40 protein-coding genes are annotated in these 47,378 nt (G+C 52.6%); 18 read left to right on the top strand and 22 right to left on the bottom strand.

What is annotated here, in order from left to right:
- Positions 1-234: 234 nt before the first annotated feature.
- The 6 genes from ACR0KC_RS21770 to ACR0KC_RS21795 form a co-directional block, all read right to left on the bottom strand.
- Complete coding sequence (locus ACR0KC_RS21770) at positions 235-1,323, bottom strand: hypothetical protein (RefSeq protein ID WP_480772229.1); 1,089 nt, start codon at positions 1,321-1,323, stop codon at positions 235-237.
- Between the two features lie 56 nt (positions 1,324-1,379).
- Positions 1,380-3,215, bottom strand: coding sequence for a glycosyltransferase family 2 protein (locus ACR0KC_RS21775; protein WP_480707632.1), 1,836 nt, complete (start codon positions 3,213-3,215; stop codon positions 1,380-1,382).
- Entirely contained in the window at positions 3,212-4,759 is a 1,548-nt protein-coding gene (locus ACR0KC_RS21780; protein WP_480772228.1) for a hypothetical protein, read from the bottom strand. Before ACR0KC_RS21780 ends, ACR0KC_RS21775 begins: the two co-directional genes overlap by 4 nt.
- A gap of 85 nt (positions 4,760-4,844) precedes the next feature.
- On the bottom strand, positions 4,845-6,065 hold the full coding sequence (locus ACR0KC_RS21785; protein ID WP_480707630.1) for an NAD-dependent epimerase/dehydratase family protein: 1,221 nt from the start codon (positions 6,063-6,065) through the stop codon (positions 4,845-4,847).
- Positions 6,066-6,216: 151 nt separating this feature from the next.
- Positions 6,217-8,754: a hybrid sensor histidine kinase/response regulator gene (locus tag ACR0KC_RS21790; protein WP_480707629.1), complete on the bottom strand. Its 2,538-nt coding sequence runs from the start codon at positions 8,752-8,754 to the stop codon at positions 6,217-6,219.
- A 43-nt stretch (positions 8,755-8,797) separates the two neighbouring features.
- On the bottom strand, positions 8,798-9,292 hold the full coding sequence (locus tag ACR0KC_RS21795; protein WP_480707628.1) for a putative pterin-binding protein: 495 nt from the start codon (positions 9,290-9,292) through the stop codon (positions 8,798-8,800).
- 155 nt (positions 9,293-9,447) lie between these two features.
- Here ACR0KC_RS21795 and ACR0KC_RS21800 point away from each other — a divergent pair, with 155 nt between their 5' ends.
- A complete protein-coding gene (locus ACR0KC_RS21800; RefSeq protein ID WP_480707627.1) occupies positions 9,448-10,065 on the top strand; it encodes a response regulator in 618 nt (205 codons plus the stop codon).
- Between the two features lie 899 nt (positions 10,066-10,964).
- On the opposite strand, the gene ACR0KC_RS21805 is transcribed toward ACR0KC_RS21800, so the two are convergent.
- The gene (locus tag ACR0KC_RS21805; protein WP_480707626.1) at positions 10,965-11,861 is read right to left on the bottom strand and encodes a LysR family transcriptional regulator; all 897 of its coding nucleotides are present in this window, start codon (positions 11,859-11,861) and stop codon (positions 10,965-10,967) included.
- A gap of 93 nt (positions 11,862-11,954) precedes the next feature.
- Here ACR0KC_RS21805 and ACR0KC_RS21810 point away from each other — a divergent pair, with 93 nt between their 5' ends.
- The gene (locus tag ACR0KC_RS21810) at positions 11,955-12,692 is read left to right on the top strand and encodes an SDR family oxidoreductase (protein WP_480707625.1); all 738 of its coding nucleotides are present in this window, start codon (positions 11,955-11,957) and stop codon (positions 12,690-12,692) included.
- Between the two features lie 5 nt (positions 12,693-12,697).
- On the opposite strand, the gene ACR0KC_RS21815 is transcribed toward ACR0KC_RS21810, so the two are convergent.
- On the bottom strand, positions 12,698-13,612 hold the full coding sequence (locus ACR0KC_RS21815) for an AraC family transcriptional regulator (protein ID WP_480772226.1): 915 nt from the start codon (positions 13,610-13,612) through the stop codon (positions 12,698-12,700).
- 95 nt (positions 13,613-13,707) lie between these two features.
- On the opposite strand from ACR0KC_RS21815, the gene ACR0KC_RS21820 reads away from it, so the two are divergent.
- Entirely contained in the window at positions 13,708-14,457 is a 750-nt protein-coding gene (locus tag ACR0KC_RS21820; RefSeq protein ID WP_480707623.1) for an SDR family oxidoreductase, read from the top strand.
- A gap of 70 nt (positions 14,458-14,527) precedes the next feature.
- Here ACR0KC_RS21820 and ACR0KC_RS21825 read toward each other — a convergent pair whose 3' ends face one another.
- Positions 14,528-15,370, bottom strand: coding sequence for a methylenetetrahydrofolate reductase (locus ACR0KC_RS21825; RefSeq protein WP_480772225.1), 843 nt, complete (start codon positions 15,368-15,370; stop codon positions 14,528-14,530).
- A 51-nt stretch (positions 15,371-15,421) separates the two neighbouring features.
- A complete protein-coding gene (locus ACR0KC_RS21830) occupies positions 15,422-15,811 on the bottom strand; it encodes a DUF983 domain-containing protein (protein WP_480707622.1) in 390 nt (129 codons plus the stop codon).
- A 159-nt stretch (positions 15,812-15,970) separates the two neighbouring features.
- Here ACR0KC_RS21830 and ACR0KC_RS21835 point away from each other — a divergent pair, with 159 nt between their 5' ends.
- Positions 15,971-17,341, top strand: coding sequence for an aminotransferase-like domain-containing protein (locus ACR0KC_RS21835; RefSeq protein ID WP_480707621.1), 1,371 nt, complete (start codon positions 15,971-15,973; stop codon positions 17,339-17,341).
- A 75-nt stretch (positions 17,342-17,416) separates the two neighbouring features.
- Here ACR0KC_RS21835 and ACR0KC_RS21840 read toward each other — a convergent pair whose 3' ends face one another.
- The gene (locus ACR0KC_RS21840) at positions 17,417-17,947 is read right to left on the bottom strand and encodes a TetR/AcrR family transcriptional regulator (RefSeq protein WP_480772224.1); all 531 of its coding nucleotides are present in this window, start codon (positions 17,945-17,947) and stop codon (positions 17,417-17,419) included.
- A 187-nt stretch (positions 17,948-18,134) separates the two neighbouring features.
- On the opposite strand from ACR0KC_RS21840, the gene ACR0KC_RS21845 reads away from it, so the two are divergent.
- The 3 genes from ACR0KC_RS21845 to ACR0KC_RS21855 all read left to right on the top strand — a co-directional run bounded on the left by ACR0KC_RS21845 (position 18,135) and on the right by ACR0KC_RS21855 (position 19,984).
- Entirely contained in the window at positions 18,135-18,596 is a 462-nt protein-coding gene (locus ACR0KC_RS21845; RefSeq protein ID WP_480707619.1) for a DMT family transporter, read from the top strand.
- Between the two features lie 61 nt (positions 18,597-18,657).
- Positions 18,658-19,113, top strand: coding sequence for a nuclear transport factor 2 family protein (locus tag ACR0KC_RS21850; protein WP_480772223.1), 456 nt, complete (start codon positions 18,658-18,660; stop codon positions 19,111-19,113).
- On the top strand, positions 19,106-19,984 hold the full coding sequence (locus ACR0KC_RS21855; RefSeq protein WP_480772222.1) for an ergot alkaloid biosynthesis protein: 879 nt from the start codon (positions 19,106-19,108) through the stop codon (positions 19,982-19,984). The genes ACR0KC_RS21850 and ACR0KC_RS21855 overlap by 8 nt, the downstream gene beginning before the upstream one ends.
- A gap of 176 nt (positions 19,985-20,160) precedes the next feature.
- On the opposite strand, the gene ACR0KC_RS21860 is transcribed toward ACR0KC_RS21855, so the two are convergent.
- The 4 genes from ACR0KC_RS21860 to ACR0KC_RS21875 form a co-directional block, all read right to left on the bottom strand.
- Positions 20,161-21,066 carry a hypothetical protein gene (locus ACR0KC_RS21860; RefSeq protein WP_480707616.1) on the bottom strand — a complete coding sequence of 302 codons (906 nt, stop codon included), beginning with the start codon at positions 21,064-21,066 and terminating at the stop codon, positions 20,161-20,163.
- Positions 21,063-21,464: an SLC13 family permease gene (locus ACR0KC_RS21865; RefSeq protein ID WP_480707615.1), complete on the bottom strand. Its 402-nt coding sequence runs from the start codon at positions 21,462-21,464 to the stop codon at positions 21,063-21,065. Before ACR0KC_RS21865 ends, ACR0KC_RS21860 begins: the two co-directional genes overlap by 4 nt.
- A 210-nt stretch (positions 21,465-21,674) precedes the next feature.
- Positions 21,675-22,049, bottom strand: a complete 375-nt coding sequence (locus ACR0KC_RS21870; RefSeq protein WP_480707654.1) for a DedA family protein — start codon at positions 22,047-22,049, stop codon at positions 21,675-21,677.
- A gap of 640 nt (positions 22,050-22,689) precedes the next feature.
- A complete protein-coding gene (locus tag ACR0KC_RS21875) occupies positions 22,690-22,950 on the bottom strand; it encodes a hypothetical protein (protein WP_480707614.1) in 261 nt (86 codons plus the stop codon).
- A gap of 88 nt (positions 22,951-23,038) precedes the next feature.
- On the opposite strand from ACR0KC_RS21875, the gene ACR0KC_RS21880 reads away from it, so the two are divergent.
- From ACR0KC_RS21880 to ACR0KC_RS21900, 5 genes are all read left to right on the top strand, one after another.
- Entirely contained in the window at positions 23,039-23,665 is a 627-nt protein-coding gene (locus ACR0KC_RS21880; RefSeq protein ID WP_480707613.1) for a glutathione binding-like protein, read from the top strand.
- 3 nt (positions 23,666-23,668) lie between these two features.
- Positions 23,669-24,322: a DsbA family oxidoreductase gene (locus tag ACR0KC_RS21885; protein WP_480772221.1), complete on the top strand. Its 654-nt coding sequence runs from the start codon at positions 23,669-23,671 to the stop codon at positions 24,320-24,322.
- A 200-nt stretch (positions 24,323-24,522) separates the two neighbouring features.
- Entirely contained in the window at positions 24,523-25,713 is a 1,191-nt protein-coding gene (locus ACR0KC_RS21890; RefSeq protein WP_480772220.1) for a low temperature requirement protein A, read from the top strand.
- Positions 25,706-26,668: an ion transporter gene (locus ACR0KC_RS21895; RefSeq protein WP_480707610.1), complete on the top strand. Its 963-nt coding sequence runs from the start codon at positions 25,706-25,708 to the stop codon at positions 26,666-26,668. The genes ACR0KC_RS21890 and ACR0KC_RS21895 overlap by 8 nt, the downstream gene beginning before the upstream one ends.
- Before the next feature lie 673 nt (positions 26,669-27,341).
- The gene (locus ACR0KC_RS21900) at positions 27,342-27,974 is read left to right on the top strand and encodes a hypothetical protein (RefSeq protein ID WP_480772219.1); all 633 of its coding nucleotides are present in this window, start codon (positions 27,342-27,344) and stop codon (positions 27,972-27,974) included.
- A gap of 79 nt (positions 27,975-28,053) precedes the next feature.
- Here the strand turns inward: ACR0KC_RS21900 and ACR0KC_RS21905 are convergent, their stop codons facing one another.
- The 3 genes from ACR0KC_RS21905 to ACR0KC_RS21915 form a co-directional block, all read right to left on the bottom strand.
- The gene (locus ACR0KC_RS21905; RefSeq protein ID WP_480772218.1) at positions 28,054-29,334 is read right to left on the bottom strand and encodes a serine hydrolase domain-containing protein; all 1,281 of its coding nucleotides are present in this window, start codon (positions 29,332-29,334) and stop codon (positions 28,054-28,056) included.
- A 1,848-nt stretch (positions 29,335-31,182) separates the two neighbouring features.
- On the bottom strand, positions 31,183-32,727 hold the full coding sequence (locus tag ACR0KC_RS21910) for a ShlB/FhaC/HecB family hemolysin secretion/activation protein (RefSeq protein ID WP_480772217.1): 1,545 nt from the start codon (positions 32,725-32,727) through the stop codon (positions 31,183-31,185).
- Positions 32,728-32,851: 124 nt separating this feature from the next.
- Entirely contained in the window at positions 32,852-33,151 is a 300-nt protein-coding gene (locus ACR0KC_RS21915; protein WP_170395435.1) for a hypothetical protein, read from the bottom strand.
- Between the two features lie 393 nt (positions 33,152-33,544).
- Here ACR0KC_RS21915 and ACR0KC_RS21920 point away from each other — a divergent pair, with 393 nt between their 5' ends.
- Both ACR0KC_RS21920 and ACR0KC_RS21925 read left to right on the top strand, forming a co-directional pair.
- Complete coding sequence (locus ACR0KC_RS21920) at positions 33,545-34,060, top strand: DUF805 domain-containing protein (RefSeq protein ID WP_480707606.1); 516 nt, start codon at positions 33,545-33,547, stop codon at positions 34,058-34,060.
- 74 nt (positions 34,061-34,134) lie between these two features.
- On the top strand, positions 34,135-34,905 hold the full coding sequence (locus tag ACR0KC_RS21925) for a hypothetical protein (RefSeq protein ID WP_480791491.1): 771 nt from the start codon (positions 34,135-34,137) through the stop codon (positions 34,903-34,905).
- Positions 34,906-35,894: 989 nt separating this feature from the next.
- Here ACR0KC_RS21925 and ACR0KC_RS21930 read toward each other — a convergent pair.
- Entirely contained in the window at positions 35,895-36,125 is a 231-nt protein-coding gene (locus tag ACR0KC_RS21930; protein WP_170512780.1) for a hypothetical protein, read from the bottom strand.
- A 1,260-nt stretch (positions 36,126-37,385) separates the two neighbouring features.
- On the opposite strand from ACR0KC_RS21930, the gene ACR0KC_RS21935 reads away from it, so the two are divergent.
- The 3 genes from ACR0KC_RS21935 to ACR0KC_RS21945 all read left to right on the top strand — a co-directional run bounded on the left by ACR0KC_RS21935 (position 37,386) and on the right by ACR0KC_RS21945 (position 41,387).
- A complete protein-coding gene (locus ACR0KC_RS21935; RefSeq protein ID WP_170567857.1) occupies positions 37,386-38,708 on the top strand; it encodes a mechanosensitive ion channel family protein in 1,323 nt (440 codons plus the stop codon).
- Complete coding sequence (locus ACR0KC_RS21940) at positions 38,705-40,318, top strand: mechanosensitive ion channel family protein (protein WP_480707603.1); 1,614 nt, start codon at positions 38,705-38,707, stop codon at positions 40,316-40,318. The genes ACR0KC_RS21935 and ACR0KC_RS21940 overlap by 4 nt, the downstream gene beginning before the upstream one ends.
- Positions 40,319-40,487: 169 nt before the next feature.
- Positions 40,488-41,387 carry a hypothetical protein gene (locus ACR0KC_RS21945; protein ID WP_480459834.1) on the top strand — a complete coding sequence of 300 codons (900 nt, stop codon included), beginning with the start codon at positions 40,488-40,490 and terminating at the stop codon, positions 41,385-41,387.
- Positions 41,388-41,666: 279 nt separating this feature from the next.
- Here the strand turns inward: ACR0KC_RS21945 and ACR0KC_RS21950 are convergent, their stop codons facing one another.
- Both ACR0KC_RS21950 and ACR0KC_RS21955 read right to left on the bottom strand, forming a co-directional pair.
- Positions 41,667-44,810, bottom strand: a complete 3,144-nt coding sequence (locus tag ACR0KC_RS21950) for an efflux RND transporter permease subunit (protein ID WP_480772360.1) — start codon at positions 44,808-44,810, stop codon at positions 41,667-41,669.
- 12 nt (positions 44,811-44,822) lie between these two features.
- The gene (locus tag ACR0KC_RS21955) at positions 44,823-45,983 is read right to left on the bottom strand and encodes an efflux RND transporter periplasmic adaptor subunit (RefSeq protein ID WP_170408615.1); all 1,161 of its coding nucleotides are present in this window, start codon (positions 45,981-45,983) and stop codon (positions 44,823-44,825) included.
- Between the two features lie 87 nt (positions 45,984-46,070).
- Between ACR0KC_RS21955 and ACR0KC_RS21960 the strand changes: the two genes are divergently transcribed.
- Positions 46,071-46,712, top strand: coding sequence for a TetR/AcrR family transcriptional regulator (locus tag ACR0KC_RS21960; RefSeq protein WP_480772359.1), 642 nt, complete (start codon positions 46,071-46,073; stop codon positions 46,710-46,712).
- A gap of 260 nt (positions 46,713-46,972) precedes the next feature.
- Here ACR0KC_RS21960 and ACR0KC_RS21965 read toward each other — a convergent pair.
- A partial coding sequence (locus ACR0KC_RS21965; protein ID WP_480796374.1) for a cupin domain-containing protein occupies positions 46,973-47,378 on the bottom strand: 406 nt, incomplete at its 5' end.

Here is a 47,378-nt window from a genome sequence, read left to right on the forward strand (position 1 = left end):
GCCAGACAGATTTAAGTAAAGGTGCGTTGGGTCCGCTGGGGCGCTGATCACTCAACCAGAGATTGCTTCACATAAAACCGCTTCAGCGACGTTGATGGCGAGTAGCGACGAATTGAAACACCAAATAGTTTTGTTTCTCCGAGGCCAAAACGAGGTGCACGCTCGGAACTCTTCAGCCGGATCGCAAAAGTCCGTACCTGAATGTCCAAAACCTTCCATTTGCTCCGCCTCAGTTCACGAACCCGGGTGCGCAGTATTTTCAATTTTGCCGCTATGCTTTTCCTTTGTAATTGCACCCGCCACGGTCCGTACAGTTGCTCCGCGGAGTGGACCTGATGCGCAAATTGACCAAAGCTCGCGATCCCTGCAAAAACGGTTTTGAGCCTTGATTGTACGTGAGGTCATCATCCCATCGACCCGACCTTGATAATATCCGAATGCGCGAAGTTCCTTCTGTAACACGCGAACCCACGCATTCTTGTTGATCCAAAAGGCCGTGCTTGCTGCCTTGGCGTAGTTTTCTGGTTGAGCGTCTTCAAGAATATCTTCGACTTCCGACCAGAATCGAGTGGGATGCATTTCTGCAGCGAGCTTAATCAGTTCTGGCGACAACACCCGATCAGAAATGCCTGGGACTTCCGCGAGCATTGCACGTGTTTGAACAGCCTCTTCGCTTCTATCAGGCTGCGAAGACAGATAGACCAGTGCAACTGCGGCGTATCTCGCGTCACCCCCAAGGCCTGCACGCACAACTTGCTCTACGGCTGTATCCGGCGCCGGTCCTCTTAAACGTTTCCAGTTTATGCGCACCACTAAATCGCGCGCCGCATTTTGATCACCGCTCTCCGCCATACGCTCCAAGATCGCTCGTCCCTGTTTGGCGTCTGAAGCGGCGCCCAACTTTCGATCAATGTGTGCCGTTGCCAAAAGCCGTTCTGCGCCGGGTTGGTTGTCGCGGGCGCCAGCTCGGAGGAGCTCCAATGCAACGTCACCCCGTCCCATCTCCATTTCAACTCGCGCCAGAGATGCAGTGGACCAAGGATGACCAGCATCAACGGCGCTCACATACCAATGACGCGCTGCTTCCAGATCCATTTGCGTACCGATCCCTTTTCGGAAGTGATATCCAATCCGATCAATTGCTGGAACGTACCCACTTTCTGCCAATGACATCATTGCAGCATGTGCTGCAACTGGATCGGCCTGTTCCTGCTGGATAAGAGATTTGAACTGTAAGCGTTGCTCATGGGCACGACCCACACTTGCCAATGTCAAAGCTAAGCCAGCGGCCAAAGCCATTATTCTCATTTTATGCTCCTTCACTTAACATCATCGGTCGTGCCGACCAATCTTCCGTGGCAGAGGTTGAAGTGTCGCGGTCATGCTACCCGTATTGGCTTGTCAGGAACGATGTCGCGCCGGATCGCAAGCTCAAGGTTTTCGGCGCGGATATCGATTAAAATGCTGAGCATAGATTCGAGTGTGAAATAGGCCCGCAAAACCCGAAATATCAGGTATTCTGGTAGCGCAAGGATGCCGCGCGGCACACCGTTTAGCAGCGACGCAACCACCGCCACGATCGCAGGCGCACCTGTGGTCACGGCCACGATGGATTGCCATACGATAGGGGTATTTTCGTTAAACGCGACGCCCCACTCTAAGGTCCCAAAAATTATCAGAGGGACAAGCATCGCGCGGCGTGCGGAGTTTACCAGCATGTAGGGCAGGATAACTTTCCCCCTCAACGTCACGTTTGGTCCATAGATCAGGTCCCGACAGCGCGACGAGATGTGATAGATTGAGCGGAACCAGCGCATGCGTTGCTCACGCATATGGCTGTAGGATGACGGCACTTCAGAGATGTAGCGGATTTTGGAATCAACAACCGAGTGGAAGCCCAACTCACCAATACGGAGCGAGATATCGGTGTCTTCACCATTCATCCCTTCAACAAAACCGCCCAGTTGGCGTGGGTGTTGCGTGCGGTAGACAACGAACATGCCCGGGATACCCACAACTCCGTTCACTGCTCCCATGGCAACTGAGTAAAAGCCGTGCTTCACAAGAACTTCCAACAGGCGAGCCCGGTCAAAAAGGGCTCCACCTGGTGGTACAGGCACGCCGCCGACAACACCTACGGAGGGATCTGTGAAGTATGGCATAGCTCGGGAAAAGTTATCTTCGCCCACAAGAGTGTCGGCATCGACACGCACAAGAAACTCGGTCTCGCAGGCATCAAGACCTGCGTTGAGAGCGTTAGATTTGCCGGGCTTCGGAACATTAATCACGCGCCCCTTTGCGGCCTTGCATGACAAGAGTGTCTCGCGCGCGATTTCTTCTGTGTCGTCGGTCGAATTGTTGTTCATGATTAGAACGTTAACTTCGCCACCATAGCGTTGTGCGGCGCGATCCATCGCGTTGATCGTGTCTTTTATGATGTAGGACTCATTATGCGCGGGCACGATGACCGAGACGGGTGGATTAAACTTGGGTTTCTTGGCGGTCGCCACATCGTAGATAGCAAGCACATAAAGCTGCCCAAAAAGCACGGGCAGGAACAGAAATACGCCCGGACCAATGCCACCCAACAGCGTCAGACTGCGCATCACTTCGACCAGATGCAGACCCAAACCGCCAACCCACATCGCGACTCCTGCTGCGATGGCAATTGTGACACCAAGGCGCAACAAGGCACGCATCTGACTAACCGGAATATGTTGGACACGTATGCGGGCCGGCATGAAACCACGCTCCAACAGTTTGAACGAATATACCGCAAAGCCGAACAAACCAGACGCAATAGCACTGAAATGCAGGGAGAAGGATGATCCGAGGATGTCTTCTGCCATGACATTTGCCAGATCGAATACCGCGCAACCTGCCAGAAAGGTCAGTACCAGATCCAGGCCAAACATCGATCGCCCACGGAAATCGCCGGAACTGAATGCAGCAAAAGCAACAAAGAACGAGATAAGGAAAATCCGGATCGCAATGGCGTGCCGCCCCGAATGGGCCGAAAACACATAGTCACGGTTTGGAAATACCTGTGCGACAAAATCAGTGTTCACGATCCAAAGTTGTGTTGTGGCAAGCAGCGCAAACACCGCCAGCATCTTGGGTGCCTGCCATTCTGAAACCGATCCGGCAAAACGTTTGGGTGCGCTGTCGACCGAGACAAAGTTGATCTGTTCGCGCTTGTCATCAACGCCACTCATCCTTTTGCCTCCGGTAATACCGGGGCGGCGGGCGTCACCAGCAGTGCAAGGCCGACATGCGACATTGGTTCGTTCGGCAATAGTTTTTTAATGGACAAGCCTTGGGTGGCACTGACTTGCGTGACTAACCAGGTGGCGCCAGCATGAGGTAAAAGCGGGGCAGGGTGACCTGGGCCCAGGACATGGATGTGAACCTTTCTTCCAGCCGGTTTGATTTCAACGCCAGCCGGTATCACTAGGTCCAACATGCGGCTTGCCGCGGCAGCGTCCGGCGCGGTTAGTTCTGAAGTCATGGCAATGTTGACCGGCCCAACATTATCCAAGGCGGTGTGTAGTTCGGACACTGCGTTGGCAAAGGGCATGTCACTAATGATCAAACGGGAATGAGGTAGTAACTCCGCCACGAGTTCAGGGCCCTGATCACACACGCCGTCTTTCGGAGCGGTCGTTGTCGCCACTACTTCCAGCGTATTTGTGGCGACCTGAATATCAACCGGGAGGTCAATTAACGTTTCGTACTCGGCTTTAGACCCCTTGGTATGCTCTTGAAAAACAAGTCGGTTGTTCAGCGTTACGGTGAGCGACCAATTTTGACCATGCATGAGGTGCCCAAGCTGCATGCGCAGGTCCAACTGGCTGGGTATGTACTGTCCGCTGCGCCCTCCCAAATCGAAACGCTCACGCCATACAGCTTGTCTGTAAAAGCGGCGCAAACCACCATTCATTCCTTTTTGCGCCAACGCGCCCACCGTTCGCCCATGCACATCGGTTTCAGGAAAGGCTGGAAGTACCGCGCGTAGCTCGAGCGTATTTAAGGCTGGTTCTTGTGGGGACGGAGCAAACACGGTTGCAAGGCCCCGTCGCTGGAACTGGGTTGCCAACACCAAGCGGCGAAGCTGTTCGTCCTTTTTCAGCCAGTGGGGCCAAGCAACACGCACGACATGACCCCAGGCGTGCACCTGATCGCGTACACTGTGCAGTGGCCGATCTAGCGTCAAAAAAATGGCACTGGTCGTTTCAATCTCAACAACGGCTTCGAAACCGTCCTGCGAACCACACTGGATTTGAGGGCCAGTGCCCTGCAGCGAGAAAGAAACGACCAGTTGGTTCCCTGCAAAGTCCACCTGTGAAAGAGGAATTTGCAGGGAACGTCCCACCTCGCCTGAACGCAGCAGCATCTCGCCTCGGCGGGTATTATTGATTGAGATGCGCAGCACCCCTTCAACCCCATCCAGAACCTGAGACGTTGCATCGATTTGGAGGTATCCAGACGTCGGGCGTGCATCCACTGGCATCATGAATGTGACGCTCTGGTAGGCGGGAAAACCGGATAAAATGACCGGATGGTCCGGATCGGCGCGCACAACTACGGCTTCGTACACATCCTGCGCTTGGGCGGGTGTGCGGTGCTCAAACACCAGTTGCGGGCCGAACGTTACTTCATGGAGGTAGCGTTTTCCTTGTTCCAGAATGTTCATTGTCGATAGCAGGAGGGCTATGCCTGCCAAAAGAAATCCCATGAGCCCAATGCCAATCATGCGCATGTTTTTCACTGTAATTTTATGGTTTTAAGTAACCGATCGCGCTGGCCCCACCTCCAAGCGGGACCAACACGGGCGGTGCAGAAGGTCAGGCCACTTTGTGTGGCTTTGGAAAGACAACGCCGGGCCGTTGTTTGTGGGTCCAGGTTGAAACACATGGGATCATCTTGTGAATGCACCGGCCGGCGTATTTTGCAGCTATCTTCTGTGTTTCGTCGATCAACCCTTCGGCCAGTGTGATCGGCTTCAGCCCCAATGAGAGAAAGGTTTTGTTCGAAACTCGCAGATCATTTTCAGCGGCTTCGTTGCGTGGGTTGTCCACGTTGGCGATCCGCGCGTCGGAAATATCTGCAACAAGTTTGGCTAGCTCGCGCACGGTATGCGTTTCAGTCATCTGGTTGAGGATTGCAACTTTGCCGTCCTTTTCAGGCGGATTTTCAACGGCCAGGGCAAGGCACTTCACGGTGTCCTGAATGTGGATGAACGCCCGTGTCTGGCCACCTGTTCCGTGCACCGTCAGCGGGTGACCAACGACGGCCTGCATCAAAAAGCGGTTCAATACGGTTCCGTAATCTCCGTCATAGTCGAAGCGATTTATCAGGCGCTCGTCCAGTTTCGTCTCGTTCGTTTGAGTTCCCCAAACGATGCCTTGGTGCAGGTCAGTAATGCGTAACCGGTCGTTTTTTGCGTAGAACTGGAACAGCAGTTGATCCATGGATTTGGTCAGATGGTAAACGCTGCCGGGGTTGGTCGGGTACAAGATATCACGCTTCGTGATCTGCTTATCGTCACCAGGGACATAGACCGGCAAGTAGCCTTCAGGGATTTCCAACCCGTCATCATCGTATCCATAGACGCCCATAGTCCCGAGGTGGACAAAGTGTGGGTCTAAACCCAGAGCGACCGATGCCGCTAGTAAGTTGTGAGTGCCCGAAATGTTGTTGTCGACGGTGTAGCGTTTCTCACCGACACCCTTCATCGAATATGGTGCGGCGCGTTGCTCGCCAAAGTGCACAATGGTGTCTGGTTTGATCGTGTCCAGCAAAGTGGTGACGGCGCCAAAATCCTGTGCAATGTCGATGTTTTTAAATGCAATGGTATTGCCTGAATGCTCTTTCCATGCGGCAAGTCGATCCTCCATGGACGCAATTGGCGTCAGGCTGTCAGAGCCCAACGCCGCATCAATTTCACGGCGCGACAAGTTGTCGACGATAGTAATGCTATGACCCAGCTTTGATAAGTGGAGCGCCGTTGGCCAGCCACAGAATCCGTCGCCACCGACCACTATGATTTTTTTTGAATCTTTCATTTTGATGTTCCTCTGCACGGGCCCCTCCAGGCGACCCTGTTCAAGATAAACTCAGGTGTAGAGTCCCGGAGCGAAACGTGCCGGGGTGCGAGAGTATAGATTGCGGGGATTAAGGCTGGGGCAGCTATCCCAACGGTTAGGGTGGATAGGCCTATGGGGTGTTGGTGTGGCGGTTGATGGCCCCATCAAGTACCGATTTGGACTTTGCTGCCTCGGCTTCCAGTGTTTCGGCCCAGATCTGCGTTGCCGTGAGATTTCCATCGCGCGCGTCAAGTTCCAGCTTTTCCAAAGCATCGTGGAGTTCAATCTGCCCCAATAGAGACGCCGCGCCCTTGGCGCTGTGGGCTGCTTCTGCAAAAGCCAGCGTATCGAGCGGGTCGCTCGCGACGCGAAGATCCGCCGTAAATTCAGCTATCTCGGACAGAAATTTCTCCGCGATATTTGCGACCTTAGCGCTGCCTAACAAGTCGATCATCTCAGAAAGGGCTTCGGGAAAGTGTGCCGTATCCGGTTTGGACAAGTGCTTGGAGGTCACTTCCGCAACAATATTTTGCAGAGCCTCTAGCCTGATGGGCTTGGTATGAAAGCGATCCATGCCCGCAGCTACAGATCTTTCACGGTATTCTTCGCGCCCATGGGCTGTTAATCCGACAATATGTGTCCCGGCGTTTATCCCGTTACTGCGGCGTAAGCGTTCGGTCGCTTCAATCCCGTCCATGACTGGCATGCTGATGTCCATCAAGATGATATCGAACGCCTCGTTCTTGGCCTTTTGCAAGCAATCTTCGCCGTTAACAGCCTCGCGTACAGTGTGTCCCATCGTCGTTAGCATGTCGCACAGGACACTGCGGTTGATGCTGTTATCTTCGACAATAAGGATATTGCAGGAGGGCGCTTGCTTGGCGTTTTGGGCCAGATTGTCACTGTCGTCTCGCGTCTCAGGTCCTGTGCGTCTTAAAGGCAAAGTTAAGATGAACACCGATCCCGCACCTTCGACACTTTTTAGGGACACATCCCCGCCCATCGCCCGCGCGATGCGACGAGAGATGGACAACCCCAAACCATCCCCACGAGCCTGGCGACCTTCGCTATTCGCGAGGGCAATAAAATCCTCAAACACCTGTTCGTGCTGTTCGGCGGGAATTCCGATGCCAGTATCGATCACTTCAAAACGGAGTGAAGAGGTTTCGGGGCCATGAATGCCGCTGACGCGTAAAGTGACCTCTCCATCTTCAGTGAACTTAATTGCGTTTCCGATCAAATTCGTAAGTACCTGGCGAATTCTCCCGGAATCACCGTGATATGGCCCTTGCACTGCTGGGTTTATGTCGAGTTTCACAGCCAATTTTTTCTCAATGGCGAGCGGTTCAAACAATTCGACCAACGCTTGCATTAGCTCTGTTAGATCAAAGGCTTCGGAGTTCAGTTGAAGATTACCCGTTTCAATACGAGTGATATCGAGTGCTTCGTTCACATGTTCCAGCAAAACCTCGCTGGAAGATGTTGCGATGCGGGTATAGCGAACCTGTTGGTCGTTTAGGGGGGTAGTCTTAAGCAGATCAAGCACACCCAGAATACCGTTCAGGGGGGTGCGCATTTCGTGACTCATCACTGTCATGAATTGTGATTTGGCCTTGTCCGTCCTCTCGGCTCGGTCGCGGGCATCAATCAGCTTCTGCTCGTTGATCTTACGCTCGCTGATGTCACGGATGTAGGCAATGAACTTGGTGTCATCACCATCATGAGTGGTTGTAACGTTTAATTCGACTGGGAACTCTTCGCCACTTTTGCGCAAAGCCGCAAGCTCGATACGGCCGGCATCAACGACACGTGGCGCGCCCGTTTCTAGGTAACGCTTCATGCCATTGTGGTGCGCATCGCGCATACGCTGTGGGATGAAGGTGTCCTCCATCGTCAACCCAACAATTTCGTCTCGGGTCCAACCAAAAACGCGCTCGGCCGAAGCGTTGAATTCGATAATACGTCCGGAACTATCTGAAGTTACAATCGCATCTAGTGATGCAGCGACGGTCGATGCAAGTTGCTTTGACGATGCAGATAGAGCCGCGTCCCTGCGAACGGAGCGCTGCAAAAGTCGATCCATGAAGAGTAACAGGAGTGCCATAAGGACCAGTAAACCGACTGCAATTCCCCCGGTTCGAGACAATTGGCCGGCCAATTCAGCGCGCCGGTCCTCGGAACGCTCGGCAACTATCCGGACGCCCAGCAATGCAAGCTCTCGAACAACAGGGCGAACGTCACGAACCAAGCGTTTCAGCTCAAGTAGATCAGTTTCGTCCAGTGGCTCGGACGAATCCAAAATTGCAACGGCATCGTCTCCAAAGACCTCGATTTGCTCAATCAATTCCGCCGCTTCGCTACTGTCACCATAAATTTCGCGGGCCCGTCCAGAATTGACAACGTTCAAACGACTTAAGGCAATGTCTGCACGCAACTGTAATTGGTCAGAGAAGCCTGTCTGTGCAGCAATTTGCTCGGTTAGAACGGCGTCGAGGTTCGCAAACTCGATGTCAAGCTGCGAAATGCTCCACTGAATGTTGTCTTCATCAGCGCTCGACAAGTCGCGTACCTGTGTTAACAGGTTCGAGACCATTGTTGCGAACAAGATGATCAACAGGCAGATGCCTGCCAATACCAAGAGGCGGTATCGGTTCAACTCTGGCTTCAATTGCAACCTCCTGCTTGAGGTCACCGTAAGCACACTCAGCGTGTTAATCTACGACTTTCAAATGCTTAAGCTGCCATATGCTGAACGTGTAGATCGTTTCAGCCCGGTATTTGGGATCCTGATCGTATGGGAAAACAACCCAATACGGCCCCTTGTCCCTAACAGACATCGTCTCGCCATCCATGCGAGTGGCGATGATCGGAGCGTCGTTTTCAAGTTCCGCAAGTGGCATCGTGACCTTGTAATCATTTAAGGCCACCATCTCGATACTGGTGCCGTCTGTGTTCAATTCGGTAAGCAGGGCTTTTAGCGGCACCCCCGAGAAAGTAACTTTATCATCTGTCCAGATCGTTGAGGTGCTGAATGTCACCTGGTCCATTGCGTCAAGATCTTGAAGGCTGAATTCGACGGTTGCGGAGTTAGAGCCTGATGTTGTTAATTCCAACGTCATCTCTGCCCGAGCTGTGGCCGGAGTGACTAAACTCAGCAATAGCATGAACAGCACGACGTAAATCCGCGAGTAGTGTTTTTGTGCCATTGAATAGACTCCGGGTCAGGTAAACTGGGTTATAACTATTGATCCCCCACGGTCATCAGAGCATTGGCTTAGGCAACTATACCAAAGTATAGTTCTGTCATGTTTTGGCCTGATTTTTTGGTTGTGAATGCGTTCAGCGTAAGGACACTGTGGACATGCCTAATATCCTCTTAGCTGACGACCATGATCTGGTCCGCGACACAATCGCGGCCTATCTGGAAACCGTAGACGACTTCAAAGTCCAAACCGCTGCCAATTTGGAAGAAGCGTTGGAATTGATGCGCGGTTTGGATTCCATCGATCTGCTGATCCTCGACTATCACATGCCGGGAATGGACGGCCTGAATGGCCTCAGTCGCGCCCGTCAGGCCTTTCCTGCGACTAAGGTTGCACTGATGTCAGGTGTCGCTAACCGGGAGGTTGCCAACAAGGCAATGGAGAACGGTGCAAACGGGTTTATCCCCAAGTCCTTGAAAGCTGTGTCGCTGGTCAACGCCATCAAGTTTGTACTGTCAGGCGAACGGTATTTTCCCTTCGATTTCGGACAGGCAGATGAGCCAGTGGAGTCGTCTGGCGTTTTTGCCACCCTGTCCAGCCGGGAGATGCAGACGCTGGAACAGCTCTGCATCGGCCTTTCAAACAAGGAAATTGCCCGAAACCTAGGAATTCAAGAGGTTACGGTAAAGCTGCATGTAAAAAACGTGCTGGCAAAATTGGGCGTTTCCAATCGAACGCAAGCCGCGCTACTGGCGAAAGAGAAGCAGTTGTTCTAAACGGCGGAACAAAGGCCACAACAGGTTTTATCTTTTCTGTTTCGAACTCGCATTTGGTTGCGTGGCGAATTTCTCATTCCACTAAAAGTGCCCTGTGTTGAGCGCGGAGTCTAAATAGACTTCGAGATTTGTCCTGCCGATCAATAAAAGGAGAGCAACGACGGTTGAATAGGACACTCGTGTTTTATGGCAGATCTTTGAGTCGCAAATGGTAAGGGTTACGCGAAAGAAACAACCAAGAGTTAGCAAATTCAATAGCTTAGATTTTGCCTAATGGCAAAACTATGTGTCGCCCGACACCCTGTTGAACGTCACACGAACCTGACCCAACCGTCACAGTTGGACCAGAAACGGGGTGAACGTTCGAAATTAGAAGGCGCCCCCAAAAGTTGGACATCAGTTGAGTTTGATCTTTGCGTCATCAACTAACACGCCACCCCCATCTCAGACTCCCGCAAACAGTTTGGTTTGATCTGACTTCCCTTTCGGAAAATTAGAGCTGACTTGCAGGCCAGACAGCGAAGCTGCCTGTTCCTGCTAATCTGCCACGTGGCGAACGCGGGAGGGGGCGAGACAACGCTATTCGACAGGGGTGGTGCGGCCCGCAGGCACAGCCGAGGACACGGCCCTGTCTAAGAGGGTTGCCCGAGGGGGAGGGCCGCGCCCTCACCCTGACGGCCAGGGGCGTTTGGCTTGTCCAAATCCCGCGGGCCCACGAAGGGAAAGTGAGGGGAAGAAGGCATGCCGCCATTTGCGATTGAACCATTTTGTCAAACCGCCAAAAGCAATAGGGCCACTGAGCTGCCCTTCGCTGCGCTAGTAGCATCTATCGTCTCTAGTGGCTGTGATGCGCAGTTAGCGGACTTTGCAAAGTCAAGAGGACGGCCCTAGACACTTGGTCAAAGCGCTGCCTTGTCGAAAATGCGAATGACCCAATCGAGGAAAACCCGGACGCGCGGGGATAGTTGTCGGTTTTGCGGGTAAAATGCAGCGAGCGGAGTGGGCGATGGTGGCATATCCGGTAAAACTTCTACAAGGCGTCCCGCTCTCAAGTCTTCCAGAAAACGATACTTTGGAGCTTGTCCAATTCCGAACCCGTCTCGGATCAGATGATGCACTGTGTCCGCGTCATTTGCTGTAACCAGCGCTGGCAACGTAAATTCCTTGAGCTTGTCACCGATCTTGAACTCCAGCGGTAGTGCGCCGCCGGTTCGCGAAGACAGGAAGCCGACCATCTGATGACCTTTCAGATCGTCTATCGACGTGGGAGTGCCAAACTTGGCCAGATATGATGGACTCGCACAGGTGATCTCAGGGAGATCGGTCAGGTGCCGTTTTATCATGCCACTGTCATCAGGAATGCCTGCGCGGATGACGCAATCAACGCCCTCGCGCACCAGGTCCACCAGGCGCTCTGTCTGGCCAAGTTGAAGGGTGATCTTGGGATACATCGCGAAAAAATCAGCCAGGTGCGGCAGCAGGAATACCCGCGTCAGAGTGCCGGGGGCATCAAGGCGCAGCAGACCTGAGGGCTCGTGCCCACGCAGTGCTCCTTCAGCTTCCTCCAGATCAGCTAAAATAGACGCGCATCTTTGATAGTAGGCTTGCCCATCCGGTGTTGGGGCCACGTGGCGGGTTGTTCGATCCAGCAGCCGACTACCTAGGTCGCGCTCCAGCCTCTGGATGGCTTCACTTGCGGTAGACCGCGGGATATTCAGATCCGCTGCGGCCTTTGTGAAGCTCTCGCGTTCGAGCACCCGAACAAACAGGCGCATGGTTTCAAGTCTATCGATCATTGTTCGCTTTTATCGAATTGTCATTCCAATTCAAGGCAGATTATCTGGCCTGTTTCCTTGCCTATCTTCGCTGCAATCAGACAGGAGAATGACATGGTACACGGACAACGAACTGCAATTGTAACCGGCGCCAGCAAAGGAATTGGCGCAGCCATCGCATTCCGCCTGGCTCAGGATGGCCACGCAATCATTGCCAATTATGCGGGTAACGAGGCCGGAGCGAACGAGATTGTGGACGCGATCAAAAAAGCTGGCGGCCAGGCAATCGCAGTTCAGGGTGACATTTCTGATCCATCCTGCATGCCAAGCTTGTTCGATGCGGCTGAACAGGAGTTCGGCTCTGCCGATGTTCTGGTCAACAACGCGGGTATTATGCGCCTGAGTGCAGTTGCATCTACATCTGATGACGACTTCGAGGCTCACTGCACCATCAACATTGGCGGTGTGTTTCGCGGAATGCGAGAGGCTGCCAACCGACTTAACGCGGGCGGAGCGATTGTCAGTCTTTCCTCCAGTGTTGTCGGGCTCTATCAGCCGACATATGGGGTCTATGCGGCGACAAAAGCCGCTGTGGAAGCGATGACCCATGTGTTTGCCAAAGAACTGGGCTCACGTGACATCACCGTGAATGCCGTCGCGCCTGGGCCGGTTGGGACAGAATTGTTCATCAATGGAAAACCGGAAGCAGTAATTGAAAACATCAAGAAGATGAACCCGTTTGGTCGGCTCGGAACGCCCGAAGACATCGCTGCTGTTGTTTCGCTCCTGGCCGGTCCTGATGGCCGATGGATCAGTGGGCAAACTCTTCGCGCCAATGGCGGTGTCATCTGAAAAGCTTAGCCCGAAGCTTCCAGTAGATTTGCCTTTGAGTAGCGCGCGGGCGGGCATCCTACATAGCGAGAGAATGCGGTGCTGAAGGCACTGGATGACCCATATCCGGTCTGGGCAGAGATTTCGGCAATGCTGAGATCTCCTGCCCGGAGCATGTGTTTTGCCAGCGTCATCCGCCAGTTTTGCAAGTAGCTCATTGGGGGTATTCCCATGACCCCTTCAAACCGGGTGAAGAATGCAGATCGAGACAGCCCGGCTTCGGTTGCAAGAGCCTGAACAGTCCAACTGTGAGCCGGAGCCGCGTGCATGGCTCGCAAACTGGGTCCAACCCGCACGTCTGCCAATCCATGCAAAAGGCCGGCAGTCGGGGCCGGGTCCGCGCCAGAGCGGAAGGCTTCGATCAGTAGGACTTGCAATAGGTTCTCGACGATCACATCTCGCGCCGGCCTGTTTTCACGCGCCTCGTCACGAACAAGCCCCGTAAGTGCAGCCAACCGACCCTCACCGCGGGCAAAAATCAGATCAGGCAGTAGAGAGATCAATAGATCAGCGTCCGGGCTGGCAAAGGTGCAGTGTCCTACGAGTTGTTGAACCTCTGGCTCCGCATCAGATGCCCCAAGCTGGAAAACTCCGTTTTCACCCTCCACAGGGTGGTTGATCAAATCAGCGGGTGGAGGCGGGTCCATGCTTAAAAAGGTGAATGACTTGACCGCAGGGATAAGCACAAAGTCACCCGCATTCAAAACCAATGGTTCTTTTCCTTCGACGTCCAGGCATGCACGTCCAGTTAGAAGTGAGCAGTAGAAGGCCTCGTTTACATCCTCGCGATGCACTCGAAATGGTCCCGATGCATGCACCAGCTTTGAATAGGATGCTTTGGGTTGAAGGAGGGCGATGATTTCAGAGAATGGATCTGCCATTTTGGACCATTGATAACAAAAAATGGATGATTAATTATACATCATACCGCTCACGTTGGTTACTTTCAAGGCATCAACGAACAGGAGACAACGTCATGAAGACCGTATTGATCACAGGATGTTCTTCGGGATTTGGGCTGGAGACTGCGCGCTTCTTTCTCGAACAGGGATGGTCGGTTATGGCAACAATGCGTAAGCCAGATGAAGCACTATTCCCGGCCTCGGATCGTTTGACGATCCTGCCATTGGATATCTCGGATAGCGAGAGCATCACAAAGGCAGTGAAAGCTGCTGGCCCCATCGACGCTTTGGTGAACAATGCAGGCGTCGGCTGGCTTTCCCCTTTCGAGGGCACATCAGAAGATAACCTGCGCCGGATTTTTGAGACCAACACGTTCGGCACCATGGAAATGGTCCGAGCCGTGCTGCCACAAATGCGCGCGAAAGCGTCGGGGGTGATCGTGAATGTCTCTTCCAGCGTCACACTCAAACCGCTGCCGCTGGCTTCGGTCTACACGGCAAGCAAGGCCGCAGTGAACGCCTTCACCGAATGTCTTGCCCTTGAATTGGCTCCTCTGGGTATTCGCACCCATATCGTTCTACCTGGTCAGGCACCAACAACGAATTTCGGCAAGAACGCAATGGCACTGATGTCAGAATCTAATGACACGCCTGAAGACTACAAGCCATTCGTCGAGCAGACTATGGCGGCCTTTATGAACGCTGAAGGGAAAGAGTTCACCTTTTCAGAGGATGTTGTTCAGGCAATCTGGAGAGCCGTGACCGATACCACTTGTCCGCTACGGATCCCTGCCGGTAAGGACTCGGTCGCACTGGCGGCCTGATACCCTCAATAATAAGAAGAAAACTTTTCTAAGAACTGAAATGGCCGACCTCTAAGGGCGGCCTTTTTCCTCAGGCTAGCATTTTGCTCGAAGCGTCCCGAACTTGCCGCGCCTTAGTCGCAGCAAGCCACTCAACGGCAACCTTCGCGCCACCAAAAGGATAAAGGTGAACCGCAACATCAGCTAAATTGCGTCGTTGCAGCCCTTGTTCGATCAAGCAGACCAGACGGGAGAAATCTACGATCCCGTCCACGGTGACACTCACGTTGTTCAACCCGCCAGCCGAAACCCCAAATGAGCGTGCAAACCTGAGCAGGAGATCCTTTTTGGTCGGCCCAGGTATCCCAATTTGGATCGGCTGGCTAACACCAATGTTTCGAAGCTGGCTTATCCAGTTGAGAATTCTGTCGGGATCAAAGGCAAGTTGAGTTGTTATGCTCACGCTGCACCCGTAGGACTCCAGAAGTTTTACCTTCTGCTCCAGTAGGGCCACGTCCGAACGATAGCCTATGGCAGCGTTCCCCTCAGGAAAACCCGGTAAGGTGACCCTCTTAATCGCATATTTTTCAATCCACTCCGTTCGAAGGAGATCCATCGTGTTGTTGAATGGCTCCGACGTATTTGATGGGTCACCTCCAACGACCATGACTTGTCCCTGTGCGCCCGCAAACCGGAGTTTTTCGGTCAGGTCAAACAAGTGTTTCTTTGATTTAAGGCGACGAGCTGCAAATATCGGCACCGGCAATAGTCCGGCGTCGTCGATCCGGCGCACCGTTCGCAGCCTGTCGTAATCATCCTCATCATTCAGCCAGGTCACATTGACAGGGGTTCTCGCAGGAATAAGGGGTGCGGCTGTTGTGAGATCCGCAATCGTCTTTCCTGTCGCCTCAAGTGAATAGAAATTCAAATCCATCAAGGAAACCATCCTCTGAAAGGGCTGTGAATTCATTGGGAGGGCGGTTGGCTAGAACCCGTGCATGCGTTTGGCCCATTGGTATCCAACAATCAGGCCCTTCATGACCGGCAACAGTGCCAAGGCACCGACTACTGCAATGACCGACATGCTCAAAGCCAGGACCCAAGGTTCTGGCCTCCATGTCACCCAGGCGATGTGCAACGCAAACCCCATAAGGTGGCCAACGATCAAGATCGTAAGATAAGCCGGACCATCATCCGCCCGCTGATGGCTCAGATCCAAACCGCAATTCGAACACTCATTGTTCACTTTGATGTAGCTGTGCAGTAGTTTGCCTTCCCCGCATCTGGGGCACTTGAGGCGCATCCCGTTCATGATTGCGGGTTTGATGGGGCGCTCTTCACTGTCGTCGTGGCTGTCAATTGCAAGGTCGGACATCTTTGATCTCCTTCGGTCGTGCCTCAGATAGTCCATCTTCAGACATAATGCAATCAATTACCAATCAATATGATTGCAAGTGCGACAACATGTTGAATTTCGCTTGAAATGCTGATAAATACGACAGACACAATCTTATACATTGAATGGAATGATGCCTTGAAGTCATGGACGCCGAATCTGCGCGACGACGGGAAACCACTCTATGTCCAGATCGCGGAAGCGATCAGACATGATGTAGAGACAGGTGTGCTAGATGCAGGTGACAGGCTTCCGCCTCAACGCAGCGTCGCCAAGCTTGTTGGCTTGGATTTCACAACTGTCTCTCGCGGGTACTCAGAGGCTGCGAAGCGAGGATATATCGACACCTTTGTCGGTCGGGGCTCGTTTATCCGGAACCCAGAAGAAACAGCAGAAAAAGCAGACCCACGCCGCGCGCTGGAAGAAGACCCGAACATGAACATGCCCCCGGAGCCAGATGATCCGGCTCTGGTGGCCCGTATGGAACAAGGCCTCACACATGTTGCTGCAAACTTAGTTCCTCTGCTTCGCTACCAATCCATTATCGGGAGCCGGCAAGACCGGGAGACCGCAGCGCGCTGGATGAACATCAATGATATCGACGTTACAGCAGACCAATTGGCAATCACGCCTGGCGCACATGCCAGTTTGCTGTCGATCCTGACATTGCTCACCAAGCCCGGAGACACCGTGATCTGTGAGCGCGTGACATATCCCGGTATTCGTGCCATAGGCGCTCAACTTGGCATCCTGCTAATTGGCGTGAGATCAGACGACAGCGGTATTCTTCCTGATGATCTGGATGCCGCTATCCAAGAGCACACACCTTCTGCTCTTTATCTGAACCCGACGCTGCAAAATCCCCTGACGCTTACAATTCCGATGGAGAGACGTCAGCAGATCGCGTCCGTTTTGGACAAGTACGGTTTGCCTTTGATTGAAGATGACGCTTGTCGTTTCGTGTCGTCGGATGCGCCACCGCCTATATCACAGCAGATCCCCGAATTGGGGTGGTACATCGCGGGTCTTTCGAAGTGTCTGGGCGCTGGTTTGAGGCTTGCGCTTACGGTGGTTCCGTCCGGGCTGTCGAAAACCCACTTCACGCGTGCCTTGCAGGCAACGAATGTCATGGCGTCACCAATCACAACAGCTTTGATGGCGCGATGGATCGAGGATGGTACAGCCGCGGCGGTGCAAAAGTTCGTACGCAATGAGGCCAACCGCAGACAGAACTTGGCGGCCAAGATTATGCTGGACCAAGACTTCGTCGGCAGCAACGAAGCATTCAATATCTGGCTCAAGCTGCCCGAATGGTCTAGCCGAGCTGACGTGATGAGCCACATGGCCAATCGACAAGTCGGAGTTATGCCGAGCAATGCCTTTACGGTAACAGGCGCACCCGACGAAGCGGTCAGGGTGTGCCTGGGAGGGCCAATCTCATACAGCCAGCTGACTGAAGATCTCGAAGCTTTGAATTATGCGATCACCCATAAAAATTGGGTTCCCTAGGCTGTTAGGCTGTGCCGAAAACCCAAGCGACTTTCGTCTCAGTTATTCAACTTGCTTTATGATTACTGCTTATTTTTATACACTTAGTACCAGATTGGTAAATCGTTGAATGTCTGCTGATCTGACAGGTCGATGCTGAACGATGACGTGCCAGTAGAGCGGTGCGATAAACATATCCAGGATCATTTGCCGATCTGTGTCTTTTGTCAGCTCGCCACGCTGAATGGCTCTGTCCAACATAACCATTGCCTGGGCCTGGCGATCCCGCGTCACACTCTTCAGCAATTCTGCCAATTCATCAGAACGAGCGTGCTCAGCATGTAGGTCCGGCAGAATCCGCCTCACAAGCGGATGGCGCAGAGTTGCAGCCATTCTGCGCATAAGCCTGGCAACGTCCTTCTCAAAAGATCCTGTGTCCGGAATTGGAGTGATATTCGTGGCCGCTGATTTCACCGCTTTGGTCACCAGTTCAAACTTGGATTTACTCCTTCGATAGAGCGCCGCCTTTCCGACACCTGCGCGAGCCGCAATGCGCTCCATTCGTAGAGACGAGTAACCCGTTTCCGCCCATTCCTCGAACAAAGCGCGTTGGATTGCTTCTGTCACCGTGTCTTGCAAAACGGCAGCCCCGGCCGGCTTCCGACGCGGCCGATCAGGATTTCTTACGTCGGAACTATTGCGTTCCATCGTGATTCTCCCTTAGATAGGACGAAACGGTATCGTTCCGATGCAATCTGGAGCAAACCCTTAAATACTGCAACCCAATTTTGGCACTTGTGGAAAGGACGCGAAGATGGACCCGAAAATCGCACTTCTTTGGTTTGCGCCTCTGCTTTGCGGGGCCTTGATACCCATCCATGCCGGAATGAACGCAGAGCTCAGCCGCGCGGCTGGTCACCCACTCTGGGCAACTCTGTTGTCGTTTGGAATTTCATTCGTTTGCCTGGTGGTCGGCATCGCATGGCTTCGACCGACATTGCCAAGCTTATCAATACTATATGCGGCTCCTCCCTGGGCGTGGGTAGGAGGTGTGATTGGTGTCATTTACGTGATGGCGACCATGGTTCTGATCCCACGCTTTGGGGCCGCCGCTTTTATTGCCGCAGTAGTCGCCGGACAAATGACGATGGCACTCATCCTGGACCAGAACGGGCTACTTGGAAACGCTGCTCGACCAGCGGACTTCTATCGCATCACTGGTGCTATGCTGTCGATCTCCGGCGTCCTTATCATGCAGTTTGGAAAAGCGGCATAAACCAAGTCACCAGTCACAGAACAACCCACCCGTTAAGGGAACAACAAGAGGTAAAGAAATAATGTCTGATACGAATAACATACCCAGCTTTGGCGCGATGCTGCGCGGTGCCCTCGGAGATGCAATCATCGCAGAAGCAGGCGAGAACTTCCTGGATATGTGTGACGAAGGCATCGTGTTCGAGTTCCCGTTTTCTCCAGAAGGGTCAGTGCGAGAACTCCGTGGCCGAGACACGATGGCCGCCTATCTGCCAAAAGCTGGAAGCCTCATCAGCTTTGAATCCATGAGCCCGGCAGTCACCCATGTCGCGAAAGACGGTGAAACCTTTGTGTTGGAATTCTCCTGCAAAGGTGAAGGTGAGGCCGGGCGCTATGATCAAAACTACATATCGGTCATTGAGGTCCAAAACGGACGCATCACGCGCTATCGCGACTACTGGAACCCGCTAGTTCTGCTAAACGCCGTCGGCGGCGTCGAAGTTCTTAAGTCGAAGCTGGGAGACTTTATTGATGACTAGTTCCATTCTTGTCACCGGCGGCACCGGAAAAACGGGAAGCCGCGTCGTCAAACAGCTACATGCAAAAGGGCTGGCCTCCAGCGTGGGAACACGCAGACCTCAGAACAAAAACGACGTGCGTTTCGACTGGAGCGATCCGTCTACGTTCACAGAAGCTTTCGAAGGCGTCAGGGCTGTTTACCTCGTAGCACCCACAGACACCGTGGACTCACTGGGCGCAATGCAGCCCGGTCTTGAGACGGCACTTGCCGCTGGCGTCCAACGCTTCGTGCTACTCAGCGCTTCTTCTTTGGAAGAAGGCGGACCCATGATGGGCGCAGTCCACACTTGGCTGCGCTCCAACGCTCCAGAATGGGCCGTATTGCGTCCAACCTGGTTCATGCAGAACTTCTCAGAGCTTCATCACCGTGATCCCATTCGCGATGAGTCCGCCATCTACACAGCGACAGATGACGGCCGAGTGGGCTTTATCGATGCTGGCGATATAGCAGCCTGTGCAACGGCGCTGCTGGTCACTCCATCAGTCGAAAACACTGACTATATACTCACTGGCCCGGAAGCGATTTCTTATGATGTCGTTGCCGAAACACTGAGCAATCAATTGGAGCGGAAGATCACCCATCATCGCCTAACCGTCGATGAACTGACAGAGCGTCATCAAAGCCTCGGATTGCCGGAAGAATACGCAAGAACTCTGGCGGCAATGGACGGTGTAATTGCTGGCGGGTCAGAGGATCGCGTCACTAACAGTGTGCTGAAGCTGACCGGATCACGACCAACCTCTATCGATCAGTTCGTTCAGCAAAACATGAAAGCATGGACGCAGAGAAAAGATATCAACATGCGAGTGGCTGAGACGGCTAACATGTGAGATGAGTGTGTCCTTAGCTGACCTTCGTGCTGGCTTCGGGGACGGTAGCAACGTTGCGCATGTCGAAGATTGCTAAGCTCGGCGATGAATGCCCGCTTCGGGCTGCCGACCAGCCAACCATGAGTCTTCCAGAAAACAGTCGTACCAAGCCTGTTGTAGTGCTTTTGGGAATGGGTTCAGTACAAGCCCAACAAAAAACCGACCCCAAAAACTGCGATGGAAAACAGCCATAATGGGAGCAGCGAGTACCGAATATGCCGCCCCATGCTTGCACCGGCCAATCCAAGTGCAAGCCAAAGGGCGGGCGAAAACGGGCTGATGAACGTGCCAATGATATTGCCGATGAGCATCGCATAGACAATGCTTTCGGTTGAGACGCCAGTTGGTTCCACAACTTCCAGCATCACCGGCATCAAACCAAAGTAAAATGCGTCCGTGCTAAGCACCAACTCAAGCGGTGCGCCGATCAGCCCGACCCAAATATGTAATGTTGGTACAACGCTTTCAGGCAAGATCTCGACCAACTGCTCAGCCATAACCCGGAGCATTCCTGTACCGTCCATAAGGCCCAGGAACGCCCCAGCAGCAAAGATAATCGTAGCCATTGTCGGCGCGGAAGGCGCATGCGCTTTCATCCGGTTTATTTGGCTGTCCACGTCGCGGTAATTGATGAGTAGAAGCAACGAAAGCGAGATCATGAAGAGAAATGCAGGCGGCAGTAAACCCACCACAAACGCTACGACCGTCGCCAAAAACAACCCCCCATTTACGAAAATGAATTGAGGGCGTTCCAGCGCCAATTCTTCGTCAGTCACCTTCAAGGCGTATTGTGCCATGCTGCCAGTCGGAGCAACCGTCCCTGTTGTTTGAGACATTATGCGTTTCTCGCGTAGTCCGATGAGGATCGCAAATCCCGCCAACAGCACCAGCCCGATAATCTGGATGGGTATCAGAGGGTGCCAAAGCACAGTCAGATCAATACCCGAGACAGCAGAAGCTCTGCCCAATGGTCCTGCCCAAGGAAGCATGTTCGCCAGGCCGGCAGCCAAGCACAGCATCATCAACATCAAATACCGTTTCATCCCAAGCCCGACGTAAAGTGTAGCAGGGCCGGAACAGTAAGAAGAAATGTCATTGCACCAGCGCCATCCAGATGGGCCAGAGCGCCGACCATTGCCGTGGCAACCGTAATTGCCACCGCGTTGCCCCTGGTCACCCCGATGACCCAATTGATAATCGGGCGAAAAAGGCCTGTGTCTTGTAAGATGCCGAAGAAGAGTATCGCAAAGATGAACATCGTGGCGACCGGCGCAACTCGAAGCAGACCTGAGTTAAAGAACTCCGACAGTTCCGCAGGACCGAAACCCGTCAATAATGCTCCTGCGAGCGGGAACAATATCAACGCTATGACTGGAGTTACCCGGCCAGTAAGGAGAGACACAACAACGAGTACAATTGTCACCAATCCAATAATTGCCATGTTGCCTCGGGCTCCTTCCAAGCTCCCGGTCAGTCAATACGCACGATTCTTCTACGTCAAGAAAGCTGGGTTGCAGCCGCGACCAAAGTTTTAGTCAGGGCAACAATAGGCTCAAATTTAAGTATGGATGCGTCCAAAACGATATGCTCTCAAAGTGATTGGTTTTTCGAGAACAGTTGATCAAAAAGCGGCGTGTGGTTTGTTGTCGAGTTAAACGCTTTTGTCTCTGCCAACATGCCTAGCACGGATAAATAGTACGGCTATAAGCAACAAGGTCATTACAACCACAATGCTGGCTACTATTGCTAAATGGTGCGTCACCCAAGGAAGCAACGAGACACTCTGACCGAGTTTATATGCAAGTGTTGTCCAGAAGCTTACCCAAAGCAGTGATCCGATTGCATTGGCCAGAAGAAATGTTTGCCAAGGCATTCCCGTGGCGCCGGCCACGAGACCGTTTAGCAGACGCAGTAAGATAAAGAACCGAGCGACGACAACAACATAAGCACCGAAGCGCTCGGTTACCTGCTCAGCTTTTTCGTATCTTTCCTGTGTGATCCTTATTTTTGTCCCATATGTTAGAATGACCTTGCGCCCAAATCAGCGACCTATGAAATACGCAACGTTGTCACCTGTCATCGACGCCACGACCGAGACAACTACCACCAAAAAAATGTTGAGGTCGCCCTGACTTGCAATAGCGGCGCTGGAAATCAGAACTGTCTCACCGGGAATAGGCAAACCCAGTGTTTCCAGGAACTATGCGAGATAGAGTGTCGGAAGCGCAAAGTCCTGTGAAAAAATCGAAAAATACTCATGCAATTGGGACATAGATGGTTTCTGTCTTTGCCTTTTTACGCTGATGGACCTTTCTTGCGCTACGCAATTGCCTGCATCAACCGAAGCTATTTCATCGCCATGCTTACGAGTGTATAACCCTGTTTTCTGAAGGCTAACTGTCCAAGTGATTAACCTCATCGATGATGGAATTACTCTAAGGTGCCTACTCACTCGTGATCTACAAAGTAGTGAGCCCCTTGGGCGTTTTCCGAGCACACTCAGGATCAGTTTGCTCAATGTAACGAAACTCTAAGGTATTATGATCTAAAAACTGTATGTTCTAGTTGAAAATAACTGCTTTGGGCTGCGAACAACCAACCGTGGTCACCTTGGAAAATGGCAACACTGAGCCGATACCTACGATTTAGCTGCGAGACGGTGAACGTCATTTTTCGCTCGACACTTCGCCAGCTCGCGATACAGCGCGGGGGGGCGTCACTCCGATCCAATCGGCAACACGAACACGCACCCAACCGCCTTCTTCCGGTGGACCGTACAGTTCGAGATAGGCATCCAGCCGATCTTTCACCTTTCGCAGGCGCATGATTTCAATGCGGGTCCGCAAAACCTGCAGATCTCTCGCTGTTTGTTCAAACGCCCTGATCAAAAGATGATCTGATGAAGGTGCATCCTCTAAGTGCGTCATCAATTCGTCCCTCGGGAGGAATAAGACCGTCGTAGAAAGCTCGGTCACAGCGTCGCAGTGATAGCGGTCTGCAAACAGGGATGCTTCCGTGACCAGATCACCAGCATTGGCCGTATGTAGCGTCAAAAGCCCGCCATCTTGCAGCGCTCGCCGAAGAAAGATCCCGACCATCGAAGACCGTTCGGAAGGGCGCGCGATTTTCGAATCCGGCGCGATCCTGTGGTATCTGGCCGAGAAATACGGAAAATTTCTGCCATCGGACCCGGTCAAACGGTCCGAGGTCATGCAATGGATGCTGTTTCAGGTTGGGCACGTAGGACCGATGATGGGACAGGCGATGTATTTCCAGCACATCGCTGCGCCTAATGGCAATAAAGAGCCCTTTTCAATCCGTCGCTACGTGGACGAAAGCCGCCGCTTGATGGAGGTGATGAACTCTCGTCTGGACGGGCGCGAATGGATTGCTGCAGACGAGTACACCATAGCTGACATGATGCTGTTCCCATGGGCGCGTGCATATGTCTGGGCAAGGGTAGATGTGTCGGACCTGTCGCATCTGAACGCCTGGTTCGACCGTATTGACGCCCGGCCGGCCGTGCAGCGGGCGTTGACCATCCCAAAGGCCAACCCCCAATTCTGGGATGCCAACGCAGATGCCAGCGCCTTTGCTAAGGAAAACGCGTCGCGCTTTTCCAGCGATGTAAAAGGAACCTAAACCGTGCAAGCTGCTCTGCCCATTCGCGTCGATATCGTGTCAGACGTTGTTTGCCCTTGGTGTGTGATCGGCTACCACCAACTTGCCAAAGCCGCGCGCGACACCCAGACCGAACTAGATATCCATTGGCATCCATTCGAGCTGAACCCGCAGATGGCCGAGGGTGGCGTGAACCTACGCGAACATCTGGCGGCAAAATACGGGACCACTTTGGAAGGATCGATCAAGGCGCGTGCCGGCCTCAGCGAGATGGGCGCAGCACTTGGGTTCAAGTTCAACTACGCCGATGACATGCGGATGTATAACACCTTCCGAGCGCATCAGTTGATTGACTGGGCAACGGAACTAGGAAAAGGCCACGAGATGAAGCAGGCACTTTTTGCGGCCTTCTTCACCCGTTGCGAGGACGTCTCGGACATGCAGGTTCTCGCCGACGCGGCCGCAGGCATCGGGCTGAACCGCGCGGATGCGCTAGACATGTTGCAAAGCCAAGATCGGGCCAATCATTTGCGCCAAAAAGAGCAATTCTGGATCAGCCAAGGTGTTCGGGGCGTGCCTGCAATGGTGTTCGATCAACGTCACCTCGTGACCGGTGCGCAGGGCGAGGAAAACTACGCCCGCTTCCTGCTGCATCTACGAGACGACAGGGCCGCGTGACACCAGTGAATACCAGGCACTTCCGGCGCAAAAAAAACCACGATCGGACAGGTGTCGCCCGGCCTGCCATCGCTGAACAACCATTGTGGGGGTTGCATGACGTAAGTCTCCGCGACAACCTTCCTCTTAAATTAAAAACTCAGTCGGAGTGGCCGAATGCCGGCCGCTACAGCCCTTCAACCTGGAAGAGTTCCTAATTTATGGCACTGCATGATCACCCCATCTGGCGGAAGCCGCAACATCACCAAGACCTCGACCACGCGCACGACCATGTCCACTGGGCCGAGCTGTTCTACGACCTGATCCACGTCGTGACGATCTTTCTATTGGGCAATTACCTGTCGCATCATCTCGATCTGCATGGGTTTCTTGTGTTCGCCGGAGTCTTCATAACGCTCTGGTACGCTTGGGGCGAACTCAGCATATTCAACTCGATCTACGTCAGTACCGACTTTTGGCATCGGCTGATCATGGCCGTGATGATCTGCACGGTGATGTTCATGGCAGCGGCGATCCCGGCTATTGACGGAAAGGGTTGGGTTTTCTTCGCGTTAGGATTTGCTGCGAACAGGGCCATGATCGCGGCGCTGTACTATCGAGCCCGGCGGGCCAATTCATCAGGCGAGTCGATGTCGACGGCCCAGATCCGCAATTTCTCGGTCTTTGCGGTGATCTTTGCGATTGCAGCCTTTTTGCCTGCTCCTCTTGCTTACTGGGTGTTTGCCGTCGCAATGGTGGCCACGCAGGCGATGTATATGATCCCCGCTGTCACAGTCCTGCGTTTCGAGAGGTTTGTCCCGCGTCTTGGCCATATGGCTGAACGGTTTGCTCTTTTAACATTGATCGTATTAGGCGAAGGGTTCTTCAAACTGGTCGTCACCCTGTCCGAAAAAGGAATTTACAAAGTATCACCGGACGTACTGGTCAACTTCGTCATCGGTGGCGTTTCGATGTTCGTGATGTGTTGGATCTATTTCGACTTTGTCGGCAATGCCAAACCAAAAGACAAAAAGGTGTCGACGTTGGTCATCTGGTGGCTTGCGCACCTGATTTTGATGCTTTGCGGCGTCATGGTCGGCGTGGCTCTTGCTGCCGAGGTCAAAGTCGGATTTTGGGAGCCATATCCAACCGAATATGCCGCTATAGGCTGTTTCGGTCTTGCCGGTTACATCGCCATGCTTTGGGTGCTTCAAAACGTCATAGAACATCGTTTGGCGTCGGATTTCGGGCGATGGGACGTGCGTGTATTCGGGATAGTGCTGGCAATCATCTGTTTCTTTGTCGTCCCACATGTCCCCTCTTTGGTAGGCAATCTGATCTGGGGGACAGCTTTGCTATCGCAAATCGCGATCCCCCTGACGCGCGCCTGGACGCAGTTTCGACATGAGTGAGGCACTTACAAGTTCAGGCTATCTAAAAAGAAAAGTCTATTGGTGGCTCGAGCGCCCGGACCGGGCGGCCACCGGTCCCTGGTTGCTTGAAATAGCTCTAATTGCCCTAATCACGCTGAACGTGGCCGCCGTTATCCTGGAAACGGTTGACTCCATATATTTCCGTTGGGGCCTGGCTATGAACCTCTTTGAGGGTCTTTCTCTGTTTGTTTTCGTGGTCGAATACGCGGCAAGGCTGTGGGTCGCCACTGAAAATCCAAGTTACAAAACGCGCGCTGCGTGGGCCGTCTCCCCGATCGCCATCATCGATTTACTAGCGATTTTACCTGCGCTGCTCTACTTGATCTTCCCGGTTGACCTGCGTCTGCTGCGTACCTTCCGCATGTTGCGGCTGCTTAAACTCACGCGGTATTCCCCCGCGCTCGGCATGCTGCTTGCTGTGTTTGAGGAAGAGGCTGGCGCCTTTTTTGCAGGTTTCTTCATCCTGATGGTGATGCTGATTTTTGCGGCCAGCGGTGCTTGGCTGGCCGAGCACGAAGCGCAACCGGATGCCTTCGGTTCGATCCCCGCAGCGATGTGGTGGGCGATGGCAACGCTGACGACCGTTGGTTATGGCGACGTGACGCCCGTGACAGTTGCCGGTAAGATCTTCGGCGCTGCGATCACCGTGATTGGCATCGGTATGGCTGCGTTGCCTGCAGGGATCATTGCCAGCGGCCTGAACGACCAGTTGCACCGCCGACGGGCCAGCCTGGAACGTGAATTTCGAAAGGCCTTGGAAGACGGCGATATCTGCGAGGCCGATGAGAAAGAGATTGACGCAGTTCGCAAGCAATTGGGTCTCTCGCGCCGCGCTGCCGATCATATCCGAAACCGCGTGCATACCGAAACAATATCACAGGTCGATCATTGTCCCACCTGCGGTCAGCCGACCAAGCAAAAGGTCAAGTCGTGAACGCCAGCATCGGACTGCTTGTCCACGGAGTTCGAGATTTGCGGGGAAAAACTATCTGTCAGTTCTTTAGCGTGCGCTCTTTCGTTGATCCCAAAAATCGGAGTCAATGAAACTGAAAAACACTTTACTGCTCTGAATAGTTGAAAGATCTGGGCACGCAGTTCAGTTTGGGTCAGAAATGCCTGACGTTTGGGTCAGATACGAATGACGTGATGTACTAATTTCTTGAGGTTTTTGCCATCGATTGAGTCAAAGATCTGTGACGTTCCACAAACCCTTGAGAAAATCTTTAAAAATCAAGTTTTTAAGTGGAGAATCGGCGATTCTCTGAACGTGTTCACGTAACACCCGTTCAGCAATGTCCAATGGCTTTTATCTAAGGCCTTCCCTCCGAGAACTCAAAACCTGACATTTAGGCGGGACGCGGCGAAGGACTCGAAGGAGCCCTAAGTTCAAATTTCTGCACCGTGCATCAATGCCGGAAGTTCAGAAGAAAGCTGTCGTTGAGTGTTCTATTCAAACCGCACCTTCTTCACTTTTTGGGTTGTGCAAACGCTCCCAAGGGGTGTCTCATCGGTGTGTAATGTGTTCATTGGATATTAGCCGTGTTCGACGCGTCGACATACCTCGCGATAACATCAATTGCAGTCATCGGCCTGTTCACGTCTTCTGCGTGTCTTTTTACTGGAAGTTCCCCGCCCTAGCAGGCTGGCTTTCTGATTTTTCATCAGGGATCGGACTTGGCTATGCTTTCCTTTTCTTACTGCCAAAAATCGGTGAATTGTCGGCCGATTTGGCTGCAAATGGCAAATGGGAAAACTCGCTGTTCGGTTATTCGCTCCTAGGATTTCTCATTTACTACTTGCTGGAAGCCAGTCGCGAAACGGGGGCCGATAACAGGTTGTCGCTTGGCTTGGACACAGTGGCACTTGGAACCTATAACTGCTTGCTTGCCATTACCGTCATGCAAACGACGGGAACATCACCTGAGCTGTACGCTGTTGGAACGTTGGCTTATTCATTGCATTTGTTTGGGGTGAATATCTTTCTCTATAAGACCCACCCCGGACACATGTCTGGATGGCTACGCGCATACTTTGTCGCGTCGCTTGCAGTCGGCATATTGATCGGTCTCAACGCAGACAAAAGTAGCATGATCTATTCAATTGCAACTGGGTTAACAGGGGGTGTGATAATAGCCCTGTCTCTTCGGGTTAAACTACCCAGCCTTTCGGCAGTGAATACAAAAGCTCTGTTGATTGGTGTGGTGTTTGCTGCGGTCGCAGTCGAGGTCACCCGGTACTAACCCGACGACACTGTTAAGTCTTTCCGTAGTATAAGCCGAGCCATTTGGCTCAGCTTGCTAGATTAAGATAATCTGAAATTCATTTACTCAAAGTCTCTGCAATGCCTTTCATCGCAACCATAGAGTCCAGGTACATAGGTGTATTTTGAACGTCTGGCTGGCTTGATAGCTTCACCATAACCACATTGGCTTTTTGGTTCACATACAACAGCTGCCCATAGACACCAATGCCGTAAAACGCGCCTTTTTCCCTGTCTTTCACCCAAACTTGATTACGGTAGTGGAAGCCTTCAAACACCTCTGCATATGCGCTTTTCTCATAAGCTGCGATAACGTCATCATTTGCTTGAATCGTGTCAGCTATCCAATCTGGAGGAATAACTTGAGTGTCGTTAACCTTTCCGTTGTCCAGCATCATTATGCCAAATCGCAATAGGTCACGAGAGCTGGTAAATAACCCACCACTCGTTTGCACAATCCTTTTTGGCCCTAGTTCGCTATATGCAGGGTCCTGAGCACCGATGTCCTGCCACAACTCGGCCAGTACATCCAGATAGCTTTCTCCAGTTGCCGACTCGATAACTATACCCAGCAACGCAGATAGCACTGAACGGTAACTATAAACTTCACCGTCTTCTACCAAGGTCTCGCGATCACTAAGAGAGATCATGTACTCCTTAACGCCAGACTCTGTATCGCAAATTTCAACTTTTTCAGAGAGATCCTGACCAAACGCACAGAACAGATCACCGGCATCGTCTAGGTAGCCGCTAGAAGCATCTTTCCAATCAACAGCAGCGGTCATATCAAGTAGGTGTCTAACCGTTGTATTTTTAAATGCTGGGCCTTCCAACTCTGGCAGGTATTCGGTGATCAGCTTTTTAGGATCTAATTCTCCTGCCTCAACCGCCAGCCCTGCTGCCATACCCAACACTGTCTTGGTGATCGAGTGAATGCGGTGAGGCGTATCAGCTCTCATGCCATTGAAGTACTTTTCAGCGACCAATTTGCCATCGTGATAAATCAAAAAGCTATCGGTATGCGTTTGATGCAACCAATCGTTGATGTTTTGTTCTTCATTATTGCTAGCTGTGAAAACAAAAGTCTCAAGCTCAGTTGGGTATGCCGCTTTTTCCAAAGTACGTACCCAATCTGACGGTGGAACTCGTGCTAATTCGCCAAAAACATTTGTGCCTTCAAATATCCAAGGGCTTCTATCTACAGACTCAACGGTTTCATCCCAGAAATAACCAGCCTCTGCGCTTGCTGGTTGAGTGGAAGCAGTAAATACCGCACCGGAGGCCAAAAGAGCGATAGCAAAAGCGGAAGTCACTAACAGCTTGTGTGCATTTCTTTTCAATTTTGGGGATCTCCGTCCGACTAGACAATCTCTAAGCAATCCAGCCACGCTTCAGCTCTGGTGTCTAGCCCCTTGTGTTTAGGCCAGAGGCTGTCAGACGACTGCGAATTAATCTCTGGTACGACAGTTTAGTAGTCGCAAGCGACGGATGCCAGATACTGTGCGTTGGTCGCCTTGAGCAATGCCCGCTTCGTACGCATCTCGGAGGATGTAAAGCTCGAAATGAAGGTCCGCTTTGGTGTGAGACCAGCCATCAGAAAACGATGAGCATAAGGTGGATTTGTCCGCGAGGCAGACATTCATTAGAAACCTGCCAATGACCGCACCGAGCCCAAACCAACCGATGCTGCTGAAAGCACTAATGTCAGCGACGCGCAGAAAGCTGACTTTGCAAAGTTTCGCGTGCCTAACCTGAACTGCCCAGATGGTCGGAGGCTCTTGTTGGAAGTGCGGCACTTTAGAGTGTTGGCCTATGTGAAGTAAATTTAGGTACGGAGCATTGTTGGGCTACGTCAGTCAACGTAAACGCCAGGGAATAAGGGTAATGCGAAATCCGATTAACCAGATGACAATTGACAAACTAGTGGTCGATTAATCTCATTGTCCGCGCAAAACCTACCAAGCGAGCTTCAGCGCTGCTTTCGTTTAACCGAAATAATGCACCCAGAGTGTTTTGGATGCCGAGCAGGTACATCCCGGGCCATTGCGTCCACGTTTCCGAGGTGCCGCAACGCTCCGTTGTTCAGCAACACGCCTCGCCCAGCATCATACCGGCGCTGTCCAAATCCGCTGGCAACGCATTCCCAGTCTTCCTTGGCCGCCGCGTTGCGGAATCTCGGTAGGTCGTGCGGGTCATGTCGTCCAGGTGTTGCTGCGACGTGATCGTGTTTCTTCGCATTACTTTGGTGGGTTAAATGGTGGGTCACTTGTGTTGTGCTAGGTTGCTGGACACTACCGGTTGTCGGCCTCGGCTTGGGGCGCATGATTGTCACGACGCCTTGAGATTTCGGATGTCCTGGGACGGCCACGTGAGTTGCCGTCGGTTTCGGCGTCAACTGTGGAACCTGGCTAGGAACCGCCGTGGGAACCTGATTGGGGGTTGCGGTTGGGACAAGCGGGGGTGTCGCCGTAGTACCGCTGGGTTGCGGAACACGGCCGGGCACTGCGACCGGAATCTGGTTTGGTGTTGCAGTCGGGACGAGCGGTGGCACAGCAGTTTGTCCAGTGGGCTGAGGTGAGACCTGACCAGGAACTGCGACTGGTATTTGGTTTGGCGTTGCGGTTGGCACAAGTGGCGGTACCGCTGTTGGGCCGGTAGGTTGAGGCGGAACCTGGCCAGGGATAGCTGTCGGAACTTGATTAGGAGTTGCAGTCGGAACTTGCGGCGGCACCGCGGTAGGACCGGTAGCCAATGGTGGAACTTGATTGGGAACAGCTGTCGGAACCCGGTTTGGTGTCGCGTTTGGTGCCAAAGGCGGAGTTAGCGTCGGCGCTACTATCGGTGTGGGAACTTGACCAGGAACCGCTATTGGTGTCGCAATAGGAACCTGACCGGGAATTGCGTTCGGAACCGCGCCCGGAGCAAGGACTGGAACAGTAACGGACGTGGGTGTTTGCTGCGTTCCCTTAGGCGGCAACTGATTTGCCACCGGCTGAGTTGGGCCAGTAACTTGATTACCTGCCCCTTGCCCACCAGCCTGCCCGCATCCTTGGCTCGACTGGTGCGGGTTCCCTACGCCTCGGCACCACCCGTAGTGATTTCCGCGGGCAACGACCTGAGTAGCGGCCAGTTCTGCAATCAAACAAGCTGCAGTAAGTAAAACAATGCGGTTCCGTTTCATAACATCCTCACCAACTTGTTGTCAGAGCAAGATACGCGCCAGGATCGCCAGATTCGGTTAAAGGGCCGTCTCTCAAAGGGACACCGACGTATCCGGACAGAAATAGGTTTTGCTTGAACTCGATGTCCAAACCCAGACCTGTGGATGCCAGTGTAGCATTATCAACTTCAAAACTCGCAGGGTCATTGTTCGAGATGTAACCCACGTCGAAAAAGGCAAAGGGCGTTAGCCGATGAATGCTCTGAGAGCTGGGGAAGTAGGAGTGAGATATTTCGAATATCGCAGAAATCCCGGAATCACCGTCTACTTCGTCAAATCGATATCCGCGCAAAGCATAACGATCACCAAGGAAGTACTCTTCAACAGAGGGCAACCGGTCTGTTGTGTACTGCCCCCAAATCTCGGTGCGCCAAGCTGTGTTGGGCGACAAGCCCGTAAGTGGGCTTTCGTATCCGACGCCGCCTCGTAGGTGCCAGAACGAAGAGTTCCCGTCGTCAAAGTTTGCGTCTGTGGTGTCGTTGTCATTGTCGCCAAAAGACAGTGTTAACCCGGCTTCAAGGGCTTGCCCTTTGGAATAGTTTTGCCCGTACAGATAGGTAAGGCCAACAACACTTGCGTCACTGGACAATGGAACGCCACCGCTAACAGAATCCGATTCTGAAAGGCGATAATCCAAAAGCAGGTATCCATAACGAGCAACATCGCGGATCACAGGATAGCCCAACGCAAGGGTGAAGTTCTCGCCGTCAATATCTGTTCTGGCAAAGTCCCCTGAAATGTCGCGTTTTGCGTTGACGTTCCCATAAAAAATCTCACCGTATAGACCATTGCTGTTCAGCGGCGTGCGATAGGTAAGAGCGCCCCACAATGAGTGTTCTTCGTCTTTGTCCCAATTGTAATTGCCTGATCCCTCAAATCGCAGCAAATCTCCGACGGTCAGCGTCGAATAAAACTCTTGTACGACATAAAAACTAAGCGCTTCTCCAAGCTCACGCGGAGGGTTGTCGAGTGTCGCGCTACCGGCTTGTTTTCGCAGTGGCTCTCCCAATACTCTCAGCCGAGCACCAGTCTGATCCGGGTAATCAAGTTCGGTCGACACGTCCAAGTCGGGTATGTCCTCGGCTAACATAACGGCCCGCTCAAATCGTTTTAGAGTTATAGGATATGCGGTAGTGAGAGGGCGAAAGATATTTTCCAAGGTTTGGAACGTGCGCGTATCTACCCCCTCTATTTCGATGGTTTGAATACGCCCTTCATCAACAACTATGCTCTGCCCATCGGGACCAGGCCAGGCCTCAGCCAAGAAGTAACCGTCTTCTCGGTAGATCTGCGTAATCGTTGATGCGACATCCGCCGCTGTGATGCGCCCCGACCGGTCGAAGGCCAACTGACCGGCAAACGTTAACAGCTCATCGGTATCATACACCGTTACGCCACTGACAGAGTGCTGGGATGCGATGTCCCAAGTTTGGGCCATGCTGTATTTTGGGACTGATACAATAGCCACAAAAGTGCAAATGATCGCAAATACAACCGAGTTGGTTACGGGCATTTTCTACAACCTTAGCATGATTGAGCATGTTAAAACCCAATCCTATTACGAGGTCTGAATGTCTGAGCTTACCGGTACTCAAATTTGATCACGACTGGTGCTTTCGAGATACACAGCAAACAGACTACAATGCGCCTTCGTCGCCCAGGAACTCGATACCAGCGGTCGCGCCATCACTGTAGGCAATGCAATTCCAAGGAGCACGATCCTCGCCAACACCGACAGTGACTTGTGTTCCAGCTTCGCTAAACGCCGACGAGAGCACAACGACTTGCGAATTGTTCGTGGTTTTGGCCACATCTCGCAAACATGCCTGCTGAGCGGGCGTGGGTTCGGCGGACGCGCTAGACGTACTCGTTTCGTCACATGCCGCAAGCAATGCAAACAAAGTTGTGCCTGCAATCATCACTGTCTTTTTGGTCATTTTCTTCTCCATCAGGGTCCATCGAATCTAGTGAAATTGGATGCTCCTTTTTTAAGCGTCCGCTTCTACTCAGCCAATTGAGCACAGCTCGATCCGGTGCTTACCTATCCCAAAGATTTGTCGCCAACGGATTGGTCGGGGGAACGATATCGAGTTGATTGCCGGGGCCGATAACAACGTGGGTCAAATAAAGCTTAGTCGAATTCGCATGTTTGAATCTTATTTTTCATAAATCAACATTTTTTCCGCGCGTAAATTTCGCTACCTTTTTGAAAGATAGGTTTTTGGCGTTCAAACAAAAATAGAAGGCGGGAAAACCCAGAAGGGCGAAGGCGTGCTTTTGGGTCCGCGAGGCGTTCTGAGGCCGCACAGAAACTAAGAAAGGATTGAAAAATGGGATTTGGTGAAGCCGTTAAAACGTGTTTCTCGAAATACTTCCAGTTTTCCGGTCGGGCTATACGCTCAGAATACTGGTGGTTCTTCTTGTTTGTGGTTCTCGTGAGTGCGGCTTTAGCTGTGCTGGATACGATCCTATTAGGGACCAACCCTGAAGCGGGGCAGGGATCTCGGGTTCTGTCCTCTGTTTTTCAACTGGCTGTTCTCATACCTATGCTGGCCGCCGGTTGGCGAAGGCTGCATGATACAGGACGACCTGGCTGGTATTTGCTGCTGCCGATGGCGCTCAGCATTACAACGCTTTTTGTTATGCTGGGTGGCGTGGCGTTCTTTTCGGTGTTGGAGCAAGGGACCGAGAACCCTGACGCATTACGAGGACCCGCGGCAGTCCTGGGCGTGACCGGTATTGTTGTTGTCTCAATTCTTCAATTGGTTCTGTCCATTCTGATGATCTGGTGGTTGACGCGCCCTTCGGAAGAAGGCGCAAACGAATACGGCGAACCTGTTTCCTGACCTGGTTGCCGGGGCAATTGGCCGGAATCTCAGGCTGAATGACAGTGCGAACCGTAACACCATGAAGAGAGAAAATGAGTTTCAAAACGATTTCCACTGGGACGCTAATGATGGTTATGGCGACCACTGCATCAGCGGAGTGGTCGTTCAACTCTGGGCCTATTCCCAATGCATTTATTCAAACCGGAAACATGACGCTGGAACTTCAGTTTAACCGTATTCGCTTTGCTCCGGCTGGATATGAGGACAGCCAGGACATTACGGACAAGCAGGGGCTTTCCATTCGTTTCTTGAAGAACGGAGCCACCGAAGTTGGAGCATTTCAGGTTGGCGCAGAAAACGCTGCCGTACAGATCGTTGATAACTATCCCGTCGAAGTCAGTTTCAATAGTCAAGAGGACTATGGTTTTGTACTGGGCCAGCTTGCGGCCAATGCATCTGTTAACCTGTCGATGATTGATCAAGATGTCAGCTACGGAATCTTTGACTTGAAAGGTTCCAGCGCGGCAATTCGGTCCCTTCGTTCCGCCTGCGATTCAGATCCTAGCCAGCGGTCCTCCTACGAACCCCCCGAAGGCATCGTATATTGTGGTGGCGGAGCGATAGAGCGCGTGATCGAACCCGTAATTTTGGACAACTCGGGGGAAGAGTGGGACGCGCGAGTAACAGTCAACGGCGAGTCGATCAGAGCCATGACTGCTTACAGTTACTTCGGAAATTCTGAGCCGCCAGCCGGATTTGTCGTGGCCCTGCTTGGGGAGGACAGGTCCGAGTTTCTGATTTTTAACGAAGGCTCGGCAAACTGGCTGGAATATGGGGACTACCGATATGATCAGTGCAATTGATACCTTGTGCCAACCAGCTTTCCAAATAGCGCGTCAGATGAAGTGTTTGGTCGCCGGGATTGTGCTTGCTTCGGGCCTTGTTTGGACCTCACCAGATGTCGCGGCTGATGTATCGCGCCTTCCGCCCGGTTTGCAGGCGAAGGATGATCTGGCGGCACGAGCCTGTGCGGAATTCAACGACGCTCAATTTGACTTAGATTGGGGTGCGGTTGAGAAGGTCGATCTCGACGGAGACCTACAACGCGATTGGGTTCTGAATGAGTCTGGTTTCGCGTGTTCAAGCGCCGCATCTCTTTATTGCGGGACTGGCGGATGCATGTCGCATTTTTGGGTTGGTGAAGAGGTGCACTCCTTGCTCAATCAAGGCTGGACAGTCGTTGATTTTGGGCGCCAACGCGTTGTTGTGGCAGGTATTCATGGATCCAATTGCGACGGAATAAACCCAACGCCTTGCGTTACGGCCAGTGTTTGGGACGCAGAAGCTAAAACGTGGCGCTCGTCTGCTGGTGATTGGGAGTAAACTGCAATTGGGCACCGTATAAAAGCCTGAGAGCCTGTTTGTTCGATGGGTTCTCTGTAGCATGCAAACTTTTGGGCGAAGTTTCAGCATATTAATTTATAAAATCAATCATATACATGTAGCAGTTTAAACGCACCTACACCCAGTCTCGGAAATTGCAAAATCTTGTTACGAATGTCCGCTTCGGGCTGCAAGCAGGCGAAGGCCGCCGAAGGGCGAAAGTCAGCTTTGTCCGCAATGTGGACATTCGTTGCGATCGAGCGAACGTCCCCATCGAGCCCGAAGCGCACGTATATTTGCGCCTCTAAAAAGTTATTTTGGAACAAAGGGACTAACTATCTAAGTTACAAAACAGAGTTGATCGAAATTGAAGCCTGAAATCGATTATAAGCTTCCTCGATACACAGGGTTCGCGCAGTCACAAACGAAGCCGCCCACAAAGTGGACGGCCTTGAAGTATCGACACCGATCAGTTGGTCAGAGAAGCATTGCACTCACGCGCCGCTTCAATTGCCTTCTTGGTGCCAGCAAGGCTTAATTCGAAGGCAAAATTAGACTCTGGCATTACAATCATGGTTTCGCGCTCCATTACGTCTGTGACGAAGTCGGGATTGTTGGCAATGAGATAACCGCCTTTGTACCCGTCCGCCAAATTAGGTGGCGCCGCTGTTGTATCGCCATAGTATAATTTGTTGTCCATGAGCAGCTAGGCTTTATCATCCTCAAATTCGATGTCTGCCTTTGTAAAAACACCCATGTAGCCAAAATCTTTGTCTGGGGTCAGACCCATTTGAACAACGTTGGTATTCTCATCCACCCGTTCGATCAGGCAAGTATTTCGGCTCTAATCCACAAACATATTCCAGCCGGATTCCTCGCCATAGTTTACGAACTCTGCGTTGTCTTTTGGCAGAATATTTTTTGTCCTTGGCATGTCCTACGGTTGCTCCGCATGCAAGAACGGCAGCGGCAGCAAGGGTCTTAGTTGTCGTTTTCATAGGAACAATCCCATTATAATATTGCAGAATGAAGATATGAGGGAAAACCGAAAACGCGAATCTTCAAACTAAAATGAATGGCTGCGTCCTTTCGAATGGTTTGAAAAGCAGGTGGTAATGAGGCCAACACTTGCGCCATCGACCAAACCAGAAGTAGAAGGTCCAGTCGGTCGCTCTGCAAAATGGAAACTCATTATATCCCCATCCCCCCCAAAAAAAACCCGCATCGTTCGGAGGGAAACCAGGTGAACAACGCGGGCGGTAGTTTTGGGGTGTTGGTGTTACGGTACTGATTGAAAGATGGATCAAAGTTCCCCGCGTCACCTCTATCTGGGATGATGGGCAACGCGGGGATTTAGTCTGACCATGGGACTGGCCAGACTAAGTCGAATGTGCGGTTGGCCGCTGTTAGTCAACCAAGTTGGCATGAGCGCAAATTCTGTTCGCTACAGTCAAAGTTCGTCACCCGCCATCTGCACAGCGCCGCCACGTTTTCTGAAGCGGACGTGTAAGCTGGAATAAACAAGAATTTCTCATGCACGCGAGAGCAAACTTTTTGGCGCGCGTAAAATTACTTGATTTGTTGTATTTTAGATTCAAGTATTCGAATGCGTGGCGAATTTGTATTACCTCTGTTGCTCGCGCATTCGCCAGACTTGTCTGGTTGCCTCCTGGAGACGCAAGTGAGTGGTGTCGCCAGGAGGCCGTTATTCTCGGTTTAATGGGTCTAATGGAAAAGGCTCCCAATTCTACGTGCACGGCAAGTCTATGACCCCTTTGCGGAAATTTCTGTTTCATTCGCAGATCTGTGGTTCCGCGAATTTGAGAGGTTCTCTATATCTACGGCGACCCAAAAATCCGTGGGGTTCGTCACAAGGAAACATTCAAACATAAACATAAGTCTGGATTTGTTGCATCTGTGTGTGCTCTCTTCGACCGTTAAAGAAGTAAGGGACAGACAGATGAGACGAGCACTGAGAACGTTGAAGATTTGGTCATTCATTTGGTTCACGGCATTAGCGAGTGCTTTTCCTGCCGGCGCGCAAGAGACTGAGGCCGACCAAGAGGCTGTGGAGGTCGAGAATGACGATCTAAAAAATGCAGTCGTTGATGAGATGATTGCGGCTGACGATCTCGAGATCCTACTTGTTCCCCTAACCGCGGAAGAGCTTTCCCAAGTCGCTGGTACTTGGCAGAGTTATGTGCGCTCTCGGCTCGAAGAAGTCGCGCAAGTAAACTTGCAACTTCGGTCGGCGAGCGGAGCTCGGGAAGACAACTTGCGGTCTCAGTTGTCCTCTTTGAACGACTCTGGATCAGAAACTCTCAACAACTATCGTCTGGTGCTCGAAGCATGGGCCTTGAAAGGCGCGAAGGCGGAAGATCTAGAACCGCATTCTGACTATATTCTCGCGTTGAAAACGGGAGCCCTAAAAACTACCGACCTTCAAACGCTTTTTCAGAACGCTTGGGCCTGGTTGTTCTCGTGGGATGGGGGCGTAGGCCTGCTGATGGCCGGTCTGGGTGTTTTGTTGGCAGTTTGGGCCATGATGTTCATTGCTCGGATGGTGCGCCGGGTCACTGAACGGGGTCTGAACAAAATTCCAACTATCTCCAGAATGCTGAAACGCTTCATTGCCACCGCCGTATACTGGGCCGTTTTCGTCCTTGGTATACTCGTCGTTTTAGCTTTGTTCGGAGTTAACGTCACACCGCTTTTTGCCGTGCTCGGTGGTTTGTCGTTCATCCTAGGTTTCGCATTGCAGGAAACGCTGGGAAACCTCGCAAGCGGTCTGATGATCATGGTCCTCAAGCCATTCGACACTGGCGACTATATCCAAGTGGGCGGTTCATCTGGGTTTGTGGATGAGATGTCGGTGGTTTCAACCAAGATCAGAACATTCGACAACCAGATTATTATAGTTCCCAACAGCAAGATTTGGGGGGATGTCATTACCAATGTAAGTGCATCCGAAGAACGTCGGGTCGATCTGGTCTTTGGTATCGCCTATTCGGACAACGCTGCCCAAGCAATTGAAGTGCTCAAAGACTTGGTTGCGCATCACCAGCTTTGTCTGAAGGCACCAGAACCAGAAATTTTCGTGGGTGAGTTGGGAGACAACTCCGTCAACATCTTCTGCCGTCCATGGTCCAAGTCTGATGACTATTGGACCGTTTATTGGGACCTGACCGGTCAAGCAAAAGAGCGGTTTGATAAAGAAGGCATATCTATACCGTTCCCGCAACGCGATGTGCATATTATTCCCGCAGAAGGAGCAAAATCATGAGGGCTCTTACGCTATGGTTACTGCCTCTTCTATTTTCCTGCACTGTTGCGCTTGCTCAGTCTGAAGAAATCCTCGCACCGGCTGAAGAGAGAGAAGATCCCGAGTTTATTGCGCCGGTGATAGTGGATGGCGAAGAATTGTTCGTGGTTCGCGGTTCAAGTGCGCTGCCCGCAACCGAACGAGCGAAAAAAATTGAGGAGCGGATCGCTCAAGTCGCCAATGCATCCACGAAAGCTTCAGTACAGCTTGAGATTTCGGACGCCGAATTTGGGAAAATGATACGCGTTGACGGGCAGATGGTTACGATCACCACCCAAGCTGATGCTGAGCACGAACAAATGGTTATTGAAGTTCTAGCTGGGCTTCAGTCCGAAGCGATTGAGACTGCAATCCTTCAATACCGAGATGCTCGGTCCAATGAGGGCCGAGTAGATAGTGCGATGGCTGCCTTTGCTTGGACAGCAGTCTTTGCCCTCACTTCTTATGCGTTTTTTGCGAAACGGCGAATGTTATTAGACTACTTTAGAAACATCTTGGAAAAGAGAGCTGAAGGTGTTGAAGAAGCCACGAAATCGCTCTTGAGAAGCAGGGCAATCGCGTCGATTATCGTCTATTCAATACACATATTGATGTGGGTCCTGTTTCTGTTCTTTTTCTACTACTACCTTTCATTGGTGCTGCTCTCCTTTGCCGAGACCCAGGGCATTGCCCAGATCCTCTTGAAGTATGTCAGCGAGCCGCTCGTAACCGTCGTTTTGGCAATTGTTGAATATATCCCCAACTTGATCATGCTCGCAATCATTGCAGCTGTGACACGGTTGGGAATTCGAGGCCTCGATCTTTTTTTTGACAACGTCGAGAGCGGCGCTTTCCAACTGAAAGATTTTGAAGATCATTGGATTGCACCAACAAAAATGCTGTGCAGGGCTTTGCTGATTGTGATCGCGCTGGTGTTTGCCTACCCTTATATTCCCGGATCTGACTCTCGAGCCTTCCAAGGCCTGACTATCCTTGCCGGCATCATGGTATCGTTAGGGTCGAACACGGTCGTCTCGAATATGATGGCCGGTCTGTTTGTCATCTATAGACGCAGTACCAATGTCGGTGATCGAATTCAGGTTGGCGACAAGATTGGGGATGTAACCGAGATCAAACTGATGGAAACACTCATTAAGTCGATAAAGAACGAGATGATTAGCATTCCAAATGCACAGCTGCTCAACTCCGAAGTCGTAAACTATTCGCGCAAAGTGGATGGTCGAGGGCTGTTGGTTCACACGACAGTAGGGATCGGATACGAGGAGCCACCAAAGAAAATCAAAGCGATGCTGATAGAGGCAGCTCATCGTACTCAAGGGTTAAGAAAGAACCCTGAACCTTTTGTGCTTTGGACGCAGCTGGCTGACTACGCAATCAATTATGAGATCAACGCATACACTTCGCGCGGATCGAGCTTGCCTAAGATTTTGTCCGATTTGCGCGAAAACATTGTCGATGTGTTTAATGAAAACGGAACACAGATAATGACACCGTCGTACATTGCGGACCCGCCGGAACCCAAAGTTTCGTCAGAGGAATGGGACGGCAAGCTTGCTCATCACGCTGAATAAACTGCATTCAGCTATAGGTTATCAGTGTCAGTGCTTAAGCTTCGTATTGTATAAATATGTCATTGAGTAGCCATGTCTCCGCAGTCCACAGAGCCGACCATTAGGGACTTGAAACGCTCGTTCAGGAATGGCAACTCAAAAGGAATCAGCGTCACGTGGGAAATGCCATATGAAAAACCTTTTTCTAACGTGCTGCTTTGGAGCTATTTCTCTAGGATTTGCAGCATTACCTTCAGCCGCGCAGCCTCGGCTAGGTTGGGCGTATCAGGTTGATGGGCTTGCTGCGTTTCAAGGGGACGCGGATTTGAGTGACGGCGGTGAATTCTCTGCAAGCCGAGCATTTCTACGTGCTACCGCACTTTACAATCTGGAAGGAGGAAACTCCATTGGGCTTTCAACCAGCTTTGGCAAGCTGGATTATAGCTTTAGTCAATCGAACAATCAGCCATGGGAGAACATCCGTGACTTGCGCGTTGCTGTTCCCATGCGATTTCGTGCGAGCGATACAGCAACAGTTTTTGTGTCACCACAGATCAGGTGGGATTATCAAATTGGAGCTTCCGCATCTGATGGTAGGACCTACGGTGTTTTCGCGGGTATTGCTTGGCAACTTAACGAGCGCCTGACGATAGGACCGGCCTTTGGCGCGTTCTCTCAATTTGACGATGGTGGTACAGATTTTTTTCCGGCCCTGCTGATCGATTGGGACCTAAATGATCGCTGGAACTTGAACACTGGCTCAGGGATTGGAGCGACACAAGGCCCCGGGTTGACCCTGAGCTACACGTTGACTGAGACCATAGATCTTTCCTTAACCGCACGATCGGAGAGAATTCGATTCAGGTTGGATGGGGAAGGTCTCGCGCAGGACGGGGTGGGCGAAGACAAGAGTGTCCCCGTCGTACTTTCCGTTGGATACAACCCAAATCCTGGAGTTTCATTGAGCGTATTTGCAGGCGCAGAATTTGACGGCCGCCTGACGCTAGATGATGCGAATGGAGCGGAAATTAGTCGTCAGACCTATGAAACAGCGCCATTGGTTGGGCTGGCGTTTAGGGTCAGGTTCTGATCACAGCATTGAGCCTGTTTGCCAATTGTGCGCGGAGTTATTATTTGCGTCTGAGTTCGAACGTCCGCTTTGTCCGCAAAGAGGTCTGTTAGCTGGAACGCAGCGAAGGTCTGCACCGAGCCCACTTTGACCGATGCTGCGCGATGCCCCAATTACAGCAATACGCAGAAACCAGACTTTGCAAAGTCCGGCGTGCGGCCCATAACAGAAAGTGAACCCCGCTTCGAACAACGACGGCTTTGAAACATACCAATTTGCAAGGAGAAGTAGTCTCGAACCTCACTCTGCCACAAGCGCAACAATAGCTTCTTGAGGCTGGGAATGCTGGTTGTTTGCCTCAAGCGGTTGGTCAAGCTTTCCACGATGCACCAGGGCGAACATTGGCGGAGTGAAATAAAACGATACGACAGTCGACAACAGTACGCCCCCAGCGATTGCAACGGCGAATGGCGGCCAAAATGCTCCTCCAGCTATGATCAGGGGTAGGAAACCACCAAAGGTTGTGACCGTTGTCGAGATGATATGCCGACTTGAACCAGTCACAACACGCGCCATCGCCACCCGGTCGCCTTGGCTCGCGTCAACGTCTTGTTGCAACCCGGTTAAAATTATTATCGCCGCGTTGATCGAAACCCCGATCGAGCCGATGACACCGATAATCGCCGTTATTCCGAACGGGAATTGCATAACGGCCAGCGACAGTATTGAAAGGCCTGCAGACAACACGCACACGACCAAGGTCACGAGCGTCAGCCGGAACGAGTTAAAGGTGAGGACGATGGTCGCAATGGAGAGTGTGACAATCAATCCAACAGAGGCAAGCAGATTGCCCACGGTGTTGGATCGGGCATCACTGTCGCCACCTAAGGACATCGAATAGCCTTGCGGCAACACAAACCCGGACGCATTAAGCGCTTCTAGTACGTTTTGCAACGCCTCTTCGGGTAAAACACCGGGGACGATAAACGCTTGGATAGTGTTTTCGCGCACGCCGTCCGTTCGGGTTATGACGCTTTCCGCTGGTTCGATCACCGGCCTGGCTAGTTCCGACAACGGCACAGCAGGGAAAACACTTGTGGCGGATACGGCGGCAGCATTGGGCAGCAGGATGGGCATACTGACAATGGCGCTTAGGTCTGATCGCACCTCGTCACCCAGTCGAACACGCACCGGCAACTGTTCGGTCCCTTCAATCAGTGATCCACCGGTAATGCCAACAAGCGCCGTGTCCAGCTGACCAGCTATATCCGCCACATCCAGTCCCAGCAGACGCGCCTTGACCTCATCAATCTCGAACCGGATTTGAGGGTTGCCGCCGTTCACGCTGGCGCGCGCCTGGGTTACCAGATCGAGATTGGCCATGACTGAACGCACCTCGTCGCCCAGATCACGCAAAACCGTGATGTCCTGCCCCTGAATTTTGACTTCAACCGGTGCGGCGACCGGAGGGCCCTGAACAAGACTGCGAACGATGATCTGCGCATCAGGAAAGTCGGTATCCAGACGACTCTGCAACGTTCCAACAAGGCGGGCGGCGTCGTCTGCCGTGCCGGTCGTGATCATAGCTTGTGCAAACCCAGGCTCTCGTGAGCGGTTTCCAACGATGTTGTAGTAGAATGCCGGGCCGGACTCTCCGACGGTCCAGTATACACTTTTGACGCCGTCGTCAGCCAGCAGCATTTCATCGATTTGGCGGGCGGTTGCTTCCGTGGTGGCAATTGACGTTCCACCCGGCATGTCGACTTCGATATAGAATTGGTTGCGGTCGACGCCCGGGAAGAATTGCGCGGTCAGCGTTGGAAAGGCCGCAAAGCCAAGCACCGGCAAGATCAATGCCAACGCGATAGATCGCACCGGATTGGTGACTGACAATCGAATTGAGGCCTCGAACATACGGGCAAGTGGCGGGATGCTGATACCGCGGCTCAGCATTCCTGCGTCTGGGCGATCGGACAGTAGCCAGCCCGCAATCGCCGGAGTCACAGTCAAGGCCACAACTAGGGACCAAATAAGCATCAGCACCACGGCGATAGCGATGGCACCGACAAAGTCGCCGGCGGGTCCCGGCAGCAAGATCATCGGCGTGAAGGCAAGCGCCGTAGTGACGGTCGACGCCAGCAAAGGCGCGGCCAACCGGCGAACAGCATCTCGCACGGCTGAAAGTCGCTCCATCCCATCCTGCAGACGACGTCGAATTTCATCGGTCATCACGATGGCTGCGTCAACAAGCAGACCGAGGGCAACGATCAGACCCGTCACGGACATCTGGTGAATGGGCAAACCGATCATGTTCATCGTCGCCAGGGTCGCCAATGAGACAACCGGCAAAACCAAAGCCACGATCGCGGCTGCCCGAACACCTAACGTAACAAACAAAACTGCCACAACCAGAGCCACGCCAATGGCCATGTTGACCCCAACCTCTGACAAACGATCCGTCGTGTACTGGCTTTGATCAAACAGCAGTATTTCCTGCATGCCCAAAGGTACCGCTGCGGCGCCGGCCTCAAGCTCATCCCGTAGAAAGCCTGTCCAGCGGTCGATCTGCACGCCGTCCTGCGCCAGAATTCCGACCAAAACGGAGGGCATCCCGTTGGCAAAAGCGATTGAGGACTGCGGTTCGCGTGCGCCCCGGTCTACGCTGGCAATATCGCCGAGCTGCACCACTGCACCGTCCGCGTTTTCACGCAGGACGATGCTCCGAATGCGATCCAGACTCTCAATTTCTCCGCTGACGCCAATGGTTAGGTCGACATCGGATTGCAGCCGCCCAGACTGAACCTTCCCATCTGCTTCGGCGATCCGCTGGGAAATCTCGGCAGCGCCAAGCCCAAGCGCAGCGGCCTTGTCCATATCGACACTTACGAGCACCTCTTCCTCTGGCTGACCGAAATAGTCGACGGCTCGTGTCGCAGGTATCGCGCGCAATCTGTCACCCAATGCTTCGGCATGACGAGACAGCAAAGTTATCGGGAAGTCGGGGTCCTCGGCCGCAACTGCAATGACAGCGGAATAGGCAGCAATACCCTCGGCATCGAATTCCGGTGGCAATACTCCTGCCGGGAAGTTCTGGCTTGCATCTTCCACGGCGTCCCGAGCCTCGGCCCAAACCTGCTCAATGGTGGCTTCGTCTAATGTTTCCAGCAATTCAACAGAAACGACCGACACGCCCGAGCGGGAGACAGAACTGATCTCATCCACCTCGGCGATCTTTCGCAGTTCTTCTTCGATTTCTGCGGTAACCAATGCTTCAACCCGTTCGGGGTCTGCGCCAGGAAACTGCGTGGTTATGGTTGCGAAGAGGTTGGTGATCGTGGGGTCTTCCTGTCGCCCAAGCGATAGGAACGAAGACAGCCCTGCAGACACAAGCACCAAAATGATGAGGGCAACCAGCCGGGGATGGCGAAAGGTAAGGGTTTCCATCAGATCGCTCCGTTACTCGCCAGTGTCGAAGGCGACGCGCTGACCAACGCTCACCCGCTGCGGACCCTGATCGATCAGGACGGTGCCTTCCGGAAACGCGCCACGCACAAAGACGCGGTCGTCTTCGGCATGCAGCACTTCGACCGTCGCCAGGCGCACAGTCTTTTGCGCGTCGGCAACCAGCAGTGTCCATTGCCCGCGCGTTCCTTCCTTTAGCGAAGTTGTGGGCACCCAGGTTCCCGCACTTTGGACAGGATCGAGTACATGCACACGTGCGGTTTGTCCGAAAGCAACGTCGGGAGCGTTTTTCAGATCGAACAGCGCAGTGCGGGTTCGGGTCACCGGGTCAATATCGGGCCGCAAGGTTGCAAGCTCAGCCCGGTAGCTTTTAGCTGATATTTCGATCTCAACATCAGTCAGAAGCGCCGGATCAACATCGAGAGGAACACCGATCCGAACCTGCGGCGACACGACCTCGACCATTCCCAGAACCAGCTCGCCCGAGCGCAGAGTTTCGCCACCGTCCACGTGTCGCGCGGTTATTTGACCGGCAAATGGGGCCTCGATGCTGGATTTCTCAATCCGAACGGTAACATCGCGCAGGGCCGCATCCAACTCGCCAATTCTGGATAACAATTCATCTTGCTGAGAAACGGCTTCGTCCAAACGGGCTTGACTGGTAAAGCCTTGTTCAATGAGTTTCGCGTTTCGCTCGACCGTCTTTCTTGCAAATGCAAGCTGGGCTGCAATGGCATCGCGTGATGCTGTCAGACGGTCGCGTTCGACCTCCAGCAGTGCAATGTCCAGTGTCGCAAGAAGTTGACCTTTGGCAACCTTGTCACCCTCATCCACCAGAATTTGATCGAGCGTCCCGTTCAGCTCGAAAGAGATATCTGCCGAACGCTGAGGTTCGACCTGCCCGATGAACACACGGTCGACCGTGTAAGCGCTCTCGGACGTTATCGGCGTCACGGATACCGGGGTCACAGCGGCGGCATCCGGTGCGGGCACCGCCTCCGCTCTACGGGTGAGCTCGGATGCGCCAAAGTGAACGGCGGCCGCTGCAACGGCTATAAAACTGACGGTCACTCCCAAACGCACAGTGCCGCGTAACACACGTGCAAATAGGCTCGGTTTGGTCGCTTCAGTAGATGAATTGGCAGGATTCGGCATTTGGGGACCCCATCAAGTTAGCGTCTCTAACATATGTTAGAAGTTCTCACTTTGACAAGAGATACGTGATCTGGCACATGTTGGATCATGAGCAGCACCGAAAAAAATCATTCGACTAGCAGACAAACGGCTGGTCTTTCCGTCAGCAAGAAAGCCTATCATCACGGTGATCTCCGCGCTGCACTGATCGAAGCAACCCGACAGTTGGTAGAAGAAAAAGGTCCGGACAGTTTTTCCGTATCCGAGGCGTGCAGACGCGCGGGCGTATCGACTGCGGCACCTTACAAGCACTTCAAAGACAAGACAGAAATGCTGGTCGCCACTGTCCTTGAGGGAATGGATCGGCACCGAGACAAAATGCTTACTTCGCTGGAAGGCGTTCCTGAAGGATCTCCCGAGCGCATTACTGCCATAGGGATGGAGTATATTGCCTTTGCGTTAAATGAGCCCGGGATCTTCAGACTGAAATTTGGCGGCTTCACAGACCGCATCGCGGATCCCCGGCTGGAGGAAGGCGGCCAGCAAAGTTTCGGGATTCTTTTGACTGAAGTAGCAAAATGTCTCGGTGAACCGGGAATCACAGACGAAGTTCGCCGCCGTGGTTTTTTGTTGTGGAGTTTCGTGCACGGGCTGTCCTTCATTTTGCATGACAAAGGGCTTGCGGAGAAAGGTGAAGAATTCGATCTTCATACCCTTCTTGAGGACGTTTCGCAAAGAATGCTGAGTTGAGCGTTCTCACACTAAAACGAATTCAACCAAGCACTCATAGCAGACGATCTAAGCCGCTGTCACGCCTGCGCCTAAACGATTGCTCTGGTTCACATAGAAGACATTTTTGGAAAGCGCCGCCAATGTCGGCTATCCAGAATCGCAAGGTCTCGTCGTGAATGTCGGCTTCGGGTTGAGCCAGTATTACAAGTTAGGGTGTACGGCAGAAGCTTTGTTCCAAAGCCTCCGTTTCGCAACCCGGAGTTATGCACGCGCGTTCGTTAGCTGGGAACGTCCGCAGGCACCAGGATCGTCATTCCCACTCGGTCTGCTACGGCCATGATCGCCGGAATGTCTGGTGGTCCATCTGGCGCTGGAATATCAGTCGTGCCGTCAGGCATTGCTTCACCGGCTTCGGTAAAAAAAGTGTCATGCATCGCGCCGGGGGCGTTAATGCAAAGTAGCCGGCCAGGCCGCTCTCCGGTGCATGTAAAGGCGTGCACTGCGCCGTCCGGAACCTTAACGAAGTCACCACATTTGACGTTGACTTTCTCGCCATTCAAAAAGAACTCGAAATCACCATCGAGCACATAAAAGCTCTCATCTTCGCCAGCGTGATGATTAGGCGGCGCACCGGCACCAGGCGCCGTCTTTATCTCAATGATAGTACAACGATCTCCGGTCTCA

This window comes from Ruegeria sp. CF3, assembly GCF_056537365.1.

Bases quoted from the DNA above. Each gene is read 5' to 3' on its own strand.
- ACR0KC_RS21860 (WP_480707616.1), bottom strand. From the start codon at position 21,066: ATGAAACGGTATTTGATGTTGATGATGCTGTGCTTGGCTGCCGGCCTG.
- ACR0KC_RS21935 (WP_170567857.1), top strand. From the start codon at position 37,386: ATGAGACGAGCACTGAGAACGTTGAAGATTTGGTCATTCATTTGGTTC.
- ACR0KC_RS21910 (WP_480772217.1), bottom strand. From the start codon at position 32,727: ATGCCCGTAACCAACTCGGTTGTATTTGCGATCATTTGCACTTTTGTG.
- ACR0KC_RS21830 (WP_480707622.1), bottom strand. From the start codon at position 15,811: ATGTCCGACCTTGCAATTGACAGCCACGACGACAGTGAAGAGCGCCCC.
- ACR0KC_RS21845 (WP_480707619.1), top strand. From the start codon at position 18,135: ATGGACCCGAAAATCGCACTTCTTTGGTTTGCGCCTCTGCTTTGCGGG.
- ACR0KC_RS21930 (WP_170512780.1), bottom strand. From the start codon at position 36,125: ATGGACAACAAATTATACTATGGCGATACAACAGCGGCGCCACCTAAT.
- ACR0KC_RS21815 (WP_480772226.1), bottom strand. From the start codon at position 13,612: ATGGCAGATCCATTCTCTGAAATCATCGCCCTCCTTCAACCCAAAGCA.
- ACR0KC_RS21875 (WP_480707614.1), bottom strand. From the start codon at position 22,950: ATGACGCACTTAGAGGATGCACCTTCATCAGATCATCTTTTGATCAGG.
- ACR0KC_RS21785 (WP_480707630.1), bottom strand. From the start codon at position 6,065: ATGAAAGATTCAAAAAAAATCATAGTGGTCGGTGGCGACGGATTCTGT.
- ACR0KC_RS21805 (WP_480707626.1), bottom strand. From the start codon at position 11,861: ATGATCGATAGACTTGAAACCATGCGCCTGTTTGTTCGGGTGCTCGAA.
- ACR0KC_RS21920 (WP_480707606.1), top strand. From the start codon at position 33,545: ATGGGATTTGGTGAAGCCGTTAAAACGTGTTTCTCGAAATACTTCCAG.
- ACR0KC_RS21810 (WP_480707625.1), top strand. From the start codon at position 11,955: ATGGTACACGGACAACGAACTGCAATTGTAACCGGCGCCAGCAAAGGA.
- ACR0KC_RS21855 (WP_480772222.1), top strand. From the start codon at position 19,106: ATGACTAGTTCCATTCTTGTCACCGGCGGCACCGGAAAAACGGGAAGC.
- ACR0KC_RS21945 (WP_480459834.1), top strand. From the start codon at position 40,488: ATGAAAAACCTTTTTCTAACGTGCTGCTTTGGAGCTATTTCTCTAGGA.
- ACR0KC_RS21820 (WP_480707623.1), top strand. From the start codon at position 13,708: ATGAAGACCGTATTGATCACAGGATGTTCTTCGGGATTTGGGCTGGAG.
- ACR0KC_RS21925 (WP_480791491.1), top strand. From the start codon at position 34,135: ATGAGTTTCAAAACGATTTCCACTGGGACGCTAATGATGGTTATGGCG.
- ACR0KC_RS21915 (WP_170395435.1), bottom strand. From the start codon at position 33,151: ATGACCAAAAAGACAGTGATGATTGCAGGCACAACTTTGTTTGCATTG.
- ACR0KC_RS21960 (WP_480772359.1), top strand. From the start codon at position 46,071: ATGAGCAGCACCGAAAAAAATCATTCGACTAGCAGACAAACGGCTGGT.
- ACR0KC_RS21850 (WP_480772223.1), top strand. From the start codon at position 18,658: ATGTCTGATACGAATAACATACCCAGCTTTGGCGCGATGCTGCGCGGT.
- ACR0KC_RS21865 (WP_480707615.1), bottom strand. From the start codon at position 21,464: ATGGCAATTATTGGATTGGTGACAATTGTACTCGTTGTTGTGTCTCTC.
- ACR0KC_RS21800 (WP_480707627.1), top strand. From the start codon at position 9,448: ATGCCTAATATCCTCTTAGCTGACGACCATGATCTGGTCCGCGACACA.
- ACR0KC_RS21780 (WP_480772228.1), bottom strand. From the start codon at position 4,759: ATGCGCATGATTGGCATTGGGCTCATGGGATTTCTTTTGGCAGGCATA.
- ACR0KC_RS21890 (WP_480772220.1), top strand. From the start codon at position 24,523: ATGGCACTGCATGATCACCCCATCTGGCGGAAGCCGCAACATCACCAA.
- ACR0KC_RS21825 (WP_480772225.1), bottom strand. From the start codon at position 15,370: ATGGATTTGAATTTCTATTCACTTGAGGCGACAGGAAAGACGATTGCG.
- ACR0KC_RS21775 (WP_480707632.1), bottom strand. From the start codon at position 3,215: ATGAGTGGCGTTGATGACAAGCGCGAACAGATCAACTTTGTCTCGGTC.
- ACR0KC_RS21955 (WP_170408615.1), bottom strand. From the start codon at position 45,983: ATGCCGAATCCTGCCAATTCATCTACTGAAGCGACCAAACCGAGCCTA.
- ACR0KC_RS21795 (WP_480707628.1), bottom strand. From the start codon at position 9,292: ATGGCACAAAAACACTACTCGCGGATTTACGTCGTGCTGTTCATGCTA.
- ACR0KC_RS21940 (WP_480707603.1), top strand. From the start codon at position 38,705: ATGAGGGCTCTTACGCTATGGTTACTGCCTCTTCTATTTTCCTGCACT.
- ACR0KC_RS21950 (WP_480772360.1), bottom strand. From the start codon at position 44,810: ATGGAAACCCTTACCTTTCGCCATCCCCGGCTGGTTGCCCTCATCATT.
- ACR0KC_RS21895 (WP_480707610.1), top strand. From the start codon at position 25,706: ATGAGTGAGGCACTTACAAGTTCAGGCTATCTAAAAAGAAAAGTCTAT.